The sequence below is a fragment of the Micromonospora sp. NPDC049114 genome (genome assembly GCF_040648635.1).
Lineage (GTDB): Bacteria > Actinomycetota > Actinomycetes > Mycobacteriales > Micromonosporaceae > Micromonospora.
Genome location: NZ_JBEZEA010000001.1, coordinates 512,571 through 569,441, shown reverse-complemented (window position 1 = coordinate 569,441; position 56,871 = coordinate 512,571). Strand labels below are relative to the sequence as shown.

55 protein-coding genes and 1 tRNA gene (2 of these 56 running past the window's edge) are annotated in these 56,871 nt (G+C 72.5%); 39 read left to right on the top strand and 17 right to left on the bottom strand.

Annotated features, from left to right (window positions below):
* On the top strand, positions 1-871 hold the 3' portion of the coding sequence (locus AB0B39_RS02635; RefSeq protein WP_357573311.1) for a geranylgeranyl reductase family protein. The gene continues 272 nt to the left of window position 1, outside the view; the window shows 871 of its 1,143 coding nt (coding positions 273-1,143); its start codon lies beyond the left edge, outside the window; the stop codon is at positions 869-871.
* Positions 872-902: 31 nt separating this feature from the next.
* The gene (locus AB0B39_RS02630; RefSeq protein WP_234589120.1) at positions 903-1,673 is read left to right on the top strand and encodes an isoprenyl transferase; all 771 of its coding nucleotides are present in this window, start codon (positions 903-905) and stop codon (positions 1,671-1,673) included.
* A gap of 28 nt (positions 1,674-1,701) precedes the next feature.
* Here the strand turns inward: AB0B39_RS02630 and otsB are convergent, their stop codons facing one another.
* From otsB to AB0B39_RS02615, 3 genes are all read right to left on the bottom strand, one after another.
* Positions 1,702-2,526, bottom strand: coding sequence for a trehalose-phosphatase (otsB, locus tag AB0B39_RS02625; protein ID WP_234589122.1), 825 nt, complete (start codon positions 2,524-2,526; stop codon positions 1,702-1,704).
* Positions 2,527-2,593: 67 nt separating this feature from the next.
* Positions 2,594-2,947, bottom strand: a complete 354-nt coding sequence (locus AB0B39_RS02620; RefSeq protein ID WP_234589124.1) for a hypothetical protein — start codon at positions 2,945-2,947, stop codon at positions 2,594-2,596.
* A 162-nt stretch (positions 2,948-3,109) separates the two neighbouring features.
* Positions 3,110-3,553 (bottom strand): XRE family transcriptional regulator, encoded by a 444-nt coding sequence (locus tag AB0B39_RS02615; RefSeq protein WP_204943358.1) that lies wholly within the window; start codon positions 3,551-3,553, stop codon positions 3,110-3,112.
* Positions 3,554-3,817: 264 nt separating this feature from the next.
* On the opposite strand from AB0B39_RS02615, the gene AB0B39_RS02610 reads away from it, so the two are divergent.
* The 7 genes from AB0B39_RS02610 to AB0B39_RS02580 all read left to right on the top strand — a co-directional run bounded on the left by AB0B39_RS02610 (position 3,818) and on the right by AB0B39_RS02580 (position 10,837).
* Positions 3,818-4,174 carry a hypothetical protein gene (locus tag AB0B39_RS02610; protein ID WP_234589126.1) on the top strand — a complete coding sequence of 119 codons (357 nt, stop codon included), beginning with the start codon at positions 3,818-3,820 and terminating at the stop codon, positions 4,172-4,174.
* Between the two features lie 31 nt (positions 4,175-4,205).
* The gene (locus AB0B39_RS02605; protein WP_007455629.1) at positions 4,206-4,541 is read left to right on the top strand and encodes a hypothetical protein; all 336 of its coding nucleotides are present in this window, start codon (positions 4,206-4,208) and stop codon (positions 4,539-4,541) included.
* A 405-nt stretch (positions 4,542-4,946) separates the two neighbouring features.
* A complete protein-coding gene (locus AB0B39_RS02600; RefSeq protein ID WP_234589129.1) occupies positions 4,947-6,362 on the top strand; it encodes a PhoH family protein in 1,416 nt (471 codons plus the stop codon).
* A gap of 278 nt (positions 6,363-6,640) precedes the next feature.
* Positions 6,641-7,321, top strand: coding sequence for a lytic transglycosylase domain-containing protein (locus tag AB0B39_RS02595; protein WP_357493630.1), 681 nt, complete (start codon positions 6,641-6,643; stop codon positions 7,319-7,321).
* A gap of 115 nt (positions 7,322-7,436) precedes the next feature.
* Positions 7,437-8,090 (top strand): rhomboid family intramembrane serine protease, encoded by a 654-nt coding sequence (locus AB0B39_RS02590; protein WP_234589133.1) that lies wholly within the window; start codon positions 7,437-7,439, stop codon positions 8,088-8,090.
* A 105-nt stretch (positions 8,091-8,195) separates the two neighbouring features.
* The gene (locus tag AB0B39_RS02585; protein ID WP_357573765.1) at positions 8,196-9,164 is read left to right on the top strand and encodes an NAD(P)/FAD-dependent oxidoreductase; all 969 of its coding nucleotides are present in this window, start codon (positions 8,196-8,198) and stop codon (positions 9,162-9,164) included.
* Positions 9,165-9,229: 65 nt separating this feature from the next.
* Positions 9,230-10,837 (top strand): hypothetical protein, encoded by a 1,608-nt coding sequence (locus AB0B39_RS02580; protein WP_357573310.1) that lies wholly within the window; start codon positions 9,230-9,232, stop codon positions 10,835-10,837.
* 3 nt (positions 10,838-10,840) lie between these two features.
* Here the strand turns inward: AB0B39_RS02580 and AB0B39_RS02575 are convergent, their stop codons facing one another.
* Both AB0B39_RS02575 and glpX read right to left on the bottom strand, forming a co-directional pair.
* Positions 10,841-11,812: a DMT family transporter gene (locus tag AB0B39_RS02575; RefSeq protein WP_234589137.1), complete on the bottom strand. Its 972-nt coding sequence runs from the start codon at positions 11,810-11,812 to the stop codon at positions 10,841-10,843.
* Positions 11,809-12,840 carry a class II fructose-bisphosphatase gene (glpX, locus tag AB0B39_RS02570; RefSeq protein WP_234589139.1) on the bottom strand — a complete coding sequence of 344 codons (1,032 nt, stop codon included), beginning with the start codon at positions 12,838-12,840 and terminating at the stop codon, positions 11,809-11,811. The genes AB0B39_RS02575 and glpX overlap by 4 nt, the downstream gene beginning before the upstream one ends.
* 157 nt (positions 12,841-12,997) lie before the next feature.
* Between glpX and AB0B39_RS02565 the strand changes: the two genes are divergently transcribed.
* From AB0B39_RS02565 to AB0B39_RS02555, 3 genes are all read left to right on the top strand, one after another.
* Positions 12,998-13,843: a DUF4245 domain-containing protein gene (locus tag AB0B39_RS02565; protein WP_357573309.1), complete on the top strand. Its 846-nt coding sequence runs from the start codon at positions 12,998-13,000 to the stop codon at positions 13,841-13,843.
* A 118-nt stretch (positions 13,844-13,961) separates the two neighbouring features.
* A complete protein-coding gene (locus tag AB0B39_RS02560; RefSeq protein ID WP_234584124.1) occupies positions 13,962-14,774 on the top strand; it encodes a hypothetical protein in 813 nt (270 codons plus the stop codon).
* Between the two features lie 233 nt (positions 14,775-15,007).
* On the top strand, positions 15,008-15,859 hold the full coding sequence (locus AB0B39_RS02555; RefSeq protein WP_357493638.1) for a hypothetical protein: 852 nt from the start codon (positions 15,008-15,010) through the stop codon (positions 15,857-15,859).
* A gap of 43 nt (positions 15,860-15,902) precedes the next feature.
* Here the strand turns inward: AB0B39_RS02555 and AB0B39_RS02550 are convergent, their stop codons facing one another.
* Positions 15,903-16,124: an exodeoxyribonuclease VII small subunit gene (locus AB0B39_RS02550; protein WP_357493640.1), complete on the bottom strand. Its 222-nt coding sequence runs from the start codon at positions 16,122-16,124 to the stop codon at positions 15,903-15,905.
* A 30-nt stretch (positions 16,125-16,154) separates the two neighbouring features.
* The gene (xseA, locus tag AB0B39_RS02545; RefSeq protein ID WP_357493642.1) at positions 16,155-17,405 is read right to left on the bottom strand and encodes an exodeoxyribonuclease VII large subunit; all 1,251 of its coding nucleotides are present in this window, start codon (positions 17,403-17,405) and stop codon (positions 16,155-16,157) included.
* 83 nt (positions 17,406-17,488) lie between these two features.
* Between xseA and AB0B39_RS02540 the strand changes: the two genes are divergently transcribed.
* Positions 17,489-18,535: a 4-hydroxy-3-methylbut-2-enyl diphosphate reductase gene (locus AB0B39_RS02540; RefSeq protein ID WP_357573308.1), complete on the top strand. Its 1,047-nt coding sequence runs from the start codon at positions 17,489-17,491 to the stop codon at positions 18,533-18,535.
* Between the two features lie 101 nt (positions 18,536-18,636).
* On the top strand, positions 18,637-19,047 hold the full coding sequence (locus tag AB0B39_RS02535) for a hypothetical protein (protein WP_357493646.1): 411 nt from the start codon (positions 18,637-18,639) through the stop codon (positions 19,045-19,047).
* Positions 19,048-19,064: 17 nt separating this feature from the next.
* On the opposite strand, the gene AB0B39_RS02530 is transcribed toward AB0B39_RS02535, so the two are convergent.
* Positions 19,065-20,213, bottom strand: coding sequence for a DNA recombination protein RmuC (locus AB0B39_RS02530; protein WP_234584118.1), 1,149 nt, complete (start codon positions 20,211-20,213; stop codon positions 19,065-19,067).
* A 54-nt stretch (positions 20,214-20,267) separates the two neighbouring features.
* Between AB0B39_RS02530 and AB0B39_RS02525 the strand changes: the two genes are divergently transcribed.
* A complete protein-coding gene (locus tag AB0B39_RS02525; RefSeq protein WP_357493648.1) occupies positions 20,268-21,134 on the top strand; it encodes a hypothetical protein in 867 nt (288 codons plus the stop codon).
* Between the two features lie 69 nt (positions 21,135-21,203).
* On the opposite strand, the gene ppc is transcribed toward AB0B39_RS02525, so the two are convergent.
* The 4 genes from ppc to AB0B39_RS02505 all read right to left on the bottom strand — a co-directional run bounded on the left by ppc (position 21,204) and on the right by AB0B39_RS02505 (position 27,506).
* Entirely contained in the window at positions 21,204-23,990 is a 2,787-nt protein-coding gene (ppc, locus tag AB0B39_RS02520) for a phosphoenolpyruvate carboxylase (protein ID WP_234584116.1), read from the bottom strand.
* Positions 23,991-24,118: 128 nt separating this feature from the next.
* Entirely contained in the window at positions 24,119-25,132 is a 1,014-nt protein-coding gene (locus AB0B39_RS02515; protein ID WP_357573307.1) for a hypothetical protein, read from the bottom strand.
* A gap of 269 nt (positions 25,133-25,401) precedes the next feature.
* Positions 25,402-26,331, bottom strand: coding sequence for an AraC family transcriptional regulator (locus tag AB0B39_RS02510; protein ID WP_357573306.1), 930 nt, complete (start codon positions 26,329-26,331; stop codon positions 25,402-25,404).
* 260 nt (positions 26,332-26,591) lie between these two features.
* On the bottom strand, positions 26,592-27,506 hold the full coding sequence (locus AB0B39_RS02505; protein ID WP_357573305.1) for a cyclase family protein: 915 nt from the start codon (positions 27,504-27,506) through the stop codon (positions 26,592-26,594).
* Between the two features lie 663 nt (positions 27,507-28,169).
* On the opposite strand from AB0B39_RS02505, the gene mfd reads away from it, so the two are divergent.
* The 4 genes from mfd to AB0B39_RS02485 all read left to right on the top strand — a co-directional run bounded on the left by mfd (position 28,170) and on the right by AB0B39_RS02485 (position 35,403).
* Entirely contained in the window at positions 28,170-31,811 is a 3,642-nt protein-coding gene (gene mfd / locus AB0B39_RS02500; protein WP_357493656.1) for a transcription-repair coupling factor, read from the top strand.
* A gap of 107 nt (positions 31,812-31,918) precedes the next feature.
* Positions 31,919-32,686 carry a hypothetical protein gene (locus AB0B39_RS02495; protein WP_234584111.1) on the top strand — a complete coding sequence of 256 codons (768 nt, stop codon included), beginning with the start codon at positions 31,919-31,921 and terminating at the stop codon, positions 32,684-32,686.
* Positions 32,687-32,688: 2 nt separating this feature from the next.
* Positions 32,689-33,693, top strand: a complete 1,005-nt coding sequence (locus AB0B39_RS02490) for a nucleoside triphosphate pyrophosphohydrolase (protein WP_357573304.1) — start codon at positions 32,689-32,691, stop codon at positions 33,691-33,693.
* A 90-nt stretch (positions 33,694-33,783) separates the two neighbouring features.
* On the top strand, positions 33,784-35,403 hold the full coding sequence (locus AB0B39_RS02485; protein ID WP_357573303.1) for a DUF885 domain-containing protein: 1,620 nt from the start codon (positions 33,784-33,786) through the stop codon (positions 35,401-35,403).
* 18 nt (positions 35,404-35,421) lie between these two features.
* On the opposite strand, the gene AB0B39_RS02480 is transcribed toward AB0B39_RS02485, so the two are convergent.
* A complete protein-coding gene (locus AB0B39_RS02480; RefSeq protein WP_234584108.1) occupies positions 35,422-36,114 on the bottom strand; it encodes a hypothetical protein in 693 nt (230 codons plus the stop codon).
* Between the two features lie 213 nt (positions 36,115-36,327).
* Between AB0B39_RS02480 and eno the strand changes: the two genes are divergently transcribed.
* From eno to AB0B39_RS02400, 16 genes are all read left to right on the top strand, one after another.
* Positions 36,328-37,611: a phosphopyruvate hydratase gene (gene eno, locus AB0B39_RS02475; RefSeq protein ID WP_234584107.1), complete on the top strand. Its 1,284-nt coding sequence runs from the start codon at positions 36,328-36,330 to the stop codon at positions 37,609-37,611.
* Between the two features lie 78 nt (positions 37,612-37,689).
* Positions 37,690-38,328, top strand: coding sequence for a septum formation initiator family protein (locus tag AB0B39_RS02470; protein WP_234584106.1), 639 nt, complete (start codon positions 37,690-37,692; stop codon positions 38,326-38,328).
* Positions 38,329-38,362: 34 nt separating this feature from the next.
* Entirely contained in the window at positions 38,363-38,920 is a 558-nt protein-coding gene (locus AB0B39_RS02465) for a DUF501 domain-containing protein (RefSeq protein WP_234584105.1), read from the top strand.
* Positions 38,917-39,438, top strand: coding sequence for an amino-acid N-acetyltransferase (locus AB0B39_RS02460; protein WP_234584104.1), 522 nt, complete (start codon positions 38,917-38,919; stop codon positions 39,436-39,438). Before AB0B39_RS02465 ends, AB0B39_RS02460 begins: the two co-directional genes overlap by 4 nt.
* Before the next feature lie 179 nt (positions 39,439-39,617).
* Complete coding sequence (locus tag AB0B39_RS02455) at positions 39,618-40,547, top strand: Ppx/GppA phosphatase family protein (RefSeq protein ID WP_357573764.1); 930 nt, start codon at positions 39,618-39,620, stop codon at positions 40,545-40,547.
* A gap of 104 nt (positions 40,548-40,651) precedes the next feature.
* Positions 40,652-40,984, top strand: coding sequence for a PadR family transcriptional regulator (locus tag AB0B39_RS02450; RefSeq protein WP_234584103.1), 333 nt, complete (start codon positions 40,652-40,654; stop codon positions 40,982-40,984).
* Entirely contained in the window at positions 40,981-41,985 is a 1,005-nt protein-coding gene (locus tag AB0B39_RS02445; RefSeq protein WP_357573302.1) for a hypothetical protein, read from the top strand. The genes AB0B39_RS02450 and AB0B39_RS02445 overlap by 4 nt, the downstream gene beginning before the upstream one ends.
* Positions 41,986-42,115: 130 nt before the next feature.
* Complete coding sequence (locus AB0B39_RS02440) at positions 42,116-42,598, top strand: hypothetical protein (RefSeq protein WP_234584101.1); 483 nt, start codon at positions 42,116-42,118, stop codon at positions 42,596-42,598.
* A gap of 212 nt (positions 42,599-42,810) precedes the next feature.
* Positions 42,811-43,497, top strand: a complete 687-nt coding sequence (locus AB0B39_RS02435) for a dienelactone hydrolase family protein (RefSeq protein ID WP_234584100.1) — start codon at positions 42,811-42,813, stop codon at positions 43,495-43,497.
* The gene (locus tag AB0B39_RS02430) at positions 43,490-44,230 is read left to right on the top strand and encodes a uracil-DNA glycosylase (protein WP_305076133.1); all 741 of its coding nucleotides are present in this window, start codon (positions 43,490-43,492) and stop codon (positions 44,228-44,230) included. Before AB0B39_RS02435 ends, AB0B39_RS02430 begins: the two co-directional genes overlap by 8 nt.
* Positions 44,231-44,322: 92 nt before the next feature.
* Positions 44,323-45,060: a DUF4129 domain-containing protein gene (locus AB0B39_RS02425; RefSeq protein ID WP_357573763.1), complete on the top strand. Its 738-nt coding sequence runs from the start codon at positions 44,323-44,325 to the stop codon at positions 45,058-45,060.
* Between the two features lie 22 nt (positions 45,061-45,082).
* Complete coding sequence (locus tag AB0B39_RS02420) at positions 45,083-45,667, top strand: hypothetical protein (protein ID WP_357493672.1); 585 nt, start codon at positions 45,083-45,085, stop codon at positions 45,665-45,667.
* Complete coding sequence (locus tag AB0B39_RS02415) at positions 45,667-46,674, top strand: MoxR family ATPase (protein ID WP_357573301.1); 1,008 nt, start codon at positions 45,667-45,669, stop codon at positions 46,672-46,674. Before AB0B39_RS02420 ends, AB0B39_RS02415 begins: the two co-directional genes overlap by 1 nt.
* Positions 46,674-48,116 carry a DUF58 domain-containing protein gene (locus AB0B39_RS02410; RefSeq protein WP_357493674.1) on the top strand — a complete coding sequence of 481 codons (1,443 nt, stop codon included), beginning with the start codon at positions 46,674-46,676 and terminating at the stop codon, positions 48,114-48,116. The genes AB0B39_RS02415 and AB0B39_RS02410 overlap by 1 nt, the downstream gene beginning before the upstream one ends.
* A 199-nt stretch (positions 48,117-48,315) precedes the next feature.
* Complete coding sequence (locus tag AB0B39_RS02405; RefSeq protein WP_357573300.1) at positions 48,316-48,879, top strand: hypothetical protein; 564 nt, start codon at positions 48,316-48,318, stop codon at positions 48,877-48,879.
* 103 nt (positions 48,880-48,982) lie between these two features.
* Positions 48,983-50,314, top strand: coding sequence for an NAD(P)/FAD-dependent oxidoreductase (locus AB0B39_RS02400; protein ID WP_357493678.1), 1,332 nt, complete (start codon positions 48,983-48,985; stop codon positions 50,312-50,314).
* 58 nt (positions 50,315-50,372) lie between these two features.
* On the opposite strand, the gene AB0B39_RS02395 is transcribed toward AB0B39_RS02400, so the two are convergent.
* On the bottom strand, positions 50,373-52,232 hold the full coding sequence (locus tag AB0B39_RS02395; RefSeq protein ID WP_357493680.1) for a hypothetical protein: 1,860 nt from the start codon (positions 52,230-52,232) through the stop codon (positions 50,373-50,375).
* Between the two features lie 101 nt (positions 52,233-52,333).
* Here AB0B39_RS02395 and AB0B39_RS02390 point away from each other — a divergent pair.
* The 4 genes from AB0B39_RS02390 to AB0B39_RS02375 all read left to right on the top strand — a co-directional run bounded on the left by AB0B39_RS02390 (position 52,334) and on the right by AB0B39_RS02375 (position 54,605).
* Positions 52,334-52,414: transfer RNA gene (locus tag AB0B39_RS02390), tRNA-Leu, on the top strand.
* 111 nt (positions 52,415-52,525) lie between these two features.
* Positions 52,526-53,341: a Bax inhibitor-1/YccA family protein gene (locus tag AB0B39_RS02385; protein ID WP_357493682.1), complete on the top strand. Its 816-nt coding sequence runs from the start codon at positions 52,526-52,528 to the stop codon at positions 53,339-53,341.
* 138 nt (positions 53,342-53,479) lie between these two features.
* The gene (locus AB0B39_RS02380; RefSeq protein ID WP_234584092.1) at positions 53,480-54,238 is read left to right on the top strand and encodes a Bax inhibitor-1/YccA family protein; all 759 of its coding nucleotides are present in this window, start codon (positions 53,480-53,482) and stop codon (positions 54,236-54,238) included.
* A 46-nt stretch (positions 54,239-54,284) separates the two neighbouring features.
* A complete protein-coding gene (locus AB0B39_RS02375; RefSeq protein WP_234584091.1) occupies positions 54,285-54,605 on the top strand; it encodes a hypothetical protein in 321 nt (106 codons plus the stop codon).
* Between the two features lie 7 nt (positions 54,606-54,612).
* Here the strand turns inward: AB0B39_RS02375 and AB0B39_RS02370 are convergent, their stop codons facing one another.
* From AB0B39_RS02370 to AB0B39_RS02360, 3 genes are all read right to left on the bottom strand, one after another.
* A complete protein-coding gene (locus tag AB0B39_RS02370) occupies positions 54,613-55,875 on the bottom strand; it encodes an acetyl-CoA C-acetyltransferase (RefSeq protein ID WP_357573299.1) in 1,263 nt (420 codons plus the stop codon).
* A 79-nt stretch (positions 55,876-55,954) separates the two neighbouring features.
* Positions 55,955-56,767 carry an SGNH/GDSL hydrolase family protein gene (locus AB0B39_RS02365; RefSeq protein WP_234584089.1) on the bottom strand — a complete coding sequence of 271 codons (813 nt, stop codon included), beginning with the start codon at positions 56,765-56,767 and terminating at the stop codon, positions 55,955-55,957.
* Positions 56,764-56,871, bottom strand: the end of a protein-coding gene (locus AB0B39_RS02360; RefSeq protein ID WP_357493687.1) for an SGNH/GDSL hydrolase family protein. Its footprint extends 945 nt past the window's final position; the window shows 108 of its 1,053 coding nt (coding positions 946-1,053); the start codon falls outside the window, past its right edge; its stop codon occupies positions 56,764-56,766. The genes AB0B39_RS02365 and AB0B39_RS02360 overlap by 4 nt, the downstream gene beginning before the upstream one ends.

Sequence of the window (56,871 nt, the reverse complement as noted above, 5' to 3'; positions counted from 1 at the left end):
CGCGTACACGGTGCCTCGGGAGGTCTTCGACGCGCGGCTGGTGGCGGCCGCGGTGGCCGCCGGGGCACAGTTGCGCCGCCACAACGTCCGGCGGGTCCAGCCGCGCTCCGACCGGGTGGTGCTCGACGGGGAGCTGTCCGGCCGGGTGGTGGTGGGTGCGGACGGCGCCGGGTCGGTGGTGCGCCGGGCCCTCGGCCACCCGGTGAACCCCGACCGGCACCTGGCGCTGGCCATCCGGGGGTACGCCCCGGCGCTGCCCGGCCCACCCGAGCAGCTCATCGTCACGTCGAAGGCACGCTGGCCGGCGTACGCCTGGTCGTTTCCGATCGGCGACGGGCGGGCGAACGTCGGGTACGGGGAGGTGCTGCGCGGTGAGCCTCTGAGCCGGGCGTACCTGCTGGACCGGCTGGCCGCGCTGCTGCCCGGCACGGACCTGTCGACGGTGACCGCGCTGCGCGCCCACCACCTGCCGCTGTCCACGCACCGGCCGGCACCGGGTCGGGACCGCACCCTGCTGGCCGGTGACGCCCTGTCGCTGATCAACCCGTTCACCGGGGAGGGCATCTTCTACGCGCTGCTCTCCGGTGCGCTGGCCGGCGCCGCGGCGGCCCGTGCGCCCGAGGCGGCGGCGCGGCGCTACGCCCTCGGTCTGCGTCGTCGCCTCGGCACCCACCTGCGGCACAGCTCGGTCGCCGCGTGGTTGGCACGACGGCGGCGGGTGGTCGACGCGGCGGTCCGGGCGGCCCGCCGGGACGACCGTGTGTTCGACGATGTGGTCGAGCTGGGGCTGGGCGACGGGCGGCTCACCGCCCGTACGCTGGGCATGATCGGCGTCGAACTGTCCGGCGGGGATCGGCCTCCGAAGGGGTGATCCCGCTGGCGGGTCGCTACGCTGCTAGGTGATGACGCTGCGGAACCTTATCTACTCCGTGTACGAGCGCCGGCTCACGGCGAAGCTCGCGGGCAAGCCGGTGCCCCGACACGTCGGGGTGATGTGCGACGGCAACCGCCGGTGGGCGAGGGAGATGGGCTTCGTCGACCCCAACGACGGGCACCGGGTCGGCGCGGCGAAGATCAAGCATGTCCTCGGCTGGTGCGACCAGGCCGGCATCGGGCACGTGACCCTCTATCTGCTGGCCACCGACAATCTGCGCCGTCCCGCAAGCGAGCTGGACCCGCTGCTGCAGATCATCGAGGACCTGGTGGTGGAGCTGGCCGAGGAGGGCAACCCCTGGCGGCTGCGTATCGTCGGCGCGCTTGATCTGCTGCCCGCCCAGACGGCGGCGGCGCTCAAGGGCGCGGAGGAGCGCACCCGGGACCGCAGCGGCGGCGCGGAGGTCAACATCGCCGTCGGCTACGGCGGCCGACGGGAGATCACCGACGCGGTCCGTTCGCTGCTGCTGGAGCACGCCGCCTCGGGCGGCACGATCGAGGAGCTGGCCGAGGTGCTGGACGTCGAGCACATCGCCGAGCACCTCTACACCCGCGGCCAGCCCGATCCCGACCTGGTCATCCGCACCAGCGGGGAGCAGCGGCTGTCCGGGTTCATGCTCTGGCAGTCCGCGCACTCGGAGTTCTACTTCTGCGAGCTCAACTGGCCGGATTTCCGGCACATCGACTTCCTGCGCGCGCTGCGCTCGTACGCCACCCGCCAGCGCCGGTACGGCGCCTGAGCCCTGCTGCGGGCGGAGGCGAGCCCGGTCAGGGCAGCCGGGTCAGGGCCCGGGTGAGGAAGTCACCCAGTGCGGCCGGGGACTCGATGGTCAGGTCGGCGGCGTTGGCCACCTCCTGACCGGTCTCCGGGTTGGCGACGGCCACGCAGACGCCGAAGAAGTCCGGGTCCGCCTCGGCGCGGGCGCGTAGCGCCGCGAACGCCTTGATGTCCGAGACGTCGTCGCCGAAGTACCAGGCGCCGGTGGCGCCCTGGACCACCTCGCCGATCACCATGCCCTTGTCCCGGTCGACGGGCGGCTTGAGCTCCAGCACCATCCGCCCGGCCTGCACCCGGAGCCCCAGCCGGTCGGCCTGCGCCTGACCCCACTGCTGCACGGTCGCGCCGAGCTGCGGCGCGGTACGCCAGTGCAGCGCGACCGAGAGCCGCTTGAACTCGACGAGCGTGCCGGGTGGCAGTTCCGCCCGGGCCAGGTCGGCCAGCTCGGCCATGGTCGGCACCCACGGCAGGGCGGTGGGCTCGGTGACGGTCTCGCCACCGGAGTGGCTGTGCTCCAGCCCGTAGAGACCGTAGAGGTCGACGCCGCTCAGCTCGCCGAGGCGGTCCCGGAGGAACTCCACGGGCCGGGCGGAGACGATCGCGATCCGCTGCACCATCGGGGCCAGCGCCTCGATCGCGGCGAGGGCGTTGGGTGCGGGGCGGACCGCCGTCGGGTCGTCGTCGACGGGCGCGAGTGTGCCGTCGAAGTCGAAGAAGAGCACGGTCCCCGCCGCCCGGCCGGCAGTGAACTGCCATGCCTGATCGGCGTCCAACGGGGTCCTCGGCTGGTGGTTGCCCAGATTCAACGGTGGCACGCGCGTCAGCGTACCCCGGCGTTGAGGGCTCATTCCTGGCCGAGCACCACCGCTCGGCGGCGCGCGATCAGCGTTCGGCGGCTCCCCGTCCGCGGCGTCCGAATGGCACCACCGCAGCGTCCTGCCCGTGGCTGAGCAGGTAGCCCTCCACGAAGCCGGTGTTGCGGTCCCCGGTGCGGGTCTCGATCTCGTTGAGTCGTGCCACCAGGAACTCGGTGAGTGCGCTGATCCGGTCGTTGAGCCGCTCGTGCAGCTCCGCGACGACGGCCAGGATGACCGCCGTGCCGGCGCTGATGAGGGCGAGAAGGTTGACGGGCAGCGGCAGCTGCCCACCGTTGACCGCGAGGGTCACCACGTTGCCGGTCGCCCACAGTGTCATCGACACCGTGGCGACCACGACTGCCCACCACTTCAGGGTCATGGACAGACCCCTCCTTATGTCCCGCAGGGCTGGGTTCGGCCTTGTCCCGTCCCCCCGCCGATGACGAGCCCAAGCAGTACGAGTACGGACGCTAGCGTGCCCGTTCCGACCCCGGAGCGAAACGAATGAACCTGACCAGGCGTTCTTTCGCCATCTGAGGAACTAGCCTGCCTGATTGCCTCTATTTCGGACATCGACCGGCAACGTTGGGCGGTATGCGAGATATCTGATGGTTTCGCGGATGTGGAACTTCTCCGCGTCCGACACGTTCGGGTCGACGAGGCGGCGCAGCAGAGCCTCCACGTCCGGGTCCATCGGTGGGGCCGGCTGGCCGGCGCGCGGGCCGGTCGCGGTGCGGTCCCAGCCGAGCGCGGCGAAGGCGGCGGCGGGGTTCAGGCCCAGGCCCTCGCAGAAGGCGACGACGCGTTCGGCCTCGGGGTCGCTGGCCCAGTCTCCACGGACCCACCGGTTGATGGTCTGCCGGGAGACGCCGGTACGTCGGGACACCTCGGTGCCGCTCCAGGCCCGCGTCGCCCGCGCCTCGTCGAGGGCACGCCGGACGAAGGTGGCGAAGGCGATCTTTCGCGCATTGGCCGTCTCGGTCACCCCGTGACGGTACGACCAGCCTGGTTCGGGCGTACGCCCAGGCACGCTGCTGTCACGCTGACGTGACGGCTCTCTCGGATTCGTGGTAAACGATCCAGCGCCGCTCTGGAGGGGTGTCACCCGGGCAGAATAGATGCCCGTAGTGGCGAATGTAAGAGGACGAAAAGCTGATACTGTCACGCTCATGGGACAATCTACGGTGTGTCACGTGCATGAGACGACTGGTGCTCACATGCGTCACGCCCCCGGTGCCGAGGGGGTGTGGTGACCGAGCTCGCCACCCGAGCCCAGGCCTTCGGGCTGATCGCCGAGGGAGTGGCCGCGGGGCTGAGTGCCCCGTGGCGCCTCTATCTCGCCCGAGGCTGCCGATACCTGTCGCTGAGCGTGGGCGACCGCACCGAGTGGAACGCCTGGCGTACCCACCTCGGCTGCCCCGAGTTGAGCGTCCGTGTCTACGACGCCGGCGGGGAGATCCGCCGCTCCTCCGTCGCCGAGGTCGTGCTGGACGGCTGCCGGATCAGCGTCGAACTGGTCGAGGAGGTCAGCACCGACGACCTGGACCGGCTGCTGGTCGCGGATCCCACCGCCGACCCCACAGCGGCCGAGCCGGAGGAACGATGACGCGGCGTCCGGGCCGGGCCGGGGCCGCCCGATGAGCCCGTTCCTCGTGGTCTTCCTCGTCCTGGTGCTCGGTGCCACCAGCTACGCGGCTGGTCGGCTGCACGGGCAGCTCAGCTACCGCATCGGCTACCGCTTCGGCTATCGACAGGGCTACTTCGACGGTGACCGGGGCGCCTGGAACCGGCGCCGACGCGACGCCCAGGCGGCGATCGCCTCCGCCCTGTCGGTCTCCTCGGCGGGGGCCGTCCGCTCCGCCGGCACGGTGGCCCGCCCCGGCACCACGTACACCGGCTCGTCGTTCACGGCGCCGGCCGCCCCCATCACGGGGCGGCACCCGACCGGCACGCTCGTTCGACGGACCGGCTGAGCCGGCCGGCGGGCCGCCCCGGGCGGTCCCGCCGACCGGTGCCGAAAAGCGCGGTGCGTCGTCCGCGGCGGACACGCACCGTCGGGGCCACGTCAGACCGGTGACGGTGGCCCCGGCCGGCCGGGATGCGCGCAGGGGGCATGCATCCCGGCCGGCTCGCCGCGCCCCGCTGTCGACCTGGCGGCGCGGTGTTCACAGGGCTGTCTCCGGAGATCCACGATCACGGCACTAGCCGGGACGGTCCGCCGCCGCTAGCGTCTAGGCATGGCACGGGGTTCTCCCGAGCCAGCCGGTCCGCCCGGATCTGCGACCTCGCGCACGGGGTTCCGCATCCGACCCCGTGTCCCCGGGCACCGGACGAGGCGGAACACGGGTGGCCGGGTGCCCATCCGTCGGAGCAGGCCTGTGACGACTCGCCGTACCACCGCCGGTGCCGACCAGATCCCGGCCGCGACTGCCACGACCCGCCGCGCCCCCCGGAGCCGCCGTAGCGCGGCAACCGCGCCGGCTGACCCCAAGGAGCCGCGACCAGCGGGCCAGGCTTTCGTTCTGGACACGTCCGTGCTGTTGTCCGACCCGGCGGCGTTCCACCGCTTCGCCGAGCACGAGGTGGTGCTGCCGCTGGTGGTCATCACCGAGCTGGAGGGCAAGCGGCACCACCCGGAGCTGGGCTGGTTCGCCCGGCAGTCGCTGCGCATGCTCGACGAGCTGCGGATCCAGCACGGCCGGCTGGACACGCCGGTGCCCGCCAACGACGCCGGTGGCACGTTGCGGGTGGAGTTGAACCACACCGACGACGGCGTGCTGCCCCCCGGGTTCCGCACCGAGAGCAACGACGCCCGGATCCTCTCCGTGGCGCTCAACCTCGCCGCCGAGGGCCGGGACGTCACCCTGGTCAGCAAGGACATGCCGCTGCGGGTCAAGGCTGCCTCGGTGGGTCTGCGCGCCGACGAGTACCGCCACGGCCAGGCCAGCGACCCGACCTGGACCGGCATGTCCGAGCTGGAGTTGGGCGAGGAGCAGATCTCCGCGCTGTACGCCGGCGACACGCTCGACGTCGACGAGGCGGCGGGTCTGCCCTGCCACACCGGCCTGGTGCTGCACTCGACGCGCGGCTCCGCGTTGGGCCGGGTGCTGCCGGACAAGTCCGTCCGGTTGGTCCGGGGCGACCGGGAGGCGTTCGGCCTGCACGGCCGCTCGGCCGAGCAGCGCGTCGCCCTCGACCTGCTGCTCGACGAGACGATCGGGATCGTCTCGCTGGGTGGGCGGGCCGGCACCGGCAAGTCGGCGTTGGCGCTCTGCGCCGGGCTGGAGGCGGTGATGGAGCGCCGCCGGCACAAGAAGGTGATCGTCTTCCGCCCGCTGTACGCCGTCGGCGGCCAGGAGCTGGGCTACCTGCCCGGGTCGGAGTCGGAGAAGATGTCGCCGTGGGCCCAGGCGGTCTTCGACACGCTCGGCGCGGTGGTGCACGAGAACGTGCTGGAGGAGGTCACCTCGCGGGGCATCCTGGAGGTGCTGCCGCTGACCCACATCCGGGGGCGCAGCCTGCACGACGCCTTCGTGATCGTGGACGAGGCCCAGTCGCTGGAGCGTGGCGTGCTGCTGACCGTGCTCTCCCGGATCGGGCAGGGCTCCCGGGTGGTGCTCACCCACGACGTCGCCCAGCGGGACAATCTGCGGGTCGGCCGACATGACGGCGTGACCGCGGTGATCGAGGCGTTGAAGGGCCATCCCCTCTTCGCCCATGTCACGCTCAGCCGGTCGGAGCGGTCGCCGATCGCCGCGATGGTGACCGACCTCTTGGAGGACATCCCACTGTGATGGGGGTTTTGTAGGCTTTCGTCCAGATTTTCGGTGTGGTGCAGATCACAAACAGGCCGGTTGGTTTCCCATCAGCCTCACTGTGCGCGATCGTGTCCCACGAGCGCCCACGCACCACAGGCATCGTTGGTGATCGTTCGTCCAGGCTCTGGACGGCATCGGTGACGGTCGGTGCGTCGGCGCGACCGGCTCACCGGTCGGGGCGCTCACGGCACGGCTGAGGGCCCACCTGGCCTGGCGCCGCGTCGTGTCCTTGCCCCCAACGAAGGGACCACTTCGTGAGTCGGCTGTGGAGCCGGTTGGGCGCCCGTACGGCCGCTGTCGCGCTGCTCTCCGTGGGCGTGGCCGGTGGCTTCTATCTGGGCCAAGACCGGGAAACCCAGCAACAGGGTCTGACCGCGCAGGAGAGCGTCGAGGTCGATCGGATCGACTTCGCCTACCAGCGCGAGCGCCAGGCCAGCCACCAGATCGCGTTCGCCCGGCAGCGGGCCGCCGAGTACCAGGCCAAGCTGCGGGCGGCGGAGGCCGCCAAGGAGGCCGCCGAGCGGGCCCGCCGCGCCGAGGCCGCCGCGGCGTCGCGCAAGCGTGAGCGCGAGGCCGCCGCCAAGGAGGTCACCAAGCCGTACGAGGGGCCGATTCCGGCGTCCTGCGCCGAGTACAGCGGCAACCGCAAGATCGGCTGCGCGCTGATGCTCGAAGCGGGCTTCGGCATCGCCGAGTTCCCCTGCCTGGAGAAGCTCTGGACCAAGGAGAGCGGCTGGAACCACAAGGCCAGCAACTCCTCCTCCGGCGCGTACGGCATCCCGCAGTCGTTGCCGGGCAGCAAGATGGGCTCGATCGCCGACGACTGGCGGACGAACCCGGCCACCCAGATCAAGTGGGGGCTGGGCTACATCAAGGGCCGGTACAAGACGCCCTGTGGCGCCTGGAGCAACTTCCAGAACAACGGCAACTACTGACGTCGTCGAACGGCGGGGCGGGTGGGCGACCACCTGCCCCGCCGTCGCGCGTACGACAGGCAAGCGAGCGGGACGCGAGTGGCGGTCGGCCCCTTTTGCTGATAGCAGTTGGGGGGTGAGCCTGCAGCCGCCAAGCGGCGACCCCTACCGGTTCGGCACCGAGGCGTTCTACGCCGCGCTCGGCCGGGCCTTCGTCGCCATGTGCGCGGTGGTCCCGTTCCTCTTCCTCATCGAGGCCGTCGACCAGGGGCTCGCGTTCGGCCTGGACGCGACGGCCGGCATCATCCCGCACCGCATCGACGGCCTGGACGGCGTCTTCTTCTCGCCGTTCCTGCACCACGGCTTCGACCACCTCTACAGCAACAGCATCCCGCTGATCCTGTTGGGCACCTTCGTGCTGGCCGCGGGCGCCCGCCGGTTCCTCTGGTCGACCCTGATCATCATCCTGGTCAGCGGGCTCGGGGTCTGGTTCACCGGCTCGCCCAACTCGGTGGTGGTCGGCGCCAGCGGGGTGATCTTCGGTTACCTGGGCATCCTGCTCACCCGGGGCATCGTCGAACGCAGTTGGTGGAACTTCGCCGTCTTCCTGCTCGTCGGTCTGCTCTACGGCTGGCAACTGGTCGGCATCCTCCCCACCGACGAGCGGATCTCCTGGCAGGGCCACCTGTTTGGGCTGCTCGGCGGCGTGGTGGCGGCGATCCTGTTCCGCCGTCGCCGCCCGGCCGTGGACGGCCCGGACTACTCGGGCTCCCCCCTCAGCCTGCCCTGACCTGCTCCTCGGCACGCCCCTGGGACATGCTTGCCCGACCGCTGTGCCCCGCCTACCGTCGAGATCAGCACGCGTTGATCCGTGAGCGGAAAGCGACGGTACGCCATGCGCGAGGTCGATGTCGCCGTGATCGGGGCCGGTCCAGCCGGCCTCTTCGCCGCGTACTACGCCGGGTTCCGAGGGTTGTCCGTGGCGGTGATCGACGCGCTTCCGGAGCCGGGCGGCCAGGTCACCGCCATGTATCCGGAGAAGTTGATCCTCGACGTGGCCGGCTTTCCCGCCGTGAAGGGCCGCGACCTGGTCGCCAACCTGGTCGCCCAGGCGGCGCCGTTCGGCCCGCAGTACCTGCTCGGCACGAGGGCCGAGAAGCTGTCGTACGCCGATGACCGGCCGGTGCTCGGCCTGGCCGGCGGAGAGCAGCTCGCCTGCGGCGCGGTAGTGGTCACCGGCGGGCTCGGCAGCTTCAGTCCACGGCCGCTGCCCTGCGCCGACGGCGCTCCCGGCGCCGGCATCGTCTACTTCGTCACCGACCCGGCCGAGCTGACCGACCGGGACGTGCTCATCGTCGGCGGCGGCGACTCGGCCTTCGACTGGGCGCTGGCCCTGCAACCGGTGGCCCGCTCGGTGACGCTGGTGCACCGGCGGGAGAAGTTCCGGGCGCACGCCTCGACTGTCGCCCGGGTGTTGTCGCTGCCGGTGCGGGTGGTGGTCAACGCCGAGGTCACCCGCCTGATCGGCGATGCCACGGTGACCGGCGCCGAGGTGACCGTACGCGGCGGCGCGGCCGAGACCCTTCCGGTGGACACTGTCGTCGCCGCTCTCGGCTTCACCGCCGACCTGGGCCCGCTCGCCGAATGGGGCCTCCAGCTGGACCGCCGGCACATCCTGGTGGACAGCGCCATGGCGACGAACCTGCCCCGGGTCTTCGCGGCCGGCGACATCACCGAGTACCCGGGCAAGGTGCGGCTCATCGCCACCGGCTTCGGCGAGGCCGCGACGGCGGTCAACAACGCGGCGGTGGCCATCGACCCGGCCGCCCACCTGTTCCCCGGGCACTCCTCCGACGCCGGCTGACCGTCGGTATCGGACACACACCGCCGCGTGTCCGGACCGAGACGCGCCGGGCCGATCCTGAGGGGATGACGGGGCCCGAGACATCACCTGACGGCGCTCCCACGACACTGTCGTGGCTCTGCCACCCGGCCACCGTGGTGGCCCTGGTGGTGCTGGTGGTCAACGACCGCATGCTGAAGGCGGCGTTTCCCGGCCTGCTCACCGGCAAGCTGAGTGACGTCGCGGGTCTGGTGCTCGCGCCGCCGCTGGTGGCGGTGCTGCTCACGCTGCTCGCGCCGCGCCTGCCGGCCCGGGCGGCCGCGCTGGTCGGCCTGATCGCGGTGGGCGTCGGGTTCGCGCTGGTGAAATCCAGTGGGTACGCCGCTGAGCTGGCCTCCTCGGCCTGGACCGCGCTGGCCGGGCCGTCACTGGTACGAGCCGACTGGACCGATCTGCTCACCCTGCCGGCGCTCGGTCTGGCCTGGTGGAGTTGGACCCGGGCCCGGCGGCGACCGGTGCGTCAGCGCGCGGCCCGGCTGGTGCGGCTGCTGGTCGTGCTGCCGCCGGCGGTGCTGGCGGTGGCCGCCACCAGCGCTGTCCACTACCCGTACGCGCTCGGCACCACGACGCTCGACGGCCGCCCGGCGATCTCGATCGGCTCCGGCTTTCAGGATCCGTACATGCCGGACAAGCCGGCCGACGGCCGTTGGCGGGTCAGCGAGGACGGCGCGACCACCTGGCGAGAGTCCACCGACAACGAGGAGGCCCGGCTGGACGGTCTGGACTCCCCGCGCCAGCAGGCGTGTGCGCCGGACGACCCGCGACGCTGCTACCGGGTGGCCGCCGGGCACCTGCGGGTGGAGCAGAGCGACGACGCCGGCATGACCTGGCAGGTTGCCTGGGAGGTGGCGGACGCCCGGCGTGACGAGTTGGCCCGCCGGTACGACGACCCGGGTGACTTTCGCCGGCACTTCTCATCTCGCGAACTCGTCGTCTACCCGCACGCCGGGGGCGGCCACGAGGTGCTGGTCGCCAACGGCCGGGACGGATTCGTACGCCGCCTGTCGGACGGCGGGTGGCGGCGCGAGGGCTTTCTCAGCCTCCAGTCGTACATGGCTGACACGCCCGAACTGCCCGACGTGTACGACGGCGGGCGGGTCCAGCGCGCGATCGACGTGTGGCTCGCGCTCGCGCTCGCGTTGCTGCTCGGCTGCGCGGTCACCGTGGTCGCCGGTCATCTGGCGATCCGACGTGGTGGCGGCGGTCGCGGTTGGGGGATCGCCGGGGCCCTCACGCTCCTGCTGGCCGGGCTCGTGTTGAACGCTTCCTGGTCCCAGGTCGACGGCACCGGCGTGGTCACCGTGCTGGTCGTCGTGCCATTGGGCGCGGTGGCGGTGGCGGTGCTGCTGCTCGTACCGTGGCTCGGCCCCGCACCAGGTCGTTGGGTGCTGTGGACCGTGGGCAGCTTCCTGCTCACCATGGTCCTGGCCGGGCTGCCGATGGTCGGCTGGCTCAACGGGACCCCGGAACAGGCCTGGGTCGCGGTCCCGCTGGCCCTGCTGGCCACCGTGCCGGGACTGCTGCTGGCCGTCCGGCTCGCCAGCCTGGCCGACCCGACCCGCGAGGAGAACCGGCGCGACACGCCGCCCTACCCGCCGTACCAACCCCTGCCGCCGCGAGTGCCGCTGCGCTGACGGTCAGCGGCGGGCCGGTGGTGCCAGCGCGGCGATCAGCACGGCCACCATGGTCAGCGCGGCCCCGAGCAGGGTGTTCACACCAGGGTGTGAGGCCGCCGTGGGCAGCACCAGGTCCAGCAGGACCGCCCCCACGATCTGGCCGGCGATGGTGGCCAGGCCGAGCAGCAGCACACCGGTGAACCGCACGATCGCTGCGGCGATGGCGATGAACACGATGCCGATCGGGCCGCCCAGGTAGAGCCACGGCTCGCTCGGCAGGTGGCCGGTCGGCCACCCTCGTACGGCGACGTCGATCGCGAACGCGACGAGCAGGGTGGCCGTGCCGACGGCGAAGTTGACGAGCGTGGCGGTCAACGCGCTGCCGGCAGCCGCCCGGACCCGCCCGTTGACCGCCTGCTGCCAGGCCGTGCCCACCCCGGCGACCAGGGGCAGGAGGGCCAGCGCCAGCGCGCCCGGAGCACTGAGCCGGTCGCCGACCGCCAGGCCGACCGCCAGCACGGTGAGGACCGCGCCGGCCAACCGTTGCCGGGTGACCGGCTGCCGGCCGGTCGGCCCGATGCCGGCGCGGTCCACGGCGAGGCTGCTGCCGGACTGGCCGGCGACCACGGCCACGGTGAAGACCGCCACGCCCAACGTGCCGATGGTGAGGCCCTGGGAGGCCACCAGGAACGCGCCGCACATCCCGCCCAGGCACTGCCACGGCCGCAGCGCGCCCGCCGCGAGGGCACGACGCAGCGCGACCAGCCCTCGTCGCCCGCCGGGGGTGGCGGGCACCAGCACCAGCAGCACCACCAGACCCAGCCCGAACGAGACCACCGCGGCGGCGAACCCGTCGGCCAGGCGTACGCCCAGCTCGCCGTTGATCCGGGACTGCACCGCCACCGCGACTCCGGAGAACGACGCCAACGCGACACCGGCGATCCGGCGGGTCGCGGAGAGGGCCTGCGGCGTCGCGGCGTCGGTGGCGATCACTCCTGCTCGGCCAGCGGACGACCGTCGAAGTCGACAGCGGAGTAGAGCGCCAGCTTCTCCAGCCGGTGGTACGAGTCGATCACCCGGATGGTGCCGCTCTTGGAGCGCATCACGATCGACTGGGTGTACGCGCCGCCGGCCCGGTACCGCACCCCGCGCAGCAGGTCCCCGGAGGTGACCCCGGTCGCCACGAAGAAGCAGTTGTCCCCGGTCACCAGATCGTCGGTGCCGAGCACCCGGTCCAGGTCGTGCCCGGCGGCGAGTGCCTTCTCCCGCTCCTCGTCGTCGCGCGGCCACAGCTTGGCCTGCATCGCCCCGCCCATGCACTTCAGCGCGCAGGCCGAGATGATGCCCTCGGGGGTGCCGCCGATGCCCATCAGCACGTCGACGTCCGACTCGCCGCGGGCCGCCGCGATGGAGCCGGCGATGTCGCCGTCGGAGATGAACCGGATGCCCGCCCCGGTCCGGCGGATCTGGCTGACCAGGTCGTCGTGGCGGCTGCGGTCCAGCACGCAGACCGTCACCTCGGACACATCGGTGCCCTTGACCTTGGCGATCCGGCGCACGTTCTCGGCGACCCCGGCGTTGATGTCGATCACATCCGCGTACGCGGGACCGACGGCGAGCTTCTCCATGTAGAAGACCGCGCTCGGGTCGAACATGGCGCCCCGCTCGGAGACGGCGAGCACCGCCACCGCGTTCGGCATGCCCTTGCTCATCAGGGTGGTGCCGTCGACCGGGTCGACCGCGACGTCCACCTCGGGGCCGGTGCCGTCGCCGACGTGTTCGCCGTTGAAGAGCATCGGGGCGTTGTCCTTCTCGCCCTCGCCGATCACCACGACGCCGCGCATCTGGATGGAGTTGATCAGCTTGCGCATGGCGTCGACGGCGGCGCCGTCGCCGCCCTCCTTGTCGCCCCGGCCGACCCAGCGGCCGGCTGCCATCGCCGCGGCCTCGGTGACCCGGACCAGGTCGAGGGCCAGGTTACGGTCGAGATCCTGTGGGATCCGCGTCCTGGTGTTCGTCATGACGGCTGCTCCTCCTCGCGACGGTGCGGGGACGGCCGGCGGCGGAGCGGTCCCGCGCCGGCTTTGTCGCTGATCCTCACACGATGGCCGACCGGGCGTCGGCGCGGGGCGGTGATGGGCCGGATACCGCCGGTCGGGCGGCTGCGAAGATAGCAGGGTGGAACCCGCACAGCCTGCCGACCGCGTACCCGCCGACCGCACGCCGCCCGGTGGCCAGCCGCCGGTCGACCAACCCGCCGGCGCCGAGCCCGCCGCGACCGGTCCGACGACGCCGGGCACCGGCGAACCGGCCCTTGTCGCCGGTGAGTCGTCTCCGGCTGCCGACGAGCCGGCCCTCGTCGCCGGTGAGCGGGCGCCGGCTGCTGGTGAGCCGTCGCCGGACCCGTCGCCGCGGCCTTCGGCCGCCCGGCCGGGTGCGGCCGCCGGTGGGCCCGGCGACGCCACGGGGACCGGTGAGCGGTCCGCGCCGCCGCCACGGGTGGCCGCGGCGGCGACCAAGGCCGAGCGGTCGCCCAAGGACATGGCGATCTCGCTGCTGGTGCTGCTGATCCCGATCGCGCTGCTGCTGGCGTTCTACCGGGGTTTCCTCGGCGGCGATCAGGCCACCACTGTCGATGCGGCCCCGGCGATCGAGCAGGCGCGGTCGGCGAACACCTTCCCGGTCAGCGAGCCGCAGGGGCTCGGCTCCGGCTGGCGTACGGTCAGCGCCCGCTACCAGACCGTCGAGGGCGGCGCGAACCTGCGGATCGGCTACCTCACGCCGGAGGGGCGGGGTGTCCAGCTGCTGCAGAGCAACGTGCCGGCGGAAAAACTGCTCCCCGCCGAGCTGACCGACCAGAGTCAGCCGCAGGGCCCGACGGAGCTGGCCGGGCGCACCTGGCAGCGCTACACGGCCCGGGGGAACCAGCAGGCGCTGGTGCTGCTGGAACCGGCCCGCACGGTGCTCGTCGTCGGTGACGCCCGGGACAACGAGCTGCGCGAACTCGCCGGCGCGCTGCGCTGACAGTCCGACATCGATACGCCCCCCGCGACGCTGGGGGCGTATCCGTTACGCTCCCTCGGCTCGGTCCGGTCCGCACACTGCGGCCGGGCCATGTCCATCTTCGCGAAGTGAGATCTCAGTGAACATTCGACGGTGGAGCTTCGGCTTCCTCGCCGCCGCCCTGCTCATCCCCGGCCTGGCCGCGTGCAAGTCCGACGCTGCCGAGCCGGCCGCTGCACCCAGCCCGTCCGCGCCGGCGGTGCCGGCCGACCCGAAGGAGGCGCTGCTCGCCTCCACGAAGGAGGCGGCCAAGGGCGACTTCACCTTCACCCTGACGGGCGCCGACCTGACCGGCGGCGGCCTGGTGCACAAGCCCAGCAACAGCGCGCAGCTGACCATGAAGCTGGGTGACGCCTCCCAGGACGTGTCGATGGAGATGGACCTCATCTACATCGACTCGGAGAGCTGGGTGAAGATGGACATCGGCGGTGCCATGGCCGCCATGGTCCCCGAGCTGGCGAAGAACAAGGGCAAGTACCAGCACCTCGACAAGACCAAGGTCAAGGGCATCAAGGACCTCCAGCTCGACCCGGAGACGCTCGACCCGATCGACAGCGAGACGCTGGTCAAGGGCGTGACCGACGTGCAGAAGACCGGCGAGGGCACGTACGCCGGCAAGATCGACATCAGTGCCTCCACCGACTCGGTCGCCCTCGACGAGGACGTCGTCACCGCGCTGGGCGCGCAGGCCAAGGCGCTGCCGTTCACCGCCAAGCTGGACCCGCAGGGCCGCCTCACCGAGCTGGTCATCTCGGTGCCGGCCGCCGGCGAGACCGCCGCGCACGACGTCAAGATCGCGTACTCGGGCTACGGCACCGGCACCGGCGCGAAGAAGCCGTCGGCGGACAAGGTCGTCGAGGCTTCGGCCGAGACGTACGAGATGTTCAAGTAGGTCGGCACGACGGATCGGGGTGGCCCTGGGCCACCCCGATCCTGCATTTCGGGGCAGGTTGGCGCGAGCAACCGGACGATAAGGGTGATTGTTCGACGCGTCGACGGGGAACAAAGAGGGAGTGATCCGGGCGTGCCGCTCGTCCCGGATCGCGCGACGTGGCCGAAGGGCTGCCGCGTCGCCCGGTTTCCGGCGCCGACCAGGTCGTCGGGTGACCCCCTTGGGAGACACGTATGACTGTTCGACGACTCGGTGCCGGCCTGGTAGCCGCCGCCCTGTTCACGCCCGCCCTGGCCGCCTGCGCCGGCGGTACCACCGGCACCGCCGGATCGACCGCGTCCCCCACGGTGAGCGCGTCCGGCGTGCCCAGCGCGTCCGGCGGCACGCCGGTGGCCGGCGACGCCAAGCAGGCGCTGCTGGATTCCACCAAGGAGATCAGCAACGGCAACTTCCGGTTCAGCCTCTCCGGCGCCGGCTCGGTCGCCGAAGGGCTGGTGCACCAGCCGAGTCAGAGTGCCGCGATGAAGATCTCCATCGGCGGCCCCTCCTCCGACCTGGCGATGAAGCTCGACGTGATCCACTTCAAGCCGGACAGCTGGGTGAAGCTGGAGCTGACCGGCCCCACCGCCGACAGCCTGCCCGCCATCAAGCAGCTCAACCTCGGCAAGTACCAGCACCTCGACCAGGCCCGCATCAAGGGCAACAAGAACCTCGGCTTCGACTTCGAGAAGGTCGACCCGGCCGGCAGCGCCGTGCTGACCCAGGGCATCACCGAGGTCCGCAGCACCGGCACCGGCACGTACGCCGGCACCATCGACGTCACCAAGGCCGCCGAGGCCGGTTCGCTGAACGCCGCCACGATCGCCGCGTTGGGCACCCAGGCCAAGACGGTTCCGTTCACCGCGAAGGTCGACCCGCAGGGCCGGCTCAGCGAGCTGGTGCTGCAACTCCCGGCCGCCGGGCAGACCGCCGCCCAGGAGATCAAGATGACGTACTCCGACTACGGCTCCGCCACCGCCGCGCAGAAGCCGCCGGCGGACCAGGTCGTCGAGGCGCCGGCCGAGCTCTACAGCCTGTTCAGCTGACCGTCGTACGCGGGTGGGGCGGCTCCGGCCGCCCCATCGGTGATCAGGACGCGGGGTCCTGCCGGGCGGCGTCGATCCGCGCCCGAGCGCCGTCCAGCCAGCGCTGGCAGATCACCGCCAGCCCCTCGCCGCGCTCCCACAGCGCCAGCGACTCCTCCAGGGACGTGCCGCCGGCCTCCAGCCGCTCGACCACCGAGGCCAGTTCGGCGCGGGCCTGCTCGTAGCTGAGCCGCTCGTCCGGCCCGGCCTTCGTGTCGTCAGTCATCGCGTCCATCTCAGCACACCCCTGTCCGGGTCACCGCGTCGCCACTGCGCCGTCGACAGTCGCGGCGAGCTCACCGTCGGCGAGGCGGACCCGCAGCGGGTCACCCTTGGCGACCTCGGCCGCCGCCCGCACCACGTGCCCGTCGGCGCGTTGCACGATCGCGTACCCCCGGTCGAGGGTGGCGGCGGGGGACAGGGCGCGCAGCCGGGCCACTGTGTGCCGCAGGTCGTCGCCGGCGCCGGCGAGCCGGTGGTCCAGGCAGCGGCCGGCGCGCTGGCGCAGCGCGGCCAGCTCGGTCGCGCGCTGCTCCACCATCACCTGCGGCCGGGCCAGCACCGGCCGGGACCGCAGACTGTCGAGACGGTGGGACTCCCGGTCGACCAGGTTGCGGACCGCCCGCTCGAGCCGGTGCCGGGCCTGGCCGATGAGGCGTACCTCCTCGGTGAGGTCGGGGACCACCCGCTTGGCCGCGTCGGTCGGGGTGGAGGCCCGCAGGTCGGCGACGTAGTCGATCAGCGGCGCGTCCGTCTCGTGGCCGATCGCGCTGACCACCGGCGTACGGCAGCCGAACACGGCCCGGCAGAGCGCCTCGTCGGAGAAGGGCAGCAGATCCTCGATGCCGCCACCGCCCCGCGCGATGATGATCACATCGATGCTCGGGTCGGCGTCCAGGACCTTGAGCGCGTCGACGATCTGCGGCACGGCGGACGGGCCCTGTACTGCCACGTTCACCGTCCGGAACTCCACGGCCGGCCAGCGTCGACGGGCGTTGGTCAGCACGTCCCGCTCGGCGGCCGACGCGCGACCGGTGATCAGCCCGATCCGGCCGGGCAGGAACGGCAGCCGGCGCTTGCGCGCCCGGTCGAACAACCCCTCGGCGGCGAGCAGCTTCTTGAGCTTCTCCAGCCGGGCCAGCAGCTCACCGAGCCCCACCTGCCGGATCTCGTCGGCGCGCAGGCTCAGCGTGCCCCGGGCGGCGTAGAACTCCGGCTTGGCGTGCAGCACCACGCGGGCGCCCTCGCGCAGCTCCGGCGCCCCGGCGTCCAGCACGTCGCGGTTGGTGGTGACGGTCAGGCTCAGGTCGGCGGACGGGTCACGCAGGGTCAGAAAGACAGTGGTGGCCCCGGGGCGGCGGCTGATCTGCGCGACCTGCCCGTCCACCCACACCCAGCCGAGCTTGGCGATCCACGCCCCGACCTTCTGCGAAACGACCCGAACCGGCCAAGGCTCCTCCGCGCTACTGGCCCCGCCGCTCCCCGCTCGCGCCCCACCCTCAGTCACCCGCCCACCCTACGACCCAGCCCATCTGGACCGTCGATCATGAAGTTGTCGCCTCCGTGCCGGCGTGTCGGGGCAACAACTTCATGATCAGCGCAGAGTGGGGGGTGGGGTCGTCGCCCGGTGCCGGTGGGAGAGCCGGCACGTACGATGGGGGGGTGACTGATCTCCGGACCGGCAAGCGCGTGCTCCTGGCCAAGCCCCGTGGCTACTGCGCGGGTGTGGATCGCGCCGTGCAGACCGTCGAGGAGGCGCTGAAGCTCTACGGCGCCCCGATCTACGTGCGTAAGCAGATCGTGCACAACAAGCACGTCGTGCAGACGCTGGAGGCCCAGGGCGCGATCTTCGTGGAGGAGAACGAGGAGGTGCCCGAGGGCGCCACAGTCATCTTCTCGGCGCACGGCGTGGCGCCCGAGGTCTACGAGCAGGCACGGGAGCGCTCGTTGAAGGCCATCGACGCCACCTGCCCGCTGGTCACCAAGGTGCACCAGGAGGCGAAGCGCTTCGCCGCCGAGGACTACGACATTCTGCTGATCGGCCACGAGGGGCACGAGGAGGTCATCGGCACCGCCGGTGAGGCTCCCGCGCACATCCAGCTCGTGGACGGCCCGGACGGCGTCGACAAGATCACCGTTCGCGACCCGGAGAAGGTCGTCTGGCTCTCCCAGACCACGCTCTCGGTGGACGAGACGCTGGAGACCGTCGCCCGGCTCAAGACCCGGCTGCCGCTGCTGCAGTCCCCGCCCAGCGACGACATCTGCTACGCCACGTCCAACCGGCAGCACGTCGTCAAGGAGATCGCCCCCGAGTGCGACGTGGTGATCGTCGTCGGCTCGACGAACTCCTCCAACTCGGTCCGGCTGGTCGAGGTTGCCCTGGACGCCGGCGCCCGCGCCGGTCACCTGGTCGACTTCGCCCACGAGATCGACGACGCCTGGCTGGCCGACGCCCGCACGGTCGGGGTGTCCTCCGGGGCCAGCGTCCCGGAGGACCTGGTCAACGATGTGCTGACGCACCTGGCCGCACGCGGGTTCGACGACGTGGAGGAGATCACCACCGCCAACGAGCGGCTGACCTTCTCGCTTCCGCAGGAGCTGAAGCGGGACATGAAGGCCGCCGCGAGCCGCGGCTGAGCACGTTCGGGCGCCGGGGCACGCCGTGCCGCGGTGCCGCCGGTGATCAGGAGGCGAATCACTGTGGGAACGCCACGCGGTCCCGGTGCGTCGAAGACGGCATGAGGACCCTTCGGCTCGTCGTCCCCGCCCTGGTCGCCGTCGCGGCGCTGAGCGCCTGCGGGGGGACGGACGGCTCCACCACCCCCGGAGCGCCGTCGGCAACTGCCGGGCAACCCACTGCGGCGTCGCCCAGCAGTTCCGCACCGGCGATCACGCCCTCGGGCCCGCTCAAGTCGCCGGGCGGGCCCACCGTCCCGCCGCCGGTCGGTGCCACCGAACTCACCGGCACGATCACCGCCGGGGTGGAGCCGAACTGCCTGCTGCTCGACGGCTATCTGCTGGTGGGCGGCCCGCGGGACGTGCTGGCCGCCGGCACCCGGGTCACCGTCACCGGCCGGGTCGAGAAGGGCATGATGACCACCTGCCAGCAGGGCATGCCCTTCGTCGTGGAGAGCGCCAATCGCAGGTAGGAGCAGGCGCGGCGCGGTCAGCGGTCGGCGTCGTCCAGCAGCTCCGGTGCCTGGGGCTGGCGGGGAGTCAGCTCGATCTGCGCGGGCGTCGCCAGCTCGTCGTCCGAGACGCCCAGCTCGGCGAGCTTGCGGGCGCTGACCAGCACCCGCGCCTCCAGCGAGCCGACCGCCCTGTTGTACGCGGTCACCGCGCCGGCCAGCGACGAGCCGAGCTTGCCCACGTGGTCACCGAGGGTGGAGAGCCGGCCGTACAGCTCCCGGGCGAGGGTGTGCACCGCCACGGCGTTGCGGGCCAGGGCTTCCTGTCGCCACGAGTAGGCCACCGTGCGGAGCAGGGCGACCAGGGTGGCCGGCGTGGCCAGCACCACGTTGCGGGCGAACGCGTGCTCCAACAGCGTCGGGTCGCGTTGGAGCGCGACGTCGAGAAACGGGTCGGCGGGCACGAACAGGACCACGAACTCGGGTGAGCTGTCGAACGCCGACCAGTAGGACTTGGCGGCCAGGGCGTCGACGTGCCCGCGCAGGTGGCGGGCGTGGGCGTCGAGGTAGGTGTCCCGGCCACGCTCGTCGCGGGCCTCCATGGCGGTGAGGTACGCGTCGAACGGCGCCTTCGCGTCCACCACCACCGACCGGCCCCCGTGCAGGCGGACCACCAGATCCGGGCGGACGACCTGGTCGTCGGTGGCGGCCGTGACCTGCTCGGAGAAGTCGCAGTGCTCCAGCATGCCGGCCGCCTCGACGATCCGGCGCAGCTGGTGCTCGCCCCAGCGGCCCCGCACCTGTGGCGCGCGCAGCGCGGCGACCAGCTGCTTGGTCTCGGTGCGCAGCTCCCCGGAGACCGCGTTCATCGAGCGGACCTGCTCGCGCAGCTCGGCGTACGCGTCGACCCGGTCGTGCTCCAACTCGGCGACCCGCTGTTCGTAGCGGCGCAGGCTGTCGTGCAGCGGCGCCACGGCACGGGCCACCGCCTCCTGCGACTGCGCGGTGGCCTCGTAGCTCAGCGCCCGCATGGACTGCTCCAGCCGCCCCTCGCCCTCCCGCGTCGCCGTCAGGGTGGCATCCAGCCTGGCGATGTCGGCCGCCGACCGGGACCGGGCCGCGAGCCAGCCCACCGCCCCGCCGGCACCGAGGCACACGATCACCACCAGCAGCGTCGAGACGTCCATCACCGGAGCTTGCCAGACGGGTACGACGTGACACCCGGGGGTACGTTCGATGACATGGAACTTGTGCTGTGCCTCGCGATCGTGCTGGTCGGCGCGCTCGGTGCCGCGGCGCTCATCCGTGCCCAGGGCACCGCCCGCCGGCGCACGGAGCTGGGCGACGCCCGCGCCGAGGCGCACCGCTGGTACGAGCGCCTCGGTGGTCAGCTGTTGACCCTTCAGGGCGACGAGCCGGCGGTCCGCCAGGCGCTGGCCGACGCCGGTGAGCGGTACAACGCGGCGGGTTCGCAGTTGGAGCAGGCGCGTACGCCGCACCAGTTCGCGCTCGCCCGGGAGACCGCGCTGGAGGGACTGGCGTACATCCGGGCGGCGCGGACCGCGCTGGGGATCGATCCCGGCCCCGAGGTGCCGGCGCTGGCCGCCGCGCGGGGCGTCGGGCAGCTCACCAAGGAGCGCGAGGTCGACGTGCAGGGGCAGACCTTCCGGGCCGGCCCGCAGCCCGGTCGGCAGACGCCGTACTACTACCCCGGTGGCCGCTACCAGGGCCGGCCGGTGCCGGCGGGCTGGTATTCGACGCCGTGGTGGAAGACCGCGTTGGGTGCGGGGGCCGGCGTGCTCGGCGGCATGTTGATCGCTGACGCGCTGTTCTCGCCGGCCTTCGCCGACCCGGGCTACGGGTACGACGAGGGCTACCAGGAGGGCTTCGGTGACGGCGCCGACTACGCAGGTGACCAGGGCGGCGATGCCGGCGACCAGGGCGGCGACTTCGGCGACCAGGGCGGCGACTTCGGTGGCGGCGACCAGGCTGGCAACGTCGGCGGCGGCGACTATGCCGGCGGTGACTTCGGCGGCGGAGGTTTCGGCGGCGGCGACTTCGGTGGCGGCGACTTCGGCGGCGGTGACTTCGGCGGCGGCGACTGGTGAGCACCGCTGGCTGAGCATGCGGAACGGGCCCCGGTCGTGGTGACCGGGGCCCGTTGCCGTGCTGCTTGATCAGCCGGTGTTGCGCATGCCGGCGGCGATGCCGTTCACCGTGGTGAGCAGTGCCCGCTCCAGGGCCGTGCCGTCGCTCGGGGCGCGTCGGCCACCCGGGGCGGTGGCCACCGCACGGCCGGCCGCGCCGGATTCCCGGTACTGGCGCAGCAGCGCCACCTGGAGGTGGTGCAGCGGCTCCAGGTAGGTGTCCCGGACGGCCAGGGTGCGCTGGAGCACCGGCGAGTTCTCCAGCAGGGCGGGCGAGGCGGTGACCGCCAGCACCTCCCGCTTGGTCAGCTCGTACTCCTGCTCGATCTGCTCGAAGATCGGGTGCAGCTTCTTCGGCACGAGGGTCTCGACGTACCGGCGGGCGATGCTGAGGTCGGTCTTGGTCAGCATCATCTCGACGTTCGACAGGAACGTGCGGAAGAAGTGCCAGTTGCGGTGCATCTCGGCGAGCACGTCCGCCAGACCGGCCTCCCGGGCGGCGGCCAGGCCGGAGCCGACGCCGAACCAGCCCGGCACGATCTGCCGGGTCTGCGTCCAGCCGAACACCCACGGGATGGCCCGCAGCCCGGAGAGCCCGGCGCCCGTGTTGGGGCGCTTCGCCGGCCGGGAGCCGATGTTCAGCGCACCGAGCAGCTCGGTGGGGGTGGACGCCCAGAAGTACGCCGGCAGGTCCGGGTCCTCGACGAGCGACCGGTACGACCGGAACGCCGACTCGGAGACCACGTCCATCGTCGCGTCCCAGCGTTCCAGCATCTCGGCCGGCTGCCGGGGCGCGGTGTGCAGGAGCGTCGCCTGCAGCACTGCCGCGAGGGTGAGCTCCAGGTTCTCCCGCGCCAGCGAGGGCAGGGTGTACTTGTCGGAGATCACCTCACCCTGCTCGGTCACCTTGATCGCGCCGTCCAGCGTGCCGTACGGCTGCGCCAGGATCGCCTCGTGCGTCGGGCCGCCGCCGCGGCCGACGGTGCCGCCGCGACCGTGGAACAGCCGCAGGCGTACGCCGTGCCGGGCGGCGACGTCACGCAGCGCGCGCTGGGCCCGGTGGATCGACCACTGGCTGGTGGTGATCCCGGCCTCCTTGTTGGAGTCGGAGTAGCCGAGCATGACCTCCTGCACGTCGCCCCGGGCCGCGACGAGCGCCCGGTACGCGGGCAGCGACAGCAGCTCGTCGAGGATCTCCCCGCCGGCGTTCAGCTCGCCCGGGGTCTCCAGCAGCGGCACGAAGCCGATCCGGGCCCGGCCGCTGTGCACGTCGACCAGCCCGGCCTCGCGGGCCAGCACCACGGCGGCGAGCACGTCGTCCACGCCGAGGGTCATCGAGATGATGTACGACTCGATGACCTCCGCGCCGAACCGGTCCTGCGCCTCGCGGATCGTGCTGAACACGTCGAACGTCTTGCGGGCCGACTCGGTCAGCGGGGTGTCCAGGGTGGACAGCGGCCGCCGGCCGGTCAGCTCGTCGGCGAGCAGCTTGGTGCGCTCCAACCGGCTCAACGCCGGGTAGTCGGGCACCTCGCCGACCGCCTCGTAGAGCTGGGTGAGCACCTCGTGGTGCTTCTCGGCGTGCTCCCGCACGTCCATCGTCGCCAGGTGCAGGCCGAACGCGGAGACCGTCCGGATGGTGGAGGCGAGTCGGCCGACGGCGGTGAGCTGCCCGGAGTTGCGGGCCAGCGAGGCGCGCAGCAGGTCCAGGTCGGCGATCAGCTCGGCGGAGCCGCGGTAGTCGCGGCCCGGAACGTGGGCGGTGCCCTGGCGGAGCCGCTGCCGGGTGTTGGCCAGCTTCGCCTTCACGCAGCGGGCCTTGAGCCGGTACGGCTCCTCGGCGTTGACCCGACGGAACCGGGGGGCCACCTCGGGCAGCGCGTCGAGGTCGGCGGCGAGGCTGGCGGAGAGGTCCAGCGACACCCCGCGCAGTCGGCGGGACACCGACACCTCGTTGATCAGGTGGTCCATCGCCTTCTCGGTGGCCGCGATGCCGTGCTCGTGCTGAATGGTCAGCACCTCGCGGGTGACCGCCGGGGTGACGAACGGGTTGCCGTCCCGGTCGCCGCCGATCCAGGTGCCGAAGCTCAGCGGGCGAGCGGTCGGCGACGTCTCCACGCCGAGGGTGCGCAGCGTGTCGGCCAGGTCGTCGAGCACCTGCGGGGCGGCCTCGGCGTACAGGTCGCGCAGGTAGTAGATGGCGTTGCGGGCCTCGTCGGTCGGGTCGGGCCGGTCGAGCCGCAGCTCGTCGGTCTGCCACATCAGGTCCAGCAACTCGGCCAGCCGGCGGTTGGCCGGGCCCTCGTCGCTGGCGCCGTAGAGGATCGCGTTGGCGGTCTCGGTGTCCAGCTCGTCGGCGATGGCGCGCAGCTTGGACAGGATCGAGCGGCGGGCCGCCTCGGTCGGGTGGGCGGTGAAAACCGGGCGGACCGCCAGCCGGCGGGCCGCGGCGGCGATCTCCTCGGCCGGCACCCCCCGCTCGGCGATCATCTTGGCCGCCTGGTCCAGCCAGCCGCCCTGCACGGCGCGACGGCGACGCAGGTCCCGGGCGCGGTGCACCTGCTCGGTGATGTTGGCCAGGTGGAAGTAGGTGGAGAAGGCGCGGGCCAGCTTGGTGCCGGTGGTCACGTCGAGCCCGCCGAGCCGCTCGGCGGCGGCCGGGACGTCGGAGCGGACCTGGGCGCGGATCTCCTCGACGAGGTCGAGCAGCGGGCGGCCCTCCTGGCGGGCCAGGGTCTGGCCGAGGAGGGTGCCGAGTCGGCGGATGTCAGCGCGCAGCGCGGCGTCCGGGCCGTCGTGGTCGTGCTGGTCGGTCACGATGCGCTCCTTACGTGAGTACGAAGGACAGCGCTGTCCGACTCCCTGGATGGTATCCACGTCGGGCCGGCTGGCAGGAGGGGCTCTCCGCATGCCGCGTCGTGACACGGAACACCCCGGAGATCACTTCAGGGTCTTGCGCCGGCAGTCGCCCGACGCCCCCGCACCCGGGTCGCGCCGAGCAGGGCGGCCAGCGCGACCACCGCCCAGAGCACCAGACCGGTCACCGGCCAGCCGATCGAGCGTCTGTCGAAGTACACGGCTGACTTGATCAGGTCGGTGGCCAGGCCGGGTACGTTCCACAGGTGCATTCCGCGCAGCCAGGTGGGCAGGAACTCGGGAGCGTAGATGCCACCGGAGCCCGGATTGCCGAGCACCACCAGCAACAGGATGACCAGCCCGGTGCCGAGGACGCCCAGCCAGCCCTGGACCGCCGCGGCGACCATCGCGGCGGCGAAGGCGGCCAGCATCCCGGCGCCGGCGACCGCCGGCAGGTCGTGGTGCCAGACGTCCAGCACCGGGCCGACGATCACCGCCCCGACGATGCCGAGCGCCACGCTGTAGACGGCGAGCGCCCCGATGCGCAGTCCCGCGCGGCGCAGGGTGCGCGGGGCGGTACCGGCGGAGACGCCGAGCACCGTCGAGGCCAGGTATCCGCCGAGGACGTACCCGATGGCCAGGTAGAAGGGGACCAGGCCGCGGGGGTCGGTGGCGGCGACCGGCACCTCGTCGGTCACCCGCAGCGGCAGTCGGGCCTGCTGGGCGGCGCTGGTGAGCACCTGGGTGACCAGGTCGGTGGCGGACGGTGCGCCGGCGCTGGCGGTGGTCAGGACGAGCCCGCCGTCGGGGGCGGAGCTGAGCACCGCGTACACCTCGCGGCCGGTCAGGCCGTCGTCGGCGGTGCCCGGGTCCGCGTACTCGATGGCTTTGATCCTGTCGGTCCGGTCGCGGACGGCGGCCAGGACCGTGCGGGCGGCCTGGTCGCTCGCCGCCACGCCGACCGGCACGTCCCGGGGGTGGGGCTGGTGCAGGGCGCCGACGTACGCGGCGATGAAGGCGGTGGCCAGCGCGAGGGTGCCGAGCAGGAGGCCTGCGGTGCGGGGGAGCCAGTCGCGTACCCGGACCTCCGGCGCCTCGTCCACCAGATCAGCCTAGGGCGACATTTGCCCTGTTTACGGCATTTCTCGGCGAGTGGTGAAGGTGAGCAATTTTCTTCAAGACCGTCCGGGGGGCGCTCGGGAGGATGGTCTCCGTTGGTCCGGGAGCCACCCCGCAGAGGTGGCCGGATCGGGGCATGCGGGCCTGTTCGGGGAGGTCCGACGCCTCGGCCGGACCTGTCGCGGGCCGCTTCGGGCGTGCCCGAAGGAGGTGCCGTACGCCCCCCGTGCGGCACCTCCGCCGGCCTCCGGGCTCAGGCTGTCGCGGACGGGTCCTCGCGGGTCGCGGTGAGCAGGCGGCGCAGCCTGGCCGGAGGGTGACCCACCTGCTCGCGGACCACCCGGGTCAGGTGTGCCTGGTCGGCGAAGCCGTACTCGCTGGCGAGCGCGCCGAGCGGGCGGCCGTCGGGCTCGGCGAGGGTGTCCAGCACCGCACGCACCCGCAGCCGGTTGCGGTAGGCGGTCAGGCTGCTGCCGGTCATCCGCTGGAACACCCGGCTGAGGTGATGCGGTGAGCTGCCCACCTCCCGGGCCACCTCGTCAAGGCCCATCGTGAACCCCGAGTTGGCCAGCACCTCCCGGGCCCGGTCGGCGAGCCGTCGGTGCGCGGCGAGCGTCGCCGGCCGGCGGCGGACCGCCCGCTCCACCGCGCCGTCCTCGCCGTTCTCGCCGTTGGAGGCGAGGGCGCTGTGGCTCAGCAGGCGGGCCAGGAACCGCTGGAGCCGCTCGGCCATCTCGAAGCCGTCCAGCCCGCGCCGGAACTCGGCCACCAGCAGACGGTGCGCCAGGTCCAAGGTGGCGTCCGAGGTGCCGGCCCAGCCGGCCCGGTCCATCCAGCGCTCCGCGTCCGGCCGCTGCGCCAGCACCGCCGAATCGATCTCCAGGCAGGTGTACGAGTCGCCGCAGCCGAACGGGTGCGCCACCGCCATCTCGTCGCCGGGCCGGGTCAGCAGCATCGACGTGGCGTCGGAGACCTCGACCCGCCCGTTGAGGCGGCGCCGGTACGCCCCGGAACGCCCCAGGATGACCTTGTGCCGGTCCTCCGCGACAGTCTCCGTCCAGCCGTGGTTCTCCACGATGCAGCGCACCTGGTAGATCAGCATGCCGTCCGGATGCCCCAGCACCCGCCACCGGGCCGGCGTGGTACGACGACGCGGATCACTGCCGACTCCCTCAGCGGGCATCGTCCCCCCTTGCACGGCGATCTCGCACTACCCGGCTCGATTCTGGTCACTCACCAACCCCTGGTCCACCCCGAGCGACGGGTCGCTCCGCAGCGGCTCTTCGGGTCTGTGCCGGCCCGTGCTGGCCTGTGCCGGTCCGTGCTGGCCCGTGCCGGCCCGTGCCGGCCCACCTGGTCGGCTGTGGTCGACCGGCTCGGTTTGCGCCTCGGTCGGCTCGATCCCGTGGTCGGCGGGTTCGCGGGTCGGGGAGTCGGCGTGGATCAGGGATTGACAACGGCGAAGGCGCGGACCGGGAAGGTGCCCATGCCGGCCACCATCGGTGGGGCCGCGGTGAAGCGGAACCCGCTCGGCGGCAGCGCGCCCAGGCCGGTCAGGTGCTCCACGATCGGGACGCCGGCGGCGAGCAGCGTGCTGTGCGCGGGGCGTACGCCTCGGGCCGCTGGGCTCATGTCGTCGATGTTGATCGAGTCGATGCCGACCAGTGCTGCGCCGGCGTCGACCAGCGCCTGCGCGGCGTCCCCGGTCAGGTACGGCGCCTCCGGTGCGCCGTACCGCTCGGTGCCGAAGTGCACGTCCCACCCGGTGTGCAGCAGCACCGCGCGCCCGGCCACCTCGTACGGAGCCAGCATCAGCCGGTCCACGGCTCGGGTGCCGGCCGGTACGCGGACCAGCAACCCGGGCAGGTTGGCGAGGCGATCCAGGGACACCCCGGTCAGGTCGTCGCCGCCGGACCAGCGGTGGGCGGGAGTGTCCACGTACGTGCCGGTGTTGGCGATCATGTCGATCCGGGCCACGTGGAACTCGGTGCCCGGCGCGTACCGCTCGCGGGATTCCGCGAAGGTCAACCAGTCGGCGATCCTCGGAGGGGACCACCCCGGCAGCGTGGTCATCCCGTCGCGGATCACGTGGCTCAGCTCGACCAGCCGACGATCGGCGCCGGACTCCTCGACGTCGACGCCCCGACCGCCCTTGTGCGGCTCCTCGATGATCGTCTTCGCGCTGATCCGGACCTCGGCGACCATCAGCAGCCCGAGGTGGCGGACGAACAACGCCGCGAGATCGTCGTCGGTGATCTCCCGACCCGGAATGTCCAGCCGGAACCCCTCCGTGCGCAGCCCGCCGCCGTTGGCGAAGCTCACCTCCGCGTCGAACTGTGCGCGCCACTGCTCACTCATTCCGAAACCCGACCACGCCTGCCGGCGCCGGTCAAGATCTTTTCGCGGCCTCCGGCTCCCTCGGGCATGGGGGTGTGCCCTCGCGAGGTACGGCCAAAGCGGGCCCGTGGCCCTTCGCCTGCGACCGGTCATCTGTGGTGGCCTGTGATCCGCCGCCTGTGATCCGCCGCCTGTGGTCGGCTGCCTGTGGTCGGCGTCGTCCAGGTGGCCAAGATCGTGCTCGATCCACGAAAGAGTGCGATCCGACGGATTCGAGACCACTACATCCTGGATCGAGCACGATCTTGGTCGGTGTCGCCCCGTGCAAGGCGGCAGCGCGCCCCATCACCCCCGCGCAATGGCGTGTCCGCGCTCCGGGACGGCCGAGGACGCTTCCAACCCCGCAAGATCCGCGCAACATCAGGGAACTTGCTGCCTCCCGCGCTCCGGAGGCAGCAACTTCCCCGATGTTGTGCGGATCTTGGGGCGAGAGGGACTGCGGAGGGGCGGACCCGTGCCGGGTGCGGACCTGGTCGGGGTGCGCGGGCCAGGGGCGCGGACGACGCGACCTGGGCGGAACGGGGTGGGTGTCGGTGCGCGGGGATAGGCTGGTTGGCGTGCACCCCCCGTCCGGATGGACGAGGGGCCCAAGTGGTGTGCGCCGACTCCCCTGGAAGGATTCCCTTGCTCACCGGTCTGTTCTCCGCCGCTCTGGCCGACCCCGGGCTGACCCGGGCGCGTGACCTGGCGCGCTCCGGTGCCGCCCAGGTTGACGGCCTCGACATCACCGCTCCCGCCGCACTGCGTCCGTTCGCGGTGGCCGCCGTCGCGGCCGACCCCGACGGCACCGGTGGCGGGGCCGGGCGGCCCGTGCTGGCGGTGACCGCCACCACCCGGGAGGCCGACGACCTGGCCGCCGCGCTGGGCGCGCTGCTGCCGCCGGAGCAGGTGGTGGTCTTCCCCTCCTGGGAGACGCTGCCGCACGAGCGACTGTCCCCCCGCTCCGACACGGTGGGCCGCCGGCTGGCCGTGCTGCGCCGCCTCGCGCACCCCGAGTCGACCGACGCGCACGGCGGCACCGGGCCGCTGCGGGTGGTCGTGGCGCCCGTCCGTTCACTGCTGCAACCGCAGCTCAAGGGGCTCGGCGACCTGGAGCCGGTGCAGCTCGCTGCCGGCGAGGAGGCGGACCTGGAAGAGGTCGCCCGCCGGCTGACCGACATGGCGTACGCCCGGGTCGACCTGGTCACCAAGCGCGGCGAGTTCGCGGTGCGCGGCGGGATCCTGGACGTCTTCCCGCCCACCGACGAGCACCCGTCCCGGGTGGAGTTCTGGGGCGACGAGGTGGAGGAGATCCGCACCTTCGCCGTCGCCGACCAGCGGACCATCGAGCAGGTTCCGCTGCTCTGGGCGCCGCCCTGCCGTGAGCTGCTGCTCACCCCGGCGGTGCGCGAGCGGGCCGCCGCGCTCGCCGAGCAGCACCCGGAGCTGGCCGAGATCCTGGACAAGCTGGCCGAGGGCATCCCGGTGGAGGGGATGGAGTCGCTGGCCCCGGTGCTGGTCGGCCCCGACTCGCTGGAGCTGCTGCTGGACGCCATGCCGGCCGGCACCCACGTCCTGCTGTGCGACCCGGAGCGCATCCGCACGAGGGCGCACGACCTGGTGCGTACGTCGGAGGAGTTCTTGCAGGCCAGCTGGGCCGCCGCCGCGGTCGGTGGCCAGGCCCCGGTGGACGTCGGCGCCGCCGCCTTCCGCACCCTGGGCGAGGTCCGCGCCACCGCGGCCACCCTCCGCCAGCCGTGGTGGACGCTGTCCCCGTTCGGCCTGGTCGAAGCGGAGACCGCCGAGACACGGCAGCCGTGGGAGGACGCGCCCGAGCAGGCCAGCGTGACCCCCGACGACGCCATCGCGGTGACCCTCGCCGCGCAGCCGGCCCCGCTCTACCACGGCGAGACCGCGCGGGTGGTCGACGACCTCAAGCGCTGGGCCGGCGAGGGCTGGTCGATCGCGCTGGTCTTCGAGGGGCACGGCCCCGCCCAGCGGGCGGTGGAGGTGCTGCGCGACGCCGGGCTGGGCGCCCGGCTCACCGAGGAGGTGCCGACCGCGCCCGCCCCCGGCGAGATGGTCGTCACCTGCGGCGCGCTGGGCAGTGGGTTCGTCGACGAGGCGTCCCGTTTCGTGCTGCTCACCGGCAACGACGTCACCGGCGGTCGGGGCACCTCGACGCGGGACATGCGCAAGATGCCGAGCCGCCGGCGCAACACCATCGACCCGCTGGAGCTCAAGGCCGGCGACTTCGTGGTGCACGAGCAGCACGGCATCGGCCGCTACGTCGAGCTGGTGCAGCGCACAGTCAACGGCGCGAGCCGGGAATACCTGGTCATCGAGTACGCGGCCAGCAAGCGTGGCCAGCCCGGCGACCGGCTGTTCGTCCCGACCGACCAGCTCGACCAGCTCTCCCGCTACGTGGGCGGTGAGCAGCCGACGCTGCACAAGATGGGCGGCTCGGACTGGCAGAAGTCCAAGGCCCGCGCCCGCAAGGCGGTCCGGGAGATCGCCGCCCAGCTCATCCAGCTGTACGCCGCCCGCAAGGCGTCCAAGGGCCACTCGTTCGGCCCGGACACGCCGTGGCAGCGGGAGTTGGAGGACGCCTTCCCCTGGCAGGAGACGCCGGACCAGCTCGCCGCTATCGACGAGGTCAAGCGGGACATGGAACAGACCGTCCCGATGGACCGGCTGATCTGCGGTGACGTCGGCTACGGCAAGACCGAGATCGCGGTCCGGGCGGCGTTCAAGGCCGTGCAGGACGGCAAGCAGGTGGCGGTGCTGGTGCCGACGACGCTGCTGGTGCAGCAGCACTACAACACCTTCGCGGAGCGGATGAGCCAGTTCCCGGTGCAGATCCGGCAGCTGTCGAGGTTCCAGACCCCGAAGGAGACCGAGCGGACGTTGGAGATGGTCGCCGACGGCACCGTCGACATCGTCATCGGCACCCACCGGCTGCTGCAGACCGCGACCCGGTTCAAGCAGCTCGGCCTGGTGATCGTGGACGAGGAGCAGCGCTTCGGTGTCGAGCACAAGGAGCACCTGAAGACGCTGCGGGCCTCGGTGGACGTGCTGAGCATGTCGGCCACCCCGATCCCGCGCACCCTGGAGATGGCGATCACCGGCATCCGGGAGATGTCCACCATCGCCACTCCGCCGGAGGAGCGGCACCCGGTGCTCACCTTCGTCGGCGCGCAGGACGACCGGCAGGTCGCCGCGTCCATTCACCGCGAGCTGCTGCGCGACGGGCAGGTGTTCTACCTGCACAACCGGGTCGAGTCGATCGACCGGGCGGCCCGGCGGCTGCGGGAGCTGGTCCCCGAGGCGCGGGTCGCGGTGGCGCACGGCCAGATGGGCGAGGAAGCCCTGGAGAAGGTGATGGTCGGCTTCTGGGAGAAGGAGTTCGACGTCCTGGTCTGCACCACGATCGTCGAGTCGGGCATCGACATCCCGAACGCCAACACCCTGATCGTGGAGCGGGCCGACCTGCTCGGCCTGGCCCAGCTGCACCAGATCCGCGGCCGGGTCGGCCGGGGGCGGGAGCGGGCGTACGCGTACTTCCTCTACCCGCCGGAGAAGCCGCTCACCGAGCACGCCCACGAGCGGCTGGCCACCATCGCGCAGCACACCGAGCTGGGTGCCGGCATGTACGTGGCCATGAAGGACCTGGAGATCCGGGGCGCCGGCAACCTGCTCGGCGGCGAGCAGTCCGGGCACATCGAGGGCGTCGGCTTCGACCTGTACGTGCGCATGGTCGGCGAGGCGGTGTCCGCGTTCAAGGGTGAGCGGCAGGAGGAGGAGACCGACGTCAAGATCGACCTGCCGATCGACGCGCACCTGCCGCACGACTACGTGAGCGTGGAGCGGCTGCGCCTGGAGATGTACCGCAAGCTCGCCGAGGCACGCGACGAGGAGCGTCTGCGCGAGGTCGTCGCCGAGATGACCGACCGGTACGGCGAGCCGCCGGCCCCGGTGCAGAACTTGGTGGCGGTGGCCCGGTTCCGCCTGCTGGCCCGCCGGTACGGCCTGAGCGACGTGACGATGCAGGGCAAGCACATCCGGTTCGGGCCGCTGCCGCTGCCCGACTCGAAGCAGATGCGGCTCAAGCGCTACCACCCGGACGCGGTCTACAAGCAGGCCACCGACCAGGTGAGCGTGCCCCGACCGACCACCCGTCGGATCGGCGGCGAGCCGCTGCGCGACCAGGCGCTGCTCGAGTGGTGCGCACAACTGCTCTCCGACGTGCTGGGCGCCCCCGCCCCGCTGGTCGCCGCGGCCGGGTGAGCACGGCGGCCCGACGGTGCGGGTGCGTCGGAGTCGCCGGGCCGAGCGCGACGGGTGGAGGTGGGGGGCGTCACAGCGCCGCGTGATGGCGTGAGAGAGTGACGGACATGCGTGCTCGCCGTCTTGTCGCCGCCGCCACCGTGGCGGTCGGGATCGTCGCCCTCTCCGGTTGCCGTGCCGAGCCCGGTGTCGCCGCCTATGTCGGGGACCACCGCATCACCCAGGATGCGGTCACCGCCATGCTGGACGATCTGCGGGCGAAGAACCCGACGCCCCCGGCGGACGACCCGTCCGCCGCCGCGCGTCCGCCGCTGCCCGGTCCGGCCGAGGTGGCCAGCGTGCTGGTGCTCGGCGAGGTGTGCGGGCGGGTGTCCAGGGAGAAGAACTACCAGCCGCGCGCCCAGGTGTCGCCCGAGCAGGCCGCCCAGCAGTTCGGGCTCGCGCCCGAGACCCGGTACGCGCGCTCGGTCGCCGAGCTCTACACCTGCCTGTCCGGGGTGCCGTCCGGCGAGGCGGTCGCCCCGACCGACAAGGAGCTGGCCGACGTGGTCGCGGCGGGTCGCAAGGCCGCCAAGATCCCGGCCGACGTGAGCGACGAGGACGCCGCCCGTCAGCTCGACGGCGAGCAGTCGCGTGACCAGTTGCGCGCCGCGCTCGCGACCCGCCGGGCGCTTGTCGAGGCGGTCGAGAGCCACGACGTGACAGTCAACCCCCGGTACCGGCCGCTGGAGTTCCCGGTGCTGACCTTCGAGGGCAACGCTCCCGCGGTGAGCGTGCCGCTGGGCGAGGCGGGCTCCGGAACGGTCACCGACGTCTCCACCCCGGACGCGGTGCCGTCGAGCGCGAACCCGGACGCCGAGGGCACGGCCAGCTGAGCATGACGGCACGGATCGTCCTGCTGGTCACCTCACCCCGATTGCCGGCCGGCCTGCTGACCTCGGCCGCCTGGGATGTCGTACGCCAGCATCCGGTCCTGGCCGGTGCGGAGAGCGAGTTGACCACGGCCGTGCGTCAGGCGGGCGCCGAGGTGCGGATCGTGAACGGCCCGGCGACGCAGCCGCTGCTCGACACGGTCGCGGCGCACGGTACGGCGGTCTGGTTGGCCGGCCCGGCCGGCGACGAGGCCCTGGCCCGGGAGTTGGGTCTGCGGCTGGCCCGGGAGCCGGGGCTGGCCGAGTTGGAGCTGATGTACGGCTCGTGGGACCCGCCGGGGGCCCGGCTGCTCGACGCGGTGGCCGTGCTGGACCGGCTGGCCTCACCGGGTGGCGACCCGTGGAAACGGGCGCAGACGCACCGCAGCCTCGCGGGCTACCTGCTGGAGGAGAGCTACGAGGCGTACGACGCGATGGTCGAGGACGACACCGACTCGCTGCGTGAGGAGTTGGGCGACGTGCTGCTGCAGGTGGTGCTGCACGCCCGGCTGGCGGAGGAGCTGCCCGAGGGCGAGCGGTGGACCATCGACGACGTGGCGGGTGGCCTGGTCGACAAGATGATCCGGCGTAATCCGCACGTCTTCGCCGGCGCGGAGGCGGGCACGTTGGAGGAGATCACCGCCAACTGGGAGCGGATCAAGCGGGTCGAGAAGGCGCGCGATTCCGTCCTGGACGGTGTGGCGCTCAGCCAGCCCGCCCTGGCCCTGGCCGCGCAGGTCCTGGAACGCGCCACCCGTAACGGCATCGAGGTCCCGCTTCCGCCGGTCGCCACGCAGGTGGACGCCGAGGCGAGACTGGGCGCGAGCCTGCTGGCGGCAGTCGTCGCGGCCCGTGAGGCGGGAATCGACAGCGAAGCGGCCCTGCGCCGAACCACCCTGGCCTACGCCCAAGCCGTCCGAGCCGCCGAAACCGCACCCCCACCCCCACCCCCACCCGTCGACCCAAGTTGATCAAGAGGTTGGCGTCGGAATCCGGCTCGGATCCGACCCAAACCTCTTGATCACCGAGGTGGGCGCGGGGGGCTGGGTAGGGTGGGGCCGGTGGAAGAATTTGGGGTGCTCGCGGAGCGGGTCGTTGAGGCTCTGTTGGAGTCGCGGCCGGGTGTAGCCACCGCCGCCGGGGATCATCGGTTCGACTCCCGGCTTCCGGATCTGTCCGCCGACGCGCTGGCCGCCGACCGGGTGATGCTCTCCGACGCGGCGAACGCGTTGTCCGAGTTGGACCCGGACTCGCTGGACGTCGACGAGCAGGTGGACCACGCGCTGCTCACCTCCTTCGTGGACCGGGAGTTGTTCGAGCTGACCGAGATCCGGTCGCACGAGTGGGATCCCCTGCACCACAACCCCGGCCCGCTGCTGCACCCGTTGCTGGCCCGCCCGTACGCCCCGGCCGAGGTGCGGTTGACGCAGCTGGCGGGGCGGCTCGCCGCCGTACCGGATGCGCTCGCCACCGCCCGCGCGACGCTGCGGGACATGCCGCGGATCCACGCCGAGACGGCGGTGGGGCAGTTCACCGGCACTGCCGCGCTGATCCGCGACGAGCTGCCGCCGCTGCTCGCCCAGGCCCCGGGCAGCCTCGGCCAGGTCGAGCCGGCGGCCACCGCCGCGATCGCCGCGCTGGAGGAGTTCGTCGCCTGGCTGCGCGCCGGCCTGGCCGCCGATGCCGGCCCCGGCCGCGACCCGCGACTGGGTCGCCGCCGCTGGGAGGCGCGGCTCTGGCACACCCTCGACACCGAGCTGGGGGCCGCCGAGATCCAGCGCCGCGCCTGGGCCAACCTGGACCGGGTGACCGCGGAGATCCGGGCGGCGGCCGTCGAGCTGGTCGGCGGTCCGGCCGACGACGCGACGGTACGCCGGGCGCTGGACGTGCTCGCCGCCGAGCACCCGGACGACTCGACGATCGTCGAGCTGGCCGGGGTGACCCTGGACGAGGCTACCGACTTCGTCCGCCTCCACGACCTGGTGACAGTTGTCGACGACCGGTGCGTGATCCAGGAGATGCCGGAGTTCGCCAGGGGTGTCGCGGTGGCCTACTGCGACGCGCCCGGCCCGCTGGAGACCGCCGCCCTGCCGACCTTCTACTGCATCGCGCCCACCCCGGCGGACTGGTCGGCGCGGCGCGTGGACTCCTTCTACCGCGAGTACAACGACCACATGGTCCGCAACCTCACCGTGCACGAGGCGATGCCCGGCCACTTCCTCCAGCTCGCCCACGCCCGGCGGCACGCCGGTGGCACGAGGGTGCGGGCGCTGGCCCGCTCCGGCCCGTTCGTCGAGGGGTGGGCGGTGTACGCCGAGGAGCTGATGGCCGGGCTCGGCTTCGGTGGCCTGCCGGTGCGGTTGCAGCAGCTCAAGATGCAGCTACGCATGACCATCAACGCGCTGCTCGACCAGTTGGTGCACGCCGAGGAGCTGCCCGAGGCCGAGGCGATGGCGCTGATGACCGGGCGCGGCTTCCAAGAGGAGGGCGAGGCGGCCGGCAAGTGGCGCCGGTCGCTGCTCACCTCGACGCAGCTGTCCACCTACTTCGTGGGGTACAGCGAGATGGCGGAGATCGCCGCGGCCCGCCCGGACGGGGTGTCGGTGCGCGACTGGCACGACGCGATGCTCGCCCAGGACTGCCCGCCCCCGCGCCACCTGCGCACCCTGCTGGGCATCTGACCGGGTCGGTCGGGCCGGTCAGGAGCCGCCCGGCCGACGGTCCACCACGCCGGCTCCGGCGGGCGGGTCGAACGCGTTCGTCTCCACCGTCTCGGAGTAACTGCTCAACGCCAGCTCCATCGGCTTGCCATCGACCGCGCCGAGGAAGCTGCCGAGCACGCCCTCGGTGGTCACGCAGGCGCTGAAGTCGCCGTCCGAGCGCTGCACCTCGACGCATGCGGCGTGATGCCCGGCGACTGTGGTGTCGCTCTGCTTGATCACCGCCTGCGGGTCGAGTGCGGCGGCGGTCAGCAGCCCGACCACCACCGGTGGGGTGACGAGACCCTGCCGGTTCGCCTCGGTGAAGAGCGCCACGGTGGGCTTGGTGCCCGGGGTGGGTGGCGCCACGAGCGTGCACGCCATCCGACCTGCGGTCGACGTGCAGCGGGTGACGGCGTCCGGCGTGACGGTGAGCCGCCCACCCGGGTAGGTGTACGCGGAGCGGGCCGGATCCTGCGCCTGCACGATCGCGGCGCTCTGGCCGCCGGGCAGTTGGTAGTCGGCCGAGTAGGTCAACTCCAGCGCCCGGTCGAGGCGGGCGGCGAGGTCGTTGACGAGATCCGAGCGACCCATGGCGGTGCCGGCGTCCTCGTATGTCTGACAGCCGGTGACCGTGAGCGACGCGATGACCGACACGGCGAGCATGCGGAGGGTGGTCGAGGCGGCGGGCATGACGACCAGCCTGGTGGATCAAGTCGGCGCAGCGCAAACCCGTTGCCGGTTGACGCCCGGAAATCCGGGAATGTCCGTCAGTGCGGGGCGACTCGGGTGCGCGGGCGACGCCGTGCCCGATCCCGCCGCCCGATACGCTGCGTTCAACACCTGCCTCAGCCGCACCGTCGCGGCCCACCCACGGACCGGATCACAACAACGAGGAGCGACTCAGTGGCAACCATCGAGGGAATCGTCGCCCGGGAGATTCTCGACTCGCGGGGCAACCCGACGGTCGAGGTCGAGGTCGGCCTGGACGACGGCACGGTGGCCCGCGCCGCAGTGCCCTCCGGCGCCTCCACCGGCGCGTTCGAGGCGATCGAGCTGCGCGACGGTGACGCCGACCGCTACCAGGGCAAGGGCGTGGAGAAGGCGGTCTCCAACGTCGAGGACAAGATCGTCGACCAGATCATCGGGTACGAGGCCAGCGAGCAGCGGCTCATCGACCAGAAGATGCTCGACATCGACGGGACCGACAGCAAGTCGGAGCTGGGCGCGAACGCCATCCTCGGGGTCTCCCTGGCGGTGGCGAAGGCGGCTGCCGGCAGCGCCGAGCTGAGCCTCTTCCGCTACCTGGGCGGCCCGAACGCGCACCTGCTGCCGGTGCCGATGATGAACATCCTCAACGGTGGCGCGCACGCCGACTCCAACGTCGACATCCAGGAGTTCATGGTCGCGCCGATCGGTGCGCCCACCTTCCGTGAGGCGCTGCGCTCGGGCGCGGAGGTCTACCACGCGCTCAAGTCGGTGCTGAAGAAGAAGGGCCTGTCGACCGGGCTCGGCGACGAGGGTGGCTTCGCGCCGAACCTGCCCACCAACGCGGCCGCCCTGGACCTGATCGCCGAGGCGGTCGAGAAGGCCGGTTACCGGCTCGGCACCGACATCGTGTTCGCCCTCGACGTTGCGGCCACGGAGTTCTTCGACAACGGCACCTACACCTTCGAGGGCGCCGCGAAGTCCGCCGAGGAGATGAGCAACTACTACACCAAGCTGGCCGGTGACTACCCGATCGTGTCGATCGAGGACCCGCTGGCCGAGGACGACTGGACGGGCTGGCAGACGCTCACCGCGTCGATCGGCGACCGGGTGCAGATCGTCGGCGACGACCTGTTCGTGACCAACCCGCAGCGCATCGCCCGCGGCATCGCGGAGAAGGCGGCCAACGCCGTCCTCGTCAAGGTCAACCAGATCGGTTCGCTGACCGAGACCCTGGACGCCGTGGACCTGGCCCACCGGGCCGGCTTCAAGTGCATGATGAGCCACCGCTCCGGCGAGACCGAGGACACCACCATCGCCGACCTGGCGGTGGCCACCGGCTGCGGCCAGATCAAGACCGGCGCACCGGCCCGCTCGGACCGGGTCGCCAAGTACAACCAGCTGCTCCGGATCGAGGAGGAGCTGGCCGACGCGGCGCGCTACGCGGGCGCGGGTGCGTTCCCGCGTTACCGTTCGGCCTGAGAGGTTGTCGGGAAGCCCCACTGCGGGGCTTCCCGACGCACTCGGCACCACACGTAGCCTCGGGGGAGGGGTGTGACGATGCAGCGCCGCACACCGGGTGGTCAACGTCCCGCCCGTCGACCGGGTCAGTCCGGCCGACCGGGTGCCGGCCGGGCCACCCGTGGGTCGCTCCGGGACGCCGGCGTACGCGCCGAACCGCGCGGTGCCGCCGGTCGGGCGCCGGGCGCGGTCCGGGGCGCCGAGGGCGTGCGCTCCGCGAACCGTCCGGCCGCCGCCCGTCGGACGGCCTCGGGCGGTGCCGTGAAGCGGCTCGCCGCACCCCATCCCCGTCGCTTCACCGGCCGGGCCACGGTGCTCTGCGCGGTGCTGATCGCGCTCGCCCTCGCGTACACCTATCCGGTGCGCGTCTACCTGGACCAGCAGGCCGACATCGAGCGGATGGAGGCCGCCCAGGCGGCGCAGGAGGAGGAGATCGCCAAGCTGGCCGCGGAAGCGGCCAAGTGGCAGGACGACGAGTACATCACGACGCAGGTTCGGGAGCGGTTCTTCATGGGCCGGCCGGGCGAGAAGATGATGGTGGTCTTGAACGACCCGGAGGGTGCCGCCCGCGACGCCGGGAAGTCGCCCGGCTCGGGCGCCCCGGCCGGTCCGACGACCTGGTACGACACGCTCTGGTCGAGTGTGCGGGCGGCGGACAGCCAGCAGCCGGGCAAGTGAGCCACCGACCAGCACACCAGGAGAGACGAGCACCGTGACTGTCGCACCACCGCCGGAGTCGGCGGCGGATTCCGTACCCCTGCCGCAGCGGGAGCCGGCCACCGAGGCCGACCTGGCCGCGGTGGCGGCGCAGCTCGGCCGCACGCCCCGGGGCACCCGTGCGGTGGCCCACCGCTGCCCGTGCGGCCTGCCCGACGTGGTGGAGACGACGCCCCGCCTCGCCGACGGCACCCCGTTCCCGACGCTGTACTACCTGACCTGCCCCCGGGCGACCGCGGCGTGCAGCCGGCTGGAGTCGGCCGGGCTGATGCGGGAGATGGCCGACCGGCTGACGACGGATCCGGAGCTGGCCGCCCACTACCGGGCCGCGCACGAGGACTACCTGGCCCGCCGGGAGGCGATCGGCGAGGTGCCGGAGATCGCGGGCATCTCCGCAGGTGGGATGCCGGGCCGGGTGAAGTGCCTGCACGTGCACCTCGGCCATGCCCTGGGTGCTGGCCCCGGCGTGAACCCGTTCGGTGACGAGACGTTGGCGCTTGTCGAGCCCTGGTGGGCGAGCGGCAGGTGCGTCGACGTGCCCCCGGCCGAATGACAGCTCAGGCCGAGGGGCAGATCCTGGTGCGGCGGGCCCGCACCGGGGACGTCCGGGGCATCCGCCGGTTGGTCGACACGTACACCGACGACCGGCGGCTGCTGAGCAAGGCCACCGTCACCCTCTACGAGGACGTGCAGGAGTTCCGCGTGGCGGTCCGGCCCGACGACGGCGTCGTGGTGGGCTGCGGGGCGTTGCACGTGATGTGGGAGGACCTGGCCGAGATCCGCACGGTGGCCGTCGACCCGTCCTGCCGGGGCCAGCGGATCGGGCACCGGCTGGTGGGTGAGCTGATCGACGCGGCCCGGGAGCTGGGCGTCGCGCGGATCTTCGTGCTCACCTTCGAGACCCGGTTCTTCGGCTCGTTCGGGTTCCGGGAGATCGACGGCGCTCCGGTGCCGCAGCCGGTCTACGAGCAGCTGCTGCGCTCGTACGACGAGGGTGTCGCGGAGTTCCTGGACCTGGAGCGGGTCAAGCCGAACACGCTGGGCAACACCCGGATGCTGCTGCGTCTGTAGCGGCCCGGCCGCGTTCGGCGTCGAGCTGTCGGGGCCGGTCACTCGGTTGAGCGTGATGCCTGTGCGGCATCAAGATGACACAGAGGCATCACGCTCATCGGCGACCAGCCGGTCCGTCCCGCCGATCGCGTCGGTGCCCCGGCGGGTGGCTGTCGTAGGGTTGCCGGGTGACGACGCGTGTGGCGGCCATCGACTGTGGGACCAACTCGATCCGACTGCTGGTCGCCGACCTGCCCGACGAGTCGGCCGGGCCGCAGGCTCCGCTGACCGACGTGACCCGGCGGATGGAGATCGTCCGGCTCGGGCAGGGCGTGGACCGGACGGGACGGCTGGCGCCGGAGGCGATCGAGCGGACGCGGGTGGCGCTGGCGTCGTACGCCGCCGACATCGAGAAGCTGGGTGCCCAGCGGGTGCGGATGTGCGCCACCTCGGCCTCCCGGGACGCTTCGAACGCCGCCGACTTCGCGGAGATGGTGCGGGCGACCCTCGGGGTCGAGCCCGAGGTGGTCAGCGGCGACGAGGAGGCCCGGCTGTCGTTCACCGGCGCGGTGCGCGGGCTGCCCGCCGACGCGGTGGAGCCGTTCCTGGTGGTCGACATCGGCGGTGGCTCCACCGAGTTCGTGGTCGGTGACCGCGCCGGCGGCGTCCGGTCGGCCATCTCCGTGGACATCGGCTGCGTCCGGATGACCGAGCGGCACCTTCCGGGCGACCCGCCCACGCCGGAGCAGGTGGCGGCCGCTGAGGCCGACATCGCCGCCGTCGTGGACCGGGCGCTCGCGGCGGTGCCCGGCCGCGAGGCCGCCACGCTGGTCGGCCTCGCCGGGTCGGTCACCACAGTGGTCGCCATCGCTGTGGGCCTGCGGGAGTACGACCCGGAGCGCATCCACCACGCCCGGGTGTCGTACGAGGCGGTGGCCCAGGTGACCGCGGACCTGCTGTCCCGTACCAGCGCGCAGCGGCTGGAGATCCCGGTGATGCACCCGGGCCGGGCCGACGTGATCGGGGCGGGCGCGCTCGTGCTCCGCGTGATCATGGAGCGGGCCGGGATGCCCTCGGTGGTCGCCTCCGAGCACGACATCCTCGACGGCATCGCCTGGAGCCTCCAGTAGGCCACCAGCGCCCTTGACCGACGTCGTGTTGATCTGAGACCGGACGCGGCCCGTCGGGGCGGAATCGTTGACGCTACTGCGCATTGCGCACTAGTGTGCAATGCGTGGACACCACACAGTTGTTGAAGGGCGTGCTCGACCTGGCCGTCCTGGCCGTCCTGAAGGAGGAGGACGGCTACGGTTATGACATCCTGCGCCGCCTCCGCGAGGCCGGCCTGGAGGAGATCGGCGACGCCTCGGTCTACGGCACGCTGCGCCGTCTCTTCGCCGCCGGCCTGCTCACCACGTACGTCGTGCCGAGCGAAACCGGCCCGCACCGCAAGTACTACTCACTCAACGCGGCCGGGCGTGACCAGTTGACCCGCTCCGGCAAGCTCTGGCGCTCGTTCGCCACCACAATGGACACTCTGCTCGACGATCGGGGGCTGGCGGCATGACCGTCACGGAGCAGGAGATCACCGACTACGTGGCGCGGGTCCGGGCCGCTCTGGCCGACCTTCCGCCCGACCGGCTCAACGAGCTGACCGAGGATCTCGCCGACCATCTCACCGAGGTCGCCGCCGAGGCCGAGGGCACCCTCGTCGAGCGGCTGGGCGAGCCGGAGACGTACGCCGCCGAGCTGCGCGCCGCCGCCGGCGTCGGCGTGGGTGGCGGGCGCAACCTCGACCAGCGGGTCGCCACCGCAGTGGTCCGGCTCCGCGGCCGGCTGCGCGCGATCGACACCCGGCTCGGCCCACCCCTGGGGTACGCGACGGCCAGCGACTTCCTCGGCCTGCTGCGCCCGGGTTGGTGGGTGCTGCGCGGCTATCTGGCGGCGATGCTGGTCACCGTGATCACCACGGGTGGCAGCTTCGGCCTGCTGCCCCGGTTCGGTGGGGAGCTGCTGGCCGGCCTGATCCTGCTGGTCGGTTTCGTGCTCGCCTCGATCTGGCTCGGTCGCCGATCCGGTCAGTTGAGTCGCTGGCCACGGTCGGCGCTGCAGGTCGGCAGCGCGGTGCTTGTGGTGTTCGCGCTCTCCGCCCTGATGCAGGCCGAGGACCGGATGCGCTACGGCGACTACGGCTACGACCCGACGTCGGTCGACAACCCGTACGACCGGATCCGGGACGTCTTCGTCTACGACAGCGAGGGTCGGCTGGTGGAGAACGCCCGGCTCTTCGACGAGAACGGCAACCCGATCCGACTCGGCTATCCGGACTGCGCCGACCCCGCCGCGCAATACGGCAACCCGCTGCTGCGGGCGTACCCGTACTGCCCGGACCAGGCGCCCTTCGGACCGCGGGGCCCGGGTATGCCCGGCCGGCCGACGAGCGGACCGCAGCCGACCGACACGTCGACGCCGAGCGAAAGCCCCGCGGTTCCGACCCCTTCGGCGAGCCCGAGCGTGACGCCGAGCGTCACACCGAGTGGCGGTCCGACCCCTACCGCGACGAGCTGACGGGCGATGTGAACCAGATCATGCACACGATGCTGGGAAATAGCTGAACGGACGAGGCGAGCGGGGCGACGCCGGAAATCAATGATCGTTACGGTGTCGTCTGCTCATTCACCCCTCGGAAGGAACCCCCGTGTCAGAGCAGGTCGCACCGCCCCCCGCGTCCGACGCCGCGCCGCAGCAGCCGGCCGTCGAGACGCCGCCCCCGGCCGAGCCGGAGGCGAAGAAGTCCGGTGGGAAGAAGGCGCTCGGCATCATCGGCGCGATCGTCGTGTTTCTCGTCGTCGCCGGCCTGAAGTTCGGTCTCGGCGCGGCGATCGGCAACTTCGTGAACAAGGACGAGACGGCCGACGCCAAGGCCGGTGACTGCATCGCGGAGCTGCCCGAGATCAAGGGCACCAAGGAGGAGGAGGTCGACGGCGCCAAGGTCGTCGAGTGCACCTCCACCGACGCCGCGTACAGCGTGGTGGGCCGGATCGACGGGCAGACCGAGGCTCAGGCCAAGGCCGACACCACCTGCAACGAGTTCTTCAAGGAAGACCAGGAGGGGTACGTCTTCTACAGCATCGAGTCGGGCAAGAAGGGTTACGTGCTCTGCCTGACCAAGAAGGCCTGACCGAAAAGGTCAGACCGAGCTGAGAGACCGATGACGGCGGCGGGGGAGTGTTCCCCGCCGCCGTCGGCGTACTCCCGGTCACCGCCCGGCGAACAGGAGGTGAATGCCACTGTTCCGGCGTCTTCCCGGCGGAGGCGCGGCATGGCAGGCTACCGGCACGTAGGACCACTGGGCGACCAGCCAACGATGACTGACCGCTAGGAGGACGGCCGATGGGCGACATGGTGAGCTACCGCAGCAACGGGGGTACGAGCGAGGGGTATCTCGCGATACCCGCCAGCGGCACGACCAGCCCCGCCGTCATCGTCATCCAGGAGTGGTGGGGTCTCGTCCCGCACATCCGGTCGGTCGCGGACCGGTTCGCCGAGGCCGGCTTCGTCGCCCTCGCCCCGGACTTCTACCACGGTGAGACCACCAGCGAGCCGGACGAGGCGCAGCGTCTGCTGCTGTCGATGCGGATGGACGAGGCGGCGAAGGACATCGCCGGTGCCGCCGACTACCTTGCGGGGCGGCCGGAGGTCGCCGGCAAGGTCGGCGCCGTCGGGTTCTGCGCCGGCGGCAGCCTGGCCCTCTGGTCGGCGACGCTCTCGGAGCGGATCGTCGCCACCGCCGGCTTCTATCCGGTGCTGCCCTGGGAGTCGATGCGCCCCGACTGGGTCGACTACGCCGGCAAGACGGCAGTCATCCACTGCTCCGAAGAGGACGGCACCTCGACCGCCGACGGTGTGCAGACCGCACGGCGGGCCATCGAGGAGGCCGGCGGCACCTGCCAGCTGTACGACTACCCGGGCACCTCGCACGCGTTCTTCAACGACGACCGGCCGGAGGCGTTCGACCAGCGTTCCGCAGCCAGCGCCTGGGCCCGCACCCTCGAACTCTTCCGGGCCAAACTTGGCTGAGTCGCGTACCCCCGACCAGGTCGTCGCCCGCGCCGCGCGGGCGACCGACCTGGCCGACCTCGACGCGGCCGTCAGTGACTGTTTCGCCTGTCCGCGGCTGGTCCGGTGGCGGGAGGAGGTGGCCCGCACCCGGCGGGCCGCCTTCCGCGACCAGGAGTACTGGGGTCGACCGGTGCCGGGCTTCGGCCCCGCCGACGCGCGGATCGCCATCCTCGGGCTCGCGCCCGCCGCGCACGGCGGCAACCGCACCGGCCGGATCTTCACCGGCGACCGCTCGGGTGACGTGCTCTTCGCGGCCCTGCACCGGGCCGGGCTGGCGAACCAGCCGACCAGCGTCTCCGCCGACGACGGGCTGGCGCTGCGCGACACCCGCATCTTCTCGGCCGTCCGCTGCGCCCCGCCGGACAACAAACCCACCCCGGATGAACGCGACACCTGCGCGCCCTGGCTGCACCGCGAGGTCACGCTGATCCGGCCCACCCTGCGCGTCGTGGTCGCGCTGGGGGCGTTCGCCTGGGCCGCGTGGTGGCCGGTGCTGCGCCAGGTGTACGGGCAGCGCCCGCCCAGCCCGCGACCGGCGTTCGGTCATGGGGCACACTGGTCCGGCGCGGCCGTGCCGGAGTTGCTCGGCTGCTATCACGTCAGCCAGCAGAACACCTTCACCGGGCGGCTGACACCGGGGATGTTGGACGATGTCTTCGGCCGGGCCAAGCAGCTGGCCGAAGTGGACTGAGAACGCGTGGGGTGGTGGCGATGACGAGCGCAGCACGCCCGCCCACACCGTCCCCGGTCGCCGGGTCGGGTGTGGTCCGCCCGGTGCTCGGCCTGCTGCGCCGATGGTGTCCGGTGGGTGCGGTGGCGGCGCTGCTCGCGGCCGCCGCGCTGGCGTCGGCGCACTCGTCGATCGGCGCCAGTCAGATCCCGCCGGCCGCGGAGAACGTCCCCTGGGTGCCCGAATATCCGACGGACACGCCGTCGCCGCCCCCGTCGATCCCGGTCGAGCCGAGGGACGCCGGCGAGGCCACGCAGGCGCACATCCCGCAGTGGATCGCCACCGTGGCGATGGCTCTGCTCGGGCTGGCCATCCTCGCGGTGCTGGGTTATCTCAGCTGGATCCTGCTGCGTGGCGCGCTGCGCCGCACCTCGCGGGCGCTGCCGGCGCAGCGGGCCCGGCGTACGGCCGAGGGCACCGCCCGCGAAGTGGTCGCCGCCCTGGACGCCGGCCTGGTGGAGCTGGACGACCAGGCCACCGATCCGCGCGTCGCGGTGATCGCCTGCTGGGTACGCCTCGAGGAGGCCGCCGCCGCGGCCGGTGTTCCCCGGCTTCCCGGCGACACCCCGACCGACCTGGTCACCCGGCTGCTGCGGGGTGATGAGTCGACCGGGGTCCCGGCGATCGTCAGCGCCGACGTGCTGGCCGAGTTCGCGCACGTCTACCGCGAGGCCCGGTACGCCACGCGCGAGGTCGACAAGAGCACCCGCGACCAGGCCCGCGCCGCGCTGCGCCGGCTCCGCGGTGAACTCACCATCGTGACGACGGGCGCCCGCGAGGTGTCGTCGTGATCGGGCCGGGGACGGTGGGCCGGTGAGCGGCAGCGCCAGCATCGACGACCTGCTCGCCTTCGAGGAGGAGCGGCCGAGGCAGGACGACCGGGAGCGGGGTGGCCGGGCCGGGCGCGTCTTCCGCGCCCTGGCCGGCAACGCCGCACTGGTCGCCGTGCTGGTCGTGGGCCTGCGGGCGGTAGGTCTGCAGGTGTCGTTGGTGATCCTGGTGGCCGGGGTGTTCGCGGTGTCGGGGGTGCGCCGGATCGCCGCCGCGCTCGCGCCGCCACCGGCAGCGAGGTCCCGTCCTCCGGTGTCCCAGTACGACGACGGCACCTGGAACTGGAGCGCCCGGGACGCGCTGCGCGCCGCCATCAACGGCTGGGAACTCCCACTGGACTGGTCCACGACGCGACCCGAACGCTTCACCGGGGTCATCCTGCCCCGGCTCGCGGAACTGGCCGACGAACGGCTGCGCCTGAAGCACGCCGTGACCCGCGAGTCGGACCCGGTCCGCGCCCGTGCCCTGCTGGGTGACCGGCTGTGGACGTTCCTGGAATCCCCGCCCCGCCGCCCCCCGTCGCCGCGCGATCTCGCGGTGATCGTCGCCGAACTGGAGAAGATCTGATGAACGACGTGGACCGGAGCATGCCCGCCGCCGAGGTCGGTCGCCTGGCCCGAGCCGTCCTGGACGCGGTCGGCACCGTCGTGGTCGGCAAGCGGGACGCGTTGGAGCTGGTCCTCGCCGGGATTCTGGCCGGTGGGCACGTGCTCCTGGAGGACCTGCCCGGCCTGGGAAAGACGCTCACCGCGCGCTCCTTCGCCCAGGCGCTCGGGCTGGACTTCCGCCGGCTCCAGTTCACCCCGGACCTGCTCCCCGCCGACGTCACCGGCTCCTTCCTCTACGACCAGCGCAACGGCGACTTCGCCTTCCGGGCCGGGCCGGTGTTCACCAACCTGCTCCTCGCCGACGAGATCAACCGGACGCCGCCGAAGACCCAGTCCGCGCTGCTGGAGGCCATGCAGGAGAAGCAGGTCTCGGTGGAGGGCGTGACGTACAAGCTGGACGAGCCGTTCCACGTGCTGGCCACCGCCAACCCCATCGAGTACGAGGGGACCTACCCGCTGCCCGAGGCGCAGTTGGACCGGTTCCTGCTGCGGGTCTCCTTCGGCTATCCGGAGCACGAGGAGGAGTGGGAGGTGCTGCGCCGTCGGATGGGCCGCCGCCGTGAGGAGGCGGACATCAAACCGGTAGTCGACGCCGCCACCCTGCGGGCGATGCAGGCAGCCCTGGAGGACGTGGTGGTGGAGGACTCCATCGGCCGGTACATCGTGTCGCTGACCGCGGCCACCCGGGAACATCCGTCGGTGCTGGTCGGCGCCTCGCCGCGTGGCTCGCTGGCGCTGCTGCTGCTGTCCCGGGTACGCGCGGTGTTCGGCGGCCGGGACTACGTGGTGCCGGAGGACGTCAAGGAGGTGGCGGCGCCCGCCCTGGCCCACCGGATCACCCTGCGCCCGGAGATGTGGCTGCGCCGCGTCGACCCGGCCTTCGTGGTGGGTGAGGTGTTGGAGGCCACGCCCGCCCCGGCCAGCGGCGCGCTGCCCAGCTACGCCGCCGGCGGGCTCCGGCGCTGATGACCGGCCCGACCGCGCCCGCGCCGCGATCCGCCGAGCCGGAGTCGGCCGCCGGCTGGGCGCCCACCCCGGCGCTCGGCCGCGCGGTGCTGCTCGCCGGCCTGTTGCTGGTGGCGGGGGTCCTGCTGGGGCGGGTCGATCTCGTCGTGCTGGCGGCCCCGTTCGCACTGGGCACCGCGTACGCGCTGCGCCGCCGGCCCACGACGCTGCCGCAGGTCTGGATCACCGCCGGGGACGACGGACCGCTCGTCGAGGGCGGCGAGGTGTCGGCGGCCGTCAGCGTCGGCAACCCGGACGCGATCGACTACGACCTCGTGGTGGTGCGGTCCCGGGTCTCGCCGTGGTTGCGGATCGCCCGTGCCGGTTTCGCCGGCACCGGCCCTGCCGACGATGCCCCGCCCGCCGACGCCCCGCCCGCTGCCGGCACGTCCCCCGGCACCGGCCGTTCCGTCGCCGACCGGCCGTTCGTGACCTCGCTGCCGGCCGCCGAGGCGGTGGACCTGGAGTTGGCCGGCCGGGCTCTGCGCTGGGGCCGGCATCCGGTCGGCCCGGCCGGCGCGCGGGTCGCCGCGGCGGGCGGCCTGCTGGTCTCCCGAGCGGTGTTCACCGAGCCGGTCGGGGTGCGGGTCTACCCGCGTACCGAACCGTTCGAGGCGGTGGAGGCGATGCCCCGCGCCGCCGGCCTGGTCGGCGCGCACCACTCCCGCCGGCCCGGTGAGGGCGGCGAGCTGGCCGGCGTACGGATCTTCGCCCCCGGTGACCGGCTGCGCCGCGTCGACTGGCGGGTGTCGCTGCGCGCCCGGCAGTTGCACGTGGCGGCCACCCTCTCCGACCGGGACGCCGAGGTGGTGGTGCTGCTCGACGTGCTCGCCGAGGCCGGGCGCTCCGGCGGCGTGGACGGCTCCGCGTCGGTGCTGGACACCACAGTGCGGGCCACCGCGGCGATCGCCGAGCACTACCTGCACCGGGGCGACCGGGTGTCGCTTGTGGAGTACGGGCCGGGTGCCCGCCGGTTGCGCGCCGCCGCCGGCCGCCGGCAGTACCTGACCGTCCTGGAGTGGCTGCTCGACGTACGCGCCGAAGCCTCCCAGCACGAGCCGTACGACCAGGTCTTCGGCCCGCAGCAGCTCTCCTCGGACGCGTTGGTGGTGGTCCTCACCCCGCTGTTGGACGAGCGGTCGGCGCAGATGCTGGCGCGGCTGGCCCGCTCCGGCCGGTTCGTGGTGGCGGTCGACACGCTGCCGGCCAACCTCACACCGCCGAAGGATCGGGGTTGGGCCGAGGTGGCGTACCGCCTGTGGCGACTGGACCGGGAAACCATGATCGGGCAGCTCCGGGAGCACGGCGTGCCCGTCGTGCGCTGGGCCGGCGCGGGCAGCCTGGACCAGGTGCTGCGGGACGTGGCGCGGCTGGCGACGGCCCCAAGGGTCGGTTCCCGGTGAGCGTGAGGAGTGAGCCGGGTTTGCGAGCCCCGCAGTCGCGAGCGACAGGTGGCCTGGTGAGCGTGAGGAGTGAGCCGGGTTTGCGAGCCCCGCAGTCGCGAGCGGCAGGCAGCCCGGTGAGCGTGAGGAGTGAGCCGGGTTTGCGAGCCCCGCAGTCGCGAGCGGCAGGCAGCCCGGTGAGCGCTAGGGGTGTGTGCAGATGATCGACGCGATCACCGGGCGGGTTCGGGCTGCTCAGAATGCTGTTTCACGGATCAGCGCCGTTCCGCTGATGGTCCGGGCCGCGATCTTCGTCACCGCCCTGGCCGGGCTGGCGCTGGCGTTTCCCGCCGAGGTGTTGACCGGTCGGCCGCTGCTGTTGCTGGCGGTGGCCGCGCTGCTGCCCGCGATGGGTCCGCGGCGGCTGTGGCCGACCTTCGTGGCGCTGGTCATGGCCGGGGGCTGGCTGCTCGCCACCGACGGATACGGCCGGCCGGTGGCGTTGTGGCGCCTGCTCGCCGTCGCCGCGCTGTTGTATCTGGGGCACTCCCTGTGCGCGCTGGCGGCGCTGCTGCCGTACGACGCGATGGTGGACCCGGAGCTGGTCACCCGGTGGTTGCTGCGGGTGGCGGCGGTGCTGTTGGGCACGGCCGTGCTGGGGGTGCTGCTGTTGCAGGCGGCGGGCCTGGGCGGGGAGGCCGGTCATCAGTGGGTCACGGTGCTGGGGCTGGTGGTGGCGGTGGGTCTCGTCGCGTTGCTGGGTTGGCTGCTGCGGCGTAGGTGAACCCCTGTGGCGACAGGGTTACGCAGGTCACAGGGGTTGTGTTCCGTCACAGATGGGGGGCGCGAGCGGGATTACCTGAGCCGGGCGGGGAAAGATAGATGACGTGAATCCGAAGCGGATCCTTGTGGTGGGTGCCGGGCACGTCGGTCTCTACGCGGCCCTGCGCCTGTCAAAGAAGCTCAGCTCCCGTGAGGCTGAGGTCATCGTCGTGGACCCCCAGCCCCACATGACCTACCAGCCGTTCCTGCCCGAGGCCGCGGCGGGGAACATCTCCCCCCGGCACTCCGTGGTGCCGCTGCGGCGGGAACTGCGCCGGTGCAAGGTGGTGGCGGGAACGGTCACGCGTGTCGAGCACGACCGCAAGGTTGCCACCGTGCAGCCGATCGTCGGCCCGGCCCGGGAGATCGCGTACGACCACGTGATCGTCGCGCCGGGTTCGGTGTCCCGGACGCTGCCGATTCCCGGCCTGCACGAGCAGGGCATCGGGTTCAAGACCATCGGTGAGGCGATCTACCTCCGTAACCACGTGCTGGACCGGCTGGACGTCGCGGCCGTGACCCCGGATGCGGAGGTGCGCCGCTCGGCGCTGACCTTCACGTTCGTCGGTGGCGGTTACGCGGGCATCGAGGCGCTCGCCGAGATGGAGGACATGGCCCGGGACGCCCTGCGCTACTACCCGGAGCTGAAGCCGGAGGACATGCGCTGGGTGCTCGTCGAGGCCACCAACCGCGTCCTGCCCGAGGTCGACCGGGACATGGGCGCCTACACGGTGCAGCAGCTCATGAAGCGCAACATGGACATCCGGTTGGACACCCGCCTGGAGTCCTGCGTCGACGGGGTGGTCAAGCTCTCCGACGGGGACAGCTTCCGGTCCGACACGATCGTCTGGACGGCAGGCGTGAAGCCGTCGCCGATGCTGGACGCGACGGACTTCCCGCGTGACGACCGCCGGCGGGTCACCTGCATCCCCACCCTGCAGGTGGTCGACGGTGACCGGGTCATCGAGGGCGCGTGGAGCGCCGGTGACTGCGCCGCCGTACCGGACCTGACCAAGGAGCCGGGCAACTTCTGCTCGCCGAGCGCCCAGCACGCGGTGCGCCAGGCGGCGCGGATGGCCGACAACATCGCGAATGTGATCCGGGGCCGCGAACCGGTCAACTACAAGCACAAGCACGCCGGCAGCGTCGCCAGCCTCGGCCTGCACAAGGGCGTCGCCCAGGTGTACGGCATCAAGATGACCGGCTGGCCGGCCTGGTTCATGCACCGGACGTACCACATGAGCCGGATCCCCTCGTTCAACCGCAAGGTCCGGGTGGTCGTGGACTGGTCGCTGGCGTTCTTCCTCAAGCGTGAGGTCGTCGCCCTGGGTCAGCTGCACGACCCGCGCGAGGAGTTCGTCGAGGCGTCCCAGCCGGTCGGCGCACCCCGCGTCTGAGCGAACTGGACGAAAGGGCCCCTCCTGTTCGGGAGGGGCCCTTTCGCGATTTTCGGCGTCAGACCCGCCAGATCCAGGCGTCGGCGACGCGGGTGGCCGGGCCGTACAACTGCTCCAGGGTCGCCCGCAGGCTGTCGGCGTGCGGCGCGTCGTCGGCCAGTGCCACGCAGGACGCTCCCCAGAAGTCGACGTCCCGGGCGGCCTGCCGGCGCTGCTCGTCGCCGATGGCCGGCTGGTCGCCGCGGCGGGCGACATCGGCCAGCAGGGCCGAAGTGGGCTGCTTGAAGGTGCCCATGGCGGCGGTGCCATGGCGTCCGTACGGGCCGATGAAGAACCCCTCGGGCAGGCCGAACCCGGCGTCGGCGGCGGCTGCCCAGCGCATCGGCCACGGTTCCTTGGGGGTGGGCAGCGGCACCGGGACCAGCACCCCGCCCGGGCGGACGCACTGCCGCCAGTGCCCGCCGGTGATGAACTCCGGCACGGCGGGCCGCTCGGTGGTCGGGAGGGGAGTCGGGAAGATCGGCAGCAGGGCTGCGATGACCGCCAGCGGCACCAGCCGCCGCGCCCGGCCGGTGCCGCGCAGCGCCCGGTCGACGGCCACGACGAGCACCGTCGCCACGATCGGGAGCAGCGCCAGGCCGAACCGCATCGGCAGCGCGCCGTCCACCACCGGCAACCCGGCCAGCAGGGCGTACGGGCCGGGCAGTGCGGTGCGGGTGCCGCCGAGCACCACCTCCGGGCCGAGGGAGAGCGCGCCCATCACCAGCGCCGCCACCACGCAGGCGAGCACCAGCCGGCGCCGGCCGGCCCAGACCGCGCAGACGGCGGTGACCAGCAGCAGCGGCCAGCCGAGGAAGGTGTTGTATTCGGCGGGGCCGGTGGTCAGCCGGGACGCCTCGTCACTGCCGGCGACGGACAGCGGGGAGACCGCCCACCAGCTGCTGAGGTCGGCCGAGAAGTAGGCCGGGCTGAACATCCCGTCGGCGACGCCCTGCGGTCCGGCGAACTGGAACCAGAGCGGGTAGCCGAGCACCAGCAGCGCCAGGCCGGCGGCGATCGCCAGCCCGCCGGCGAATCCGGGCAGGGCGCGGCGGGCGAGGTCCCGGTCCGCCACGGCGTAGCTGATCGCCATCACCAGCAGCGCGACGGCGCAGAGGAACAGGACCTCCTCGCCGATGAAGACCTGCGCGGTGACGGCCGCGGCCAGCCCGGCTGCGGAGCTGATCATCCGCCGTCGGTCCGGGCCGGCGGATCGGGCGCGGCCCGTCCCGTCGGTCGTCGTGGGGCCGGGGTCGGACGCGCGGAGCAGCCGGAGCACCAGCCAGACGATCACCGGCACCAGCCACTGCGCCGTCATGTGCAGATGGCTGTTGGACTGCGAGATCATGCCCGGACCGAAGCCGCACAACCCGCCGCCGAGCGCGGCGGCGAGGCGGTGGGCCCGCAGCGTCCGGTGAAACAGCAGGTACCAGGCGAGGGCGGTGCCGGCCAGGTTGGCGGCGGCGAGCAGCGCGAAGGTGGTGGGTGCGCCGAGCAGGAGGGTGATCGGCGCGCAGACGACGCCGAGCGCGATGACAGTGGTGTTGGCCATCAGGTTGACGCCGTCCGGGGCGTTGAGCCGGTCGGTGAGCAGGTGGAAGTCACCGAGCAGCGCCCGCGCGTCGACAGCCAGGAACCACTCGTAGAGCGTCTGGTCCTCGGGGTTGAGCGCCAACGTCCGCCCATTTGGGTCGGGCCACAGGCCGTGGGTCAGCCAACCGGCCAGCGCCACCCAGACCAACGCGATCAGCAGGTCCGTCCGGTGGCGGCGGACGGCGGAGCGCAGCCGGACGGCCCGGGGTCGGCGGATGACCTGATCGTCGAGACGGAAGACCTGGTCAGGGGCGGCGTCGGGGGCCGTTGGGGCTGCGCTGCTCACGGCATCGACCCTAATGTGGCCACCCCGGCGGGGTACGCCGGGTCGCCGTCGACCGGCTACGGTGACACTGGACCGTGCGTGTCGGCGCGCGGGTGCCACCCGCCCGGGTGGTGGAACGGCAGACACGGCCGCCTTAAAAGCGGCTGCCGAAAGGCATGCGGGTTCGACCCCCGCCCCGGGCACCCAGCCGCCACGGCCGCCGCGTTCTCATCGTGATCACCAGGAGTGGGTCGGGCAGTTTACTCTTGGGGTGCACGTTCACGTGCAAACGACCCCCTGAGGGAGGCCAGAAAGTGAAGACCTCGAACCCGGTGCTCGCCCGGCTCGGCCAGGCGGCCGAGCGGGAGCGCTCCGCCGGGTACGCACCGGCCGGGCCGTACGGACAGCCCGGCATTCCCCAGCAGTACCCGTCCCAGGCCGGCTACCCGGCCGCGCCGCCCGCCGTGGCGCCGATGACCGTCGACGACGTCGTCGTCAAGACGGTTGCTCTGTTCGGCATCCTCGGCATCACCGCCGCGGCAGCCTGGGTGCTCGTGCCCGACGCGCTGGTCGGCACCGCCTGGATCGGCGCGGCGGTCGTCGGCCTGGTGCTCGGCCTGATCATCTCGTTCTCCCGGATGGCCAACCCGGCGCTCGTCATCGCGTACGCGGTCGTCGAAGGTGTCTTCGTCGGCATGGTCAGCAAGGCGTTCGAGTCCGCCTACGACGGCATCGTGCTCCAGGCCGCCGTGGCGAGCTTCGGCATCTTCTTCGTGATGACGATGATCTACAAGGCGAAGATCATCCGGGCCACCCCGGTCTTCGTCAAGGTCATGACTTCGGTGATCATCGGCCTCGCCGCGGTCATGCTGATCAACCTGGTGCTGGCGCTGTTCGGCGTCAACACGGGTCTGCGTGACGGCAGCCCGCTGGCCATCGGCTTCAGCCTCGTCTGCATCGTGGTCGCGTCGCTGAGCTTCGTGCTCAGCTTCAAGGAGATCGAGGACGGCGTCCGGATGGGCCTGCCCCAGCGCTACTCCTGGGTCGCCGCGTTCGGCATCCTGGTCAGCCTGGTCTGGCTCTACATCGAGATCCTGCGCCTGCTGAGCTACTTCCAGGGCGACGACTGACCTCGTCCGTCCCGTCCGACCGGCGCCCGCTCCCGCTCATCGTGGGGGCGGGCGCCGTCGTTGGCGCCGTTTCGCCGCCGCCGTCGGGCCGTCCGGGGCAGAGTGACTGCCAGGGGTACGCGGGCGAAGGAGGCGACGGTGCGCAGCAACAACCCGGTGCTCAACCGGCTGGACGAGACCGGCCGGTTGGAGTCCCGGGTGGTCAGCTCCCGCGACGTCGAGCCGATGACAGTCGACGACGTGGTGGTGCGTACCGTCGGACTGCTTCTGCTCACCGGCGTGGCCGCCGCGGTGTCCTGGGCGCTGGTGCCCGACGCGGTGTGGTCGGGGGCGGCCCTGGCCGGCACCGCCCTGGCCTCGATCGCGCTGGTCCTGGTCATCTCGCTGCGGGGGATCACCAACCCGGTGCCGATCGTCGGCTACGCGTTGCTCCAGGGGTTGCTGCTGGGGGTCGCCAGCCGGACCTTCGAGCAGGTCTATCCGGGGATCGTGGTGCAGGCGGTGGCCGGTACGTTCGGCGTCTTTCTCGGCATGGCCGCGCTGTACCGGGCGCGGGTGATCCGCGCGACGCCCCGGCTGGCCCGCCTGGTCATCGGCACGCTGCTCGGCATCGCCGTGCTGAGCGTGGTCAACCTCGTGTCGTACCTGATCTCCGGCCGGCCGGGACTGGCGGTCTACAGCGTCAGCGGGGAGGTCGGCTGGCTGCCGTACGCCTTCTCGGTCGTGGCGATCATCGCCGGTGCGTTCAGCTTCATCCTCGACTTCGACCTCGTCGAGCGTTCGGTGCGCGACGGCCGACCCCGCCGGTACGCGTGGCTGAGCGCGTTCGGCCTGCTCACCGGCCTGGTCTTCCTCTACTGGCAGCTGCTACGGCTGCTCAGCTACCTGCGCCGCTGAGCGGCCCGCGATGTCGGGGCCGGCGTCGGCCGTAGACTCGGCGGCGATGAGCGCAGAGGAGTTGGAGCGGACCGTGCGGTTGCTGGTCCGCCAGGTCGGGCACTGGGAGCAGCCGCGCTGGGCGGCGGCGGCGACCACCGGCAACGTGCCCCGCGCCGACCTGATGCACCGGTTGGTGCAGGAGATCGCCAACCTGGCCGCCGACGCCGAGGGGCAGCCCCGCCGGACCGTGCCCCGGCTGGACAACGACTTGGCCCTGCCCGACCAGCTGCGCGTGGTCACGGCCGACCTGCTGGCCGCCGGGGCCGACGCCGAGGCGCTGGCGCGGGCCGCCGCCGAGGTGACGGCGACCCGCGGCGCGCTCTGACGTCGGGTCAGCTCAGGCGTTCGAGCACCATGGCCATGCCCTGCCCGCCGCCGACGCACATCGTCTCCAGACCGATGGTCTTGTCGTGCCACTCCAGCGCGTTGAGCAGGGTGCCGGTGATCCGGGCGCCGGTCATGCCGAACGGGTGGCCGACCGCGATCGCGCCGCCCATGACGTTCAGCTTCTCCTCCGGGATGCCCAACTGCCGGTAGGAGGGGATCACCTGGGCGGCGAACGCCTCGTTGATCTCGACCAGGTCGACGTCGTCGATGGTCATGCCGGCCCGCTTCAGGGCCTGCCGGGACGCCTCGACCGGTCCGAGGCCCATGATCTCCGGCGACAGCGCGGTCACGCCGGTGGAGACGATCCGGGCCAGCGGGGTCAGACCCAGCTCCTGCGCCCGCTGGGCGCTCATCACGACGACGGCGGCGGCGCCGTCGTTGAGCGGGCAGCAGTTGCCCGCGGTGATCCGGCCGTCCGGACGGAACACCGGCTTCAGGCCGGCGACCGCGTCCAGGGTGACGCCCGCGCGGGGGCCGTCGTCGGTGCTCACCACTGTGCCGTCCGGCGTGGTGACCGGGGTGATCTCCCGGGCCCAGAAGCCGTCGGCGATGGCCTTCTCGGCGAGGTTCTGGCTGCGGACACCGAACTCGTCCATGTCGGCGCGGGTGACGTCGTACACCTGGGCCAGGTTCTCTGCGGTCTGCCCCATGGTCAGGTAGATGTCCGGCAGCTCACCGGCCTCGCGCGGGTCGGTCCACACCTCGGCGCCGCCCTGCGCGCGACGCTTGGAGCGCTCGCCGGCCGCCGCGAAGCGCGGGTTCTCCCAGCCGCCGCCGACGAGGGCCTGCGCCTCGGGAGGCAGCCCGTCGGAGCTGCCGCGGGCGTAGCGGGAGACCATCTCGACACCTGCGGAGACGAACACGTCGCCCTCGCCGGCGCGGATCGCGTGCAACGCCATCCGGGTGGTCTGCAACGAGGATGCGCAGTAGCGGGTCAGCGTGGCGCCGGGGACGGTGTCCAGCCCGAGCAGGGTGGCCACCACGCGGGCCATGTTGAAGCCCTGCTCACCGCCGGGCAGGCCGCACCCGAGGTAGATGTCGTCGATGGTGGTCGGGTCGAGTTGGGGGACCTTGTCCAGCGCGGCCTGGACGATGGTCGCGGCGAGGTCGTCGGAGCGGACACCGCGCAGGGACCCCTTGTGCGCCCGACCGATGGGGGAGCGGGCGGTAGCGACGATGACGGCGTCGCGGGACGACTCAATCGGCATGAGCCAACGTTAACCCGCCGGTAACATGGCACGGAAGAAGCAGGCGCGGCGGGAAATGTCACCCCGCCCGGACGCCGCTCTAGCGCCGGGAGGCGACCGCCGCCGCGGCAGCGACGGCCGGCAGCAGGGCGTGCGCCCACACCCGGTAGCCGTCGGCGGAGGGGTGGAAGCCGTCGTGGCAGAGCGTCCCCGCGTCGGCCCGGAAGACCGGACCGGTCTCGGTGGCCAGGTCGACCACCGCGCCGCCCGCCTCCAACACCGCAGTGGTCTGCGCGCGGGCCATCCGCCGCCCGGACCAGCCGACCAGCTGACGCAGCGGCGGCGCGATGGCGCGTACGGCCCCGAGGTCGGGGCAGGTGCCCACCACCACCTCGACGCGCGCCTCCCGCAGCCGGTGCACCGCCGCCCCGAGATAGGCGGACGCGTCGGCGGGTCGACGCAGCCCGGTCGCGTCGTTCGCGCCGATCAGGATCAGTGCCACGTCGGGACGCTCGCCGAGCAGGGCCCGGGCGACCTGGGTCGCCAGGTCCGTCGAGCGGGACCCGGAGACACCGACGCTGGACAGGTGCACCCGGCGACCGGTCGGACCCTCGGCGAGCAGGTTGGCCAACTGTCCGCCGATGGTGTCGTCGAGGCGGTCGACGCCCACGCCCAACGCCGACGAGTCACCGAGCAGCACCAGCCGCAGCGGCGCGGCGTCGGCCCGACCGATGGTGGCCCGCAACGCCAGCCCCAGCTCCGGCTCGGCGTAGCGCCGGTGCCGGGCGACGAACGCCTCACCGGCCAGGACAGCGGCGCCGCCCACCGTGCCGGCGAGCAGCGACATCGCCGCCGCCCGACCCAGGCGGCCGGGGAGACCGGCGGTCACGCTCCGCTCGCTGCGCTCGTTCATGCCAGTCCCTCCACTGTCGAGGTGTCCGTCGCGGAGCCGGACTGCGGCACCGTGTTGACACCGAAGAACGCCCGGCGACGCAGCTGCGCCCACCGGCCGGCCGG

What these genes read in the sequence shown, in the direction of transcription:
- AB0B39_RS02460 (WP_234584104.1), top strand. Translation starts at nt 38,917, where the DNA reads ATGACAGCTCAGGCCGAGGGGCAGATCCTGGTGCGGCGGGCCCGCACC.
- AB0B39_RS02530 (WP_234584118.1), bottom strand. Translation starts at nt 20,213, where the DNA reads ATGGACGTCTCGACGCTGCTGGTGGTGATCGTGTGCCTCGGTGCCGGC.
- AB0B39_RS02505 (WP_357573305.1), bottom strand. Translation starts at nt 27,506, where the DNA reads ATGAGTGAGCAGTGGCGCGCACAGTTCGACGCGGAGGTGAGCTTCGCC.
- AB0B39_RS02375 (WP_234584091.1), top strand. Translation starts at nt 54,285, where the DNA reads ATGAGCGCAGAGGAGTTGGAGCGGACCGTGCGGTTGCTGGTCCGCCAG.
- AB0B39_RS02470 (WP_234584106.1), top strand. Translation starts at nt 37,690, where the DNA reads ATGCAGCGCCGCACACCGGGTGGTCAACGTCCCGCCCGTCGACCGGGT.
- AB0B39_RS02495 (WP_234584111.1), top strand. Translation starts at nt 31,919, where the DNA reads ATGCGTGCTCGCCGTCTTGTCGCCGCCGCCACCGTGGCGGTCGGGATC.
- AB0B39_RS02535 (WP_357493646.1), top strand. Translation starts at nt 18,637, where the DNA reads ATGAGGACCCTTCGGCTCGTCGTCCCCGCCCTGGTCGCCGTCGCGGCG.
- AB0B39_RS02620 (WP_234589124.1), bottom strand. Translation starts at nt 2,947, where the DNA reads ATGACCCTGAAGTGGTGGGCAGTCGTGGTCGCCACGGTGTCGATGACA.
- AB0B39_RS02370 (WP_357573299.1), bottom strand. Translation starts at nt 55,875, where the DNA reads ATGCCGATTGAGTCGTCCCGCGACGCCGTCATCGTCGCTACCGCCCGC.
- glpX (WP_234589139.1), bottom strand. Translation starts at nt 12,840, where the DNA reads ATGACGAACACCAGGACGCGGATCCCACAGGATCTCGACCGTAACCTG.
- AB0B39_RS02510 (WP_357573306.1), bottom strand. Translation starts at nt 26,331, where the DNA reads ATGCCCGCTGAGGGAGTCGGCAGTGATCCGCGTCGTCGTACCACGCCG.
- AB0B39_RS02580 (WP_357573310.1), top strand. Translation starts at nt 9,230, where the DNA reads ATGACGGGGCCCGAGACATCACCTGACGGCGCTCCCACGACACTGTCG.
- AB0B39_RS02415 (WP_357573301.1), top strand. Translation starts at nt 45,667, where the DNA reads ATGAACGACGTGGACCGGAGCATGCCCGCCGCCGAGGTCGGTCGCCTG.
- AB0B39_RS02480 (WP_234584108.1), bottom strand. Translation starts at nt 36,114, where the DNA reads ATGCCCGCCGCCTCGACCACCCTCCGCATGCTCGCCGTGTCGGTCATC.
- AB0B39_RS02405 (WP_357573300.1), top strand. Translation starts at nt 48,316, where the DNA reads ATGATCGACGCGATCACCGGGCGGGTTCGGGCTGCTCAGAATGCTGTT.
- AB0B39_RS02365 (WP_234584089.1), bottom strand. Translation starts at nt 56,767, where the DNA reads ATGAACGAGCGCAGCGAGCGGAGCGTGACCGCCGGTCTCCCCGGCCGC.
- AB0B39_RS02555 (WP_357493638.1), top strand. Translation starts at nt 15,008, where the DNA reads ATGACTGTTCGACGACTCGGTGCCGGCCTGGTAGCCGCCGCCCTGTTC.
- AB0B39_RS02435 (WP_234584100.1), top strand. Translation starts at nt 42,811, where the DNA reads ATGGGCGACATGGTGAGCTACCGCAGCAACGGGGGTACGAGCGAGGGG.
- AB0B39_RS02445 (WP_357573302.1), top strand. Translation starts at nt 40,981, where the DNA reads ATGACCGTCACGGAGCAGGAGATCACCGACTACGTGGCGCGGGTCCGG.
- AB0B39_RS02550 (WP_357493640.1), bottom strand. Translation starts at nt 16,124, where the DNA reads ATGACTGACGACACGAAGGCCGGGCCGGACGAGCGGCTCAGCTACGAG.
- AB0B39_RS02490 (WP_357573304.1), top strand. Translation starts at nt 32,689, where the DNA reads ATGACGGCACGGATCGTCCTGCTGGTCACCTCACCCCGATTGCCGGCC.
- AB0B39_RS02525 (WP_357493648.1), top strand. Translation starts at nt 20,268, where the DNA reads ATGGAACTTGTGCTGTGCCTCGCGATCGTGCTGGTCGGCGCGCTCGGT.
- AB0B39_RS02410 (WP_357493674.1), top strand. Translation starts at nt 46,674, where the DNA reads ATGACCGGCCCGACCGCGCCCGCGCCGCGATCCGCCGAGCCGGAGTCG.
- AB0B39_RS02630 (WP_234589120.1), top strand. Translation starts at nt 903, where the DNA reads ATGACGCTGCGGAACCTTATCTACTCCGTGTACGAGCGCCGGCTCACG.
- AB0B39_RS02605 (WP_007455629.1), top strand. Translation starts at nt 4,206, where the DNA reads ATGAGCCCGTTCCTCGTGGTCTTCCTCGTCCTGGTGCTCGGTGCCACC.
- AB0B39_RS02585 (WP_357573765.1), top strand. Translation starts at nt 8,196, where the DNA reads ATGCGCGAGGTCGATGTCGCCGTGATCGGGGCCGGTCCAGCCGGCCTC.
- AB0B39_RS02540 (WP_357573308.1), top strand. Translation starts at nt 17,489, where the DNA reads ATGATCAGCGCAGAGTGGGGGGTGGGGTCGTCGCCCGGTGCCGGTGGG.